Source organism: Prauserella alba, assembly GCF_024171735.1.
GTDB lineage: Bacteria > Actinomycetota > Actinomycetes > Mycobacteriales > Pseudonocardiaceae > Prauserella > Prauserella alba.
The window spans coordinates 1-57671 of the sequence record NZ_JAMTCH010000006.1 but is presented as its reverse complement, the minus strand read 5'-3'; the positions used below and the strand labels follow the sequence as shown (position 1 = coordinate 57671).

Genomic DNA, 57671 nt, shown 5'->3' with positions numbered 1-57671 from the left:
CCCGACTGCGTCGAGCCGGAACGTCCCGGCGGCCCCGTGCGGCTATCATGCGAATCCGCTGAATGGGGGTCTCCGCATGTTCGGAATCATCAGGCCGTGCCGGCATCGGCTGCCGGGCCGGCTTCGGACCGAGTGGACGGCGCAGCTGTGCGGGTTGTGCCTGGCGCTGCGGGACGAGCACGGTCAGCTGGCTCGCACGGCGACCAATTACGACGGCCTGCTGATCTCGGCTCTCGTGGACGCCCAGTCGGACACCGGCCCCGCGCGGCGGACGGCCGGCCCGTGTGCGCTGCGCGGCATGCGCGGTGCGTCGGTGGCGGTCGGGGACGGTGCGCGGCTCGCGGCCTCGGTGTCGCTGGTACTGGCATCGGCGAAGGTGTCGGACCACGTCGCCGACGGCGACGGGGTGTTCGGGCGCCGCGCGGTCGGGCCGGTCGCCCAGCGTGTCGCGGCGCTCTGGGCGGATCGCGCGGCCGAAGCCGGCGGACGGCTCGGTCTCGACACGGCGGACCTCACGGCCGCGATCGGTGCGCAGTCCACGATCGAGCGCGGATTGACCACCGGCGACTCCGTGCTCGCGGCGACGGCGCCGACGGAACACGCGACGGCGGCCGCCTTCGCGCACACGGCCGTGCTGGCGGGCAGGCCAGGAAACGAGGAAGGGCTGGCCGAGGCGGGTCGCCTGTTCGGTCGCATCGCGCACCTGCTCGACGCCGTCGAGGACCTCGCGGACGACGCGGCGACGGGCGCCTGGAACCCGTTGCCTGCCACCGGCACCGGGCTGGTCGAGGCGCGGCGATTGTGCGACGACGCGGTGCTGGGGGTGCGACTCGCCCTCGACCAGGTCTCGCTGACGCACCGCGGGCTGGTGCACGCGCTGCTGGTGCACGAGCTGGAACGGGCGGTCACGCGGACCTTCGGCCACGCGGGAAGCGGTCGTGACGCCGCTGGTCACATCGACAGCGGTGGGCATGCCGGCGGAACCGGCCACGCGGTCCGCGCGCCCGGTCCGGGTGCCGAGGCCAAGGACGGGCCCGGACCGGTGCAGGACGGGCAGGGCGGCGGGCTCTGGTATCCGAGGTTCCGCGTGCCGCCGCAGCCGCGCAATCCGGTACTGGGCTGCTGCGTCGGCCTGTACATGTGCTGCAGCTGCCAGTTCTGCTGCCGCGATCCGTATCCCGGCCCGTGCGACGGCAAGCCGAAGGGCTCCTGTGACTGCGACTGTTGCGACGCGGCCTGCTGCGACTGCTGATGCGGTCGCCGTCGGCGCCGCGACCGTCGCCCGCGGGGCGGAACTTGTCGGTGGGTCCGCTTACCCTGGACGACGTGGCATTCGCGACCGAGTATCCCGTGCTGGCGCACTCCGAGTTCCGCCCTGTCTCCGACATCCCGCGCAAGGGTGGACGGTTCGAGGTCGTCAGCGAGTACGAACCCGCCGGTGACCAGCCCGCCGCGATCGAGGAGCTCGACCGCAGGCTGACGGCGGGGGAGAAGGACGTCGTCCTGCTCGGCGCGACCGGCACGGGGAAGTCGGCGACCACGGCGTGGCTCGTGGAGCGAGTGCAGCGGCCGACCCTGGTTCTCCAGCCGAACAAGACGCTCGCCGCGCAGATGGCCAACGAGCTGCGGGAACTGTTCCCGAACAACGCCGTCGAGTACTTCGTCAGCTACTACGACTACTACCAGCCCGAGGCGTACGTTCCGCAGACCGACACCTACATCGAGAAGGACTCGTCGATCAACGACGACGTCGAACGGCTGCGTCACTCGGCGACGATGAACCTGCTCTCGCGCAGGGACACGATCGTGGTGGCCAGCGTGTCCTGCATCTACGGCCTCGGCACGCCGCAGTCCTACCTCGACCGGTCGACGCGGCTCGCGGTCGGGGAGGAGGTCGACCGCGACGTGTTCCTGCGGGCGCTGGTCGACGTCCAGTACACACGCAATGACCTGGCGTTCGCTCGCGGCACGTTCCGGGTGCGCGGTGACACCGTCGAGATCATCCCCGCCTACGAGGAGCTCGCCATCCGGGTCGAGTTCTTCGGCGACGAGATCGACAGCCTCTACTACCTGCACCCGTTGACCGGCGACATCGTCAGCGAGGTCGACGAGGTGCGGATCTTCCCGGCCACGCACTACGTCGCGGGGCCCGAGCGGATGGAAAGGGCCGTGCACGCGATCGAGGCCGAGCTCGAGGAGCGGCTGGCCGAGCTCGAGAAGCAGAACAAACTTCTCGAAGCCCAGCGGCTGCGCATGCGCACGAGCTACGACATCGAGATGATGCGGCAGGTCGGATTCTGTTCCGGCATCGAGAACTACTCGCGGCACATCGACGCCCGGGCGACCGGCTCCGCCCCTGCGACGCTGATCGACTACTTCCCCGAGGACTTCCTGCTGGTGATCGACGAGTCGCACCAAACGGTGCCGCAGATCGGCGCCATGTTCGAAGGCGACATGTCCCGCAAGCGCACACTCGTCGACCACGGCTTCCGCCTGCCGAGTGCGCTGGACAACCGGCCGCTGACCTGGGAGGAGTTCGCGGACCGCATCGGCCAGACCGTGTACCTGTCCGCCACCCCGGGCCCCTACGAGATGGGCCAGGCCGGCGGCGAGTTCGTCGAGCAGGTCATCCGCCCGACGGGGCTGGTGGACCCGGAGGTCGTCGTCAAGCCGACCGAGGGGCAGATCGACGACCTGGTCCACGAGATCCGCACCCGCGCGGAGAAGGACGAGCGGACGCTGGTCACCACGCTCACGAAGAAGATGGCCGAGGACCTCACGGACTACCTGCTCGAACTCGGTATCCGGGTGCGCTATCTGCACTCCGAGGTCGACACGTTGCGCCGGGTCGAACTGCTGCGGCAGCTGCGCTCCGGGGACTTCGACGTGCTCGTCGGCATCAACCTGCTGCGGGAGGGCCTCGACCTGCCCGAGGTCTCACTCGTGGCGATCCTCGACGCCGACAAGGAAGGCTTCCTGCGCAGCGGCACGTCGCTGGTCCAGACGATCGGCCGTGCGGCGCGGAACGTGTCCGGTCAGGTGCACATGTACGCCGACACGGTCACCGATTCGATGCAGTACGCCATCGACGAGACGAACCGGCGGCGCGAGAAGCAGGTCGCCTACAACACCGAGCGCGGCATCGACCCGCAGCCGCTGCGTAAGAAGATCGCCGACATTCTCGACCGCGTCTACACCGAGGCCGAGGACTCCGAGGAGGAGGTCGACGTCGGCGGTTCCGGTCGCAACGCCTCGCGCGGCAAGAAGCCGGAGCAGGGCGACAAGGTGCGCAGCTCCGGAGTGCTCGTGGACCGCGAACCCAGTTCCATGCCGCGGGCCGAACTCGCCGACCTCATCCAGCAGATGACCGACCAGATGATGCAGGCCGCACGTGACTTGCAGTTCGAGCTGGCCGCCCGGCTACGCGACGAGATCTCCGAACTGAAGAAGGAGCTCCGCGGGATGGACGCCGCCGGCCAGCAGTGACCGGCGGCCGCCCGTGACCCGCCCGTGCACGAGGGCTCAGGCCGCGGTGGGGTCGGGTTCCAGCATGCCGAAGAGCGTGCCTTCGGGGTCACGGCAGTAGACGAGCCTGCCGATCTCGGGAACGGACTTCTCTGGACCGGCGAGCGAGCCGCCCGCCTGCTGCACCTCGCGCACCATCAGGTCCAGATCGTCGACCTCCATCGTGAGCGCGCACGTCGGTGCGGCGGCGCCGTTCTCCGGCGGCGGCCCGTCCCGCTGGACGAGACTGCCGTCGATGCCGGCGCCGCTTCCCGTGGTGATGTCCCACGATCCGCCCGGCGCCCATCTTTCGAAATGCCATTCGAACACGGTCGCGTAGAACGTGATCGCCCGTTCGGGATCGCTCGCGTAGACCTCGAAGTACACGGGACGAGGCATGGTGGCCTCCTTGCCGGCTGTGGGGCCGCGTACGGCGCTGACGATCCTGTTTCGGAATTGTCGGTCATTCCGGGCCGGATGTCATGCCCTCGTCGTGCCCGCCACCGCGGCCGGCCGGCAAGCGCGACGGTCTTCCGTCTCGCAGGCACGCGCGTTCAGCTCGTGACGTCCTTCGTCGCGAACCTGCGTGCCGCGAGGAGCCCGAACACCGTGGCGAACAGCGTCGCCGACAGGGCGCCGGACGCCATGCGGGTCCACTCGACGTCGGTGGCGATCAGGTCCATCCACGCGAACGAGAAGTGTGTCGGCAGGAAGTCCCGCAGGTCGCCGAGCGCGGTGATCTGGTTGAGGATCTGCGACAGGATCGACACGAGCACCGCGCCGCCGACCGCCCCCAGCGGGGCGTCGGTCGACACGCTCAGCAACAGGGCCAGTCCCGCCACCCATGCCAGGTGGACGAGCAGGTAGGCCGTTGCCAGCGTGAGCGCGAGGAGGCTGTCGGAGAACGGGATCGAGTCGCCGGTCGGGCTGATCGCCTCGCCCGTGCCGTACCAGATCGTTCCTGCGACGAGTGCCGACACCGGCAGGACCACGATCGTCAACGCCGACAGCAACGCCGATGCGACCGCCTTCTGCCGCAGCAGCCGATGCCGGGGCACGGGGATGGCCAGCAGGTACTTCAGGCTGGACCACGAGGACTCGCTCGCGATCGTGTCGCCGAAGTACAGCGCCACGATCATCGGCAGCAGGAACGAGCCCGACACGAACAGTGCCACGACGACGAAGTTCGGGGCGCTGGCCGTGGCCAGGTCGATGAACCCGCCCGAGCGCGGGTTGGCTTCCGCCTCGCCGATCTCGAACGCGCCGACCAGGATGAACGGCAGCGCTGCGACGAACGCCAGCAGCAGCTGGGTGCGCCGCCTGCGCAGTTGCCGCCGCAGTTCCACGCCGAGCCGGAGCGTGCGTGCGGCGCGGTAGCCGGTGACGGCCCCGTCCGGTCCGCGGTCCGTGGCCGGTTCGGCCCCGGCCGCGTCGGTGAGCTCGTCCAACGCGGCCGGGTCGGTGTGCACCCCGTGCTGGTCCACGGTGTGGGAGTGCTCGGTGCGCAGGGGCTCGGTCTGCACGGGCGCTGCGCCGGACGAGTCCGGTGCGCGTTCGGAGTCGCTCATCAGCTCTCACCTTCCCCGACGAGTTGCAGGAACGCGTCTTCGAGCCTGCGGCGCGGTCCGGCCTGTTCGACGGACACGTCGCCGCGCACGAGCGACGCGACGGCCTCGCTGCGCGGCAGTTCACCGAGGTCGGCGTGCACGAGGCCGTCGGTGATCTCCACGTCCGAGACGCCGTCGAGGCCGCGCAGGATCTCCGCGGCGCGTTCGGCGTCGTCCACGCGGAACGTCGCCTCACCGCCCGCCGCGATGATGTCGTGGACCCCGCCGGATGCGACCAGCCTGCCGCGGTGCATGACGACCACGTCCGTGCACGTCTGCTCCACCTCGGCCAGCAGGTGGCTGGACACCACGACGGTGCGGCCGGTCGCCGCGTATCGGCGCAGCACCTCGCGCATCTGATGGATCTGGGGCGGGTCGAGGCCGTTGGTGGGCTCGTCGAGCACGAGCAGCTCCGGCAGCCCGAGCATCGCCTGCGCGATGGCGAGTCGCTGGCGCATGCCCTGGCTGTAGGTGCGGACCTTGCGGTGCACCGCATCGCCCAGTCCCGCGATCTCGAGGGCCTCGTCGATGTGCGCCTTGCCGGTGGGGCGGCCGGTCGCCTGCCAGTACAGTTCGAGGTTCGCCGCCCCCGACAGGTGCGGCAGGAACCCGGAGCCTTCGACGAACGATCCGATGCGCGACAGCACCGGGGCGCCGGGTGTGACGCGGTGGCCGAACACGCGGATCTCGCCGTCGGTCGGCGTGATCAGGCCCATCAGCATGCGCAGCGTCGTGGTCTTGCCTGCGCCGTTGGGGCCGAGCAGGCCCAGCACCTGTCCCGGCTCGACCCGGAAGGACAGGTCGCTGACCGCGGTCAGCCCGCCGGGGTAGGACTTCGTCAGGCCGGAGATCACCATCGGCGTGTCGGCGAGATCCGGGTCGACCCGGTGCGAACGCCTGCGGCGGATCCGGCCGATCGCGCCGACGCCCACGGCGAGGGCGAGCGCACCGCCGATGCCCGCGAGCTGGGCGACGGGCCATCCGGACGTCGCGGTCGTTCCCGGGACCACCGGTACCGACACCTCGGGTTGTCCGGCGAGTGCGACACGGAAGCCCGCGGGGCGGTCGGGGGTGGCATACGACCGGTCCGTCGTGCTGATCACCAGTTGCAGTCGGTGGTCGGTCTCGACCGGCCTGACGATTCCGGGAAGGGTGACGGTCACGTCCGTCGGTGAGCCGTCAGCGGCGAGCGGCACCCTGATGGGAGACACGGCGTTGCCGGGCAGCGTGCGCGTGCCGTCGGGGCCGACGTCGTACAGCTTGGCGAACAGCACGGCCTCCGACGGGGTGAAGCCGCCGCCCTGTGCGTTCGCGCCGTTCCGGTCCGTCTCGCCGCTCTCGGAGTTGCCGCCTTCGGAGTCGCCGCCTTCGGAGTCGCCGCGTCCCGAGTCGTTGCCGGGCTGTGCGCGGTCGGGGTTGCCGGCACCGCCTCCGTCGCCGGTGTCGCGGCTGTTGCCGGTACCGCCGGTGCCGTTGCCGCCCTCACCGTCGCCGGACGTTGCGGCCCCGGGCATCGACGCAGGCTGCGGCGTGATCGACAGGCGCACGGTCGAGGCGCCGGTGACGAGCAGCTGCTCGCTCATGGGGCGCGAGGTGAACACGGCGGCCTGGCCGGGCGGATCGATCGTGAACAGGCCGGACAGCCGGGACGAGCCCGACACGATGCGGTTCAGCCCGGGGATCCCGCTCACCGACGCGGGCGTGCCTCCTGGTGGGCGGAGGACGGTCTGCGCTTCGCCGGTGAGGCGCACGGCGCGGCGCTGGACGTCACGGCCGTTGACGCCGGGGTAGGAACCGGCTTCGACGTTGCGGACCGACGGGGCGCCGTCGGGGCGGATCGCGCCGGTGACGTCGTAGGAGAACGGCGCTGCGGGATCCTCGCCCTCGCCGGTCAGGTGATGCCAGAGGAAATCGGCCATGACGCCGCGGAGTTGCGGGCCGGGCCCGCCGCCGTCGTGGCCGCCCGCGTACCAGACGACGGACACCTCGCCGCCTGCCTCGGCGATCTGGCGGGCGTTGGCGTCGGCCTGCTCGAGACCGAACAAGGTGTCGTGTTCGCCCTGCACCAGCAGCGTCGGCACGGTGATGTCGTCGGTGACGGAGGCGGGTGAGACGCGGTGCAGCAGGTCGAGCGTCTCGGGCTCGGCGGCGCCGTCGGTGGCGACGTCGACGTAGGCCGCGCAGACCTCCGCGCTGAACCGGCCGCAGCCGTCGGCGTCGCCGCCCGTGTTGCCACCGGGGCCGCGCTGCGCACCACCGGGATCGGCTGCCCGGCCCGTACCGTCGCCTTGGCCCGGTGGTGTGGCCAGGTCGTCGCTGTCCGCGTCGTCGCCGGGTTCGACGGCGTCGGGCCCGGCGCCCGCGGCCGCCGACGGAGCGCCCGAGCCCGCTGAGAAGAGCGTGCCGATCCATGACCGTTTGAGCACTCCGGTTCCGGTGTCCGCGCCGGGTGCGGGGCTCGCGGCCGCGAGGTCGTCGTCGGTGGCGTTGTTCGGCAGCAGCGACTGCCGCAGATCGTTGTACGTGATCGCCGGTGCGATGGCGTCCACCCGCGGGTCCGTGCCCGCCAGCAGCATGGCCAGTGCACCGCCGTAGGACGCGCCGGTGACGCCGACGCGGGGATCGCCGTCGTCATCGGAGATCACCTCGGGCATGCCCGCCAGGTGGTCGATCAGCCGCGAGGCGTCGGCGACCTCGCGGTCGGGGGCGTTCAGTGAGATCGCGCCCGTGCTGTCGCCGAAACCGCGCGCGGACCAGGTCAGCACGACGAACCCACGTTCGGCGAGTTCCTGCGCGTCACGGGCGACGCTGTCCTTGTCGCCGCCGAAACCGTGCGGGAGGAGCACGGCGGGTGCCGGCGTCTCCTCCGGCACGTAGACCGTGGTGTCGAGCTGTTCGCGCTCGGCCGAGCCGGGCGAGGTCGCGACGTCGATGGTCGCGGCCTGCGTGCGATACGCGGGCGGTCGTTCGCCGTCACGGAACAGCAGGAGGCCGCCGGCGGCGAGGAGCACGACGACGGCGGCCAGTGCCGTCAGGCGTTGGCCGCGGCTGCGGAGAAGACGGGACACGATGCTCACACTATTGGGGCGGGGCGTAGGCGGTTCGTCCGGGCGTGCCCGGTTTCCGGCATGGGGACGGCGGTGTGTGATCGATGTTACGCGTGGGGTGACGAACCGGATGGTGGCCGCCAGTGGCGCCGGGGCGTACCGAGGGGTAAGGATGGAACGGTTGTGTTCCCCACGGAGGGGAGTATTCCGTCACGGCGACGTCGTCAGCACGGCTGCGATCCCGACGCACCCGGCGTCGCCGGCCCACGAGTCTGCCGAAGGCCTGCGGGCGGAAGAGACCTCCGGATAGCACCATCGCGCTAACCGGAGGAAATCGTCCATGTCCGTGCCGTTCTGGCTGTGGGCCGCCACCATCGGCGGTCTGATCGTGCTGCTTGCTATCGACCTGGTGATCGTCGACCGCAAACCCCACGAGGTCACCACCGGTGAGGCCGCCCGCTGGGTGGTGTTCTACGTCGGCTGCGCCGTGGCGTTCGGGATCGGCCTGTGGTTGCTGGCCGGGCACGATCCCGGTGTCCAGTTCTTCACCGGCTACATCACCGAGTACTCGCTGTCGGTCGACAACCTGTTCATCTTCATGGTGATCATGGCGTCGTTCAAGGTGCCGGCGATCCATCAGCATCGGGTGCTGCTGATCGGCATCGTGATCGCGCTCGCGATGCGCAGCGTGTTCATCGCGATCGGAGCCTGGGCGATCGCGCAGGTCGTGTGGATCTTCTTCGTGTTCGGCGCGTTCCTGATCTTCACGGCGATCAACATGGTGCGGCAGAAGGACGAGGACGAGGAGTACCACGAGAACCTGATCACGCGCCTGACCAGGAAGGCCTTCCGGGTCACCGACGACTACGAGGGACACCATTCGATCGTCAAGCGTGACGGCAAGCGGTACCTGACGCCGATGGCGCTCGTGATCGTCGCGATCGGCAGTGCGGACCTGCTCTTCGCCGTCGACTCCATCCCGGCGATCTTCGGTATCACCCAGGAGGCGTTCCTCGTCTTCACGGCCAACGCGTTCGCGCTGATGGGGTTGCGGCAGCTGTACTTCCTGCTCGGCGGTCTCGTCAGCAAGCTCGTGTACCTGTCGCAGGGGTTGGCGATCATCCTGGCCTTCATCGGTGTGAAGCTCGTGCTCCACGCGCTGCACGAGTACCACGTCACGCCGGCGTGGCTGGAGATCAACAACTGGATGTCCCTCGGGGTCATCGTCGTGGTGCTGACGGCGACGACCGTGGCGAGCCTCGTGAAGGCCAAGCGTGATCCGAGCGTGGTCGGCGGGTCCGGACTGAACCTCCACGCCGCGGCGCCGGAGGAGCGGGCCGCGGAGCGTCCGGTGCCGGAGGACGAGCGGTGAGGGCCGCGGCGCCCCGGTTCACGACCAGAGGCCGTTAGCGCCGCTAAAGATCAGGTAGGCTACGTATCGTGCGCCCTACCGATATCGAACTGCAGCAGGTCCCCGGCAGGCCGGCCCTGTCGGGGGAACTCCTCCTCGTCTCCGTCACCCGTCCCGATGTCGCCGCGAACGCCTACGTCGGCGGACTGCACCGGGTCGGCAGGGACGGGGTGACGGCCTGGACCCGCGCCGCCCACCCGAGCGGCGCGCCCCGCGCCGGCGACGCCGGTCCGGACCGGCGGCAGGACTCGGCACCGGCGATCTCGCCGGACGGCCACTGGGTGGCGTTCCTCCGCAGCGACGACGGCGACCCCGCACAGCTGCACGTCATGCCGGTCGACGGCGGCGAGTCGCGGGTGTTGACCGCGCTGCCGCTGGGTGCCGGTGCTCCCGTCTGGGCTCCGGACTCGTGCCGGATCGCCTTCACCGCGCGGGTGCCGGAGCCGGGCCGCTACGGCACCGCCGACGGTGAGGTGACCCCGGGACCCGCCGAGGAGGCCCCGCGGCGGATCACGCGATACGACTACCGGATCGACAACGTCGGGTTCCTCCGGGATCGCCCGCAGCGGCTGTTCGTGATCGACGCGCTGGCCGAGGAGCCAGACCCGGAGCCCGAACCGCTGACCGACGACGCGGCATCGGTTGCGGACCCGGTGTGGAGCCCGGACGGCGAGACGGTGCTGGTGGCCGCGCCGCGCGACTGGGACCGGGTCGAGACGATGCACGCCGATCTCTACGCCGTGCCCGCGGGCGGCGGGATGCCGCGCCTGGTCGTACGCACCGACGGCAGGGCGGAGAATCCGGCCGTCACCGCCGACGGCACCGTCCTGTTCTACGCGGCCGCGTTCGACGGGTTCGCCCGTGCGGCCACCAACACCGGACTGTGGGCGGCCCCGCTGGACGGATCACGGCCGCCGCGCAGGCTCACCGACGCCGAGTCGGTCGACTGCGTCGCGGCCGCCGGGCCGCCCGCGCCGTACGGCGACGACGTCCTCGTGGTCGTGGCCAACCGCGGTGCCGCCGAGCTGCGGCGGGTGCCGCGGGCGGGTTCGGAAGCCGCGCTGGCGGAGCTGCCGGTACTCACCGGGGAGCGGGCGGCCGTCCGATCGTTCTCCGTGGCGGACGGGCGGATCGCCGTGGTGCAGGCCGGGCCGTCGGACGCGGGGGAGGTGCTGCTCGGCGACGGCGACGGTGACTTCTCGGCGCTCACGAGTTTCTCCGAGCCGCTGCGCGGCAGCGGGATCCGCCCCGCCGAGGAGATCACGGCGACGTCGGCCGACGGCCACCCGGTGCACGGCTGGGTCGTCACCCCGGAGGGCGACGGGCCGCATCCGGTGCTCCTCGTCGTCCACGGCGGACCGTTCGCGGCCTACGAGTGGAGCCTGTTCGACGAGGCACAGGTGTATGCCGCAGCCGGCTACACCGTCGTGCTCGGCAACCCGCGCGGCTCGGCGGGCTACGGCGAATCCCACGGCCGCGCCGTGCTGCACGCGCTCGGCACCGTTGACGCCGACGATCTGCTGGCGCTGCTCGACGCCGTACTCGAACGCCCTGACACCGACGCCGACCGGGTCGGCGTGATGGGCGGTTCGTACGGTGGGTTCATGACCGGCTGGCTCGCCGCGCATCACGGGGAGCGGTTCCGCGCGGCGTGGAGCGAGCGTGCCGTCAACGCGTGGGACTCGTTCGCGGGAAGTTCCGACATCGGCTGGACGTTCACCGGCGTCTACGTCGGCGAGGACCCGGACGAACAGCGCAAACGCAGCCCGTTGACCTACGCCTCCGACATCGACGTCCCGTTCGCGGTGGTGCATTCCGAACAGGACTGGCGGTGTCCGCTGGAGCAGGCGCAACGCCTGTTCGTCGCGCTGAAGGAAGCCGGCGCGGACACCGAGTTCCTGTTGTTCCCGGGTGAGGGGCACGAGCTGACCCGCAGCGGCAAGCCGAGGCATCGCGTGCAGCGCTTCGAGGCCGTGCTCGACTGGTGGGCGCGCCACCTGCCGGTGCACTGAGACTCCCCGGTCTCCGAGGCCGTCTCGTCCGCGGGGACAGTGGACGAGACGGCCTCGGTGGGACTCGGCGGGTTCAGATGGTGAAGGCCAGGTTGCGCACGATCCGCTCGCCGAGTTCCGTGTCGCCGGAGTACTCCACGTCGGACAGTCGGTCCTCCGCGGCGACGCGGCCACCGGCGAGCCGTGCGAACAAGCCCGCATCGAGTCGCAGCGTGGCGGTGGCCGGTCCCGGAAGCTCGGGCACCACGGCGGCCCTGCCGTCCACGGCCACGTGCACGCTGCGGCGCAGCGCTCCGGTGAACTCCAGCGTCACGCCGGCCCCGTCGGGCGCGGCCGCCCGTTTGCCGATGACGAAGCCCAGTGATTCGGCGAGTTCGTCGAACGCGTGCTCGACGCACGGGCCCGCCTCGTGGCCCGGCACGCCGACCGCGTCCCGGATGTCCTGCTCGTGCAGCCAGGTGTCGAAGATCCGGATGCGCATGAACCGGCCGTAGGTGCCCTTGCCCACCGGTGTCCAGGACGGTGCGTCGAAGTCGTCCTGCGTCATCGCCCGCAGCGCATCGCTACGGCGGGCGACGACGTCGCGGAAACGGTCGAGCATCCGCTGCGGGGTCGACTCCCGCATGGACCGCACCCAGCGTTCGTTGAACGCGGCGATCTCATTGTTGACGTGGGGCAGCTCGGTCACGTCGACGTCCGCCTCCGGCGCCTGCTCGCCGAGCAGGGACGCCTCGGTGCCGATGACGTGCGCGACGACGTCGCGCACGGTCCAGCCGGGCAGCGCGCTCGGTGCGTCCCATGCCGTCGCGGGCAGGGATGCGAGCAGCCCGTCCAGCGATTCCCACTGGGACGTGAGTGCCCCGGTGATCCTGTCCTTGTCGAAGCCGGTGGTCGTGGTCACGAGGTGGTCTCCCGTTCGTCTCCGAGTTCGATGATCTGTCCTCTGTCGACGCTGACCCAGTCCCTGCCCCGCAGGTACGGGGCCAGTGCGTCGGCGATGGCTCGTTCGTCGTGACCGGTCTTGGGGCGCTGCAACTCGTAGACGTGCGGGAACTCGAGCATGGCGGTGACGGCGTCCCAGAGCCGCACGGCGGCTGCGCCGGACGGCGGGTCGACCAGCACCGGGCCGAACAAGCATTGACCGTCGGGAAACAGCAGCGTGGGTACGCCGAAGCCGCCGGCGTCGAGTACGCGCTGATGGTCGGCCTTGATGTCGTCGTGGGTGGACGGATCCGCCAGCGCCTCGTCGAGCAGCGCGCCGTCCGCACCGATCTCGGTGAGCAGCCGCCGAGCCGTCGCCGGATCGTGGGGCTTGCCCGCGTCGAGGTGGAGCTCCCGGCCGACCCGCTCGTACCAGGCGTCGAGCAGTGCGGGGTCACGGCGGCGGAGCAGCGCGGCGACGCGCAGCTGCGACCAGCCGTACGACCACGACCGCTCCCACGGGTGTTTCTTGCCCTCGAACCGGTTGACCTCCTCCAGGCTGAAGAACCGCCAGTTGACGGTCAGTCCGGTGTGTGCGCGGACCTCCCGGATCCAGCGCGAGGTGTGGTAGGCGAACGGGCACATCGGATCGAAGTGGAAGTCCACCTCGGTGCAGGTCGTCATACGGCTCCTTCTCGCAGGTGCACGTCGATCAGCTCGTGCAGGCCGGTGGCGACATCGGCCGCGGAGTGGCCGCCCACCTTCGCCAGCAGGATCCGGCCCTGGGTGTGGGCGAGCAGCGAGTGCGCCAGCCGGTCGGGGTCGACCCCGTCGCGCAGTGCGCCGTCCTGATGCGCCCGGTGGCAGATCACCGCGAACTCACGTTCCCACCGTGCGAACGCCGAGGCCACGTGGTCGCGCAACGTGTCATCCACTGTGGACAGCTCGGCGGCGAGGTTGCCGAAGGGGCAGCCCACCACCCGGCCGAATCTCGACTCGAAGCGAGTCTGGATGGCCCCCACGGCATCGGCCACACCGTGAAGCCGTGCTGCCGCGGACGTTCCCGCGGCGGCTGCGAGCCGGTCGAGCAGCGCGTCGGTGTGCAGATCGACGACGGCTTTGGCGAGGTCGGCCTTCGAGGGGAAGAAGTGGTAGAAGCTGCCCTTGCGCACGTCGGCCGCGGCGCACACGTCGTCGACACTCACCGAGCCGTAGCTGCGGGACAACAGCAGGCGGGCCGATGCGCGAACGATCCGCTCGCGGGAGTCACCGGTGCGTCCCATGTCCGGGACCGTAGCGGTAGTTGACCGGTCGGTCAACGGATGATGGGGCGCCGGACGCGGTGTCGTCGTGCGCGGCGCGCAGCGGCGGATGCGGTGGTGCGGGTGGCCGGCCAGGCGGGTGGTTCAGTCGAGCAGGACGTAGCCGAGTTCGCGGCACACCCGGGCCAGTGGCACGTCCAGGCCCGGGTGGTCGAGACCGAGGAGGACGTCCGGTGACGCGGGCAGCGCCGAGCCCGCAGGGGGATCCCACAGGCACACCGCGGGCTCACCGCCGTCCATCGAGGAGCGATACCAGAGCCCGTCGAGGTCGGGCATCTCGGCGCGGATGGCGCGCGCCCACGCCTGGGTGACCTTCTTCGGTCCGCTGGAGATCTCCTGGGACGCGCCGACCCGCGTGGGCCACAGGCCGGACAGGTCGAGCAGGTGCAACGTGCGGGACGGCCGGACGACGACGAGGTGTGGCCCACGGGTCGTGCGGTCCACTGTGGACGTCGTTTGGAAGACCTCGGCGACGCTGGTCCGTACCGACAGTCCGAAGTAGAGGACGCCGTGGCCGGGTTGGTGTGCGGGTGTTTCCGCGGCGGGGTGTGGATCGAACCGCGCATGGGCGATCGGTCCGGTGTGGCGGAAGGTGTCCCAGCGCTGTGGGTGGTTGCCGCGCGCCGCGAACACGCGCACGAGGCGCGTGGCCGGATGGACCGCGACGATGTCCTCGTCCCGGCGGAGGTGTCCGCGGAGGGCCTCGCCCGGTGGAGGCAGGGGTAACCGTGCCATGACTGTGCCGACGTGCTCCTCGGTGCGCGGTCGGGGACTGCTGGTGCCGGACGCCGGGCGTCAGGCAGGCGTTCCGAGGGTAGCGGCCAGTTCGGCCACGCGTGCAGGGTCACCGCCCGCGAGCAGCCAGTCGCGGGGTGTCGCGGGCGTGTCGCTGATGAGCAGATCGGGCTGCGGGGTGGTCATGAACCCGGCGACCACCAGGGCGGGCTGGTCGTCGGGTACCGCACCCAGCACGACGTCGAGTCCGGGAACGGCGCCGTCGGCCGTGAACTGCCACGCCGGCAGTCGCCATCCGCCGTGTCCCTTCCAGCCGGTCAGGCGGTGCTGCTTGAGGCGGTGGCGGACACGGCTGTCGTCGACACCGAGTCGCGCCGCCGCATCGGTGACGGTCAGTGCCGAGTCGGCGAACACGGCCTGGGTGGCGACCGCGTTGGCGCGCGGGTCCGGTTCGGCCGCGCTCGCGGCCGACAGGTCGAGGCCGACGTCGGTGAGGGCGTCACGCTGTGCGGCCGTGAAGAAGTGCGCCGGGTCCGGGTCGCCAGGGGACAGGCGCCGTGCGGCCTGTTCGACGAGTGCCAGGAACTCGGTGGCGTCCACCTTGAGCCCGGTGCGGGCGAGTACGTCCTCCAGGGCTGTCGTCGCGCTGGTCATGCGCCCAGGATAGCACGCCCGTGCGCTTTCGTGCGCTCCGTGGCGGCGGCTGGACACAAATATTCCGACCCAGTTATATTACCCAGGTGGCAACTACGTTCGAAGTGCTGGCGGAGCCGCGCCGCCGCGAGATCCTTGACCTGCTGCGCGACCGCGAGCGCCTGGTCGGCGAGCTGGCAGGACGACTCGACCTGACACAGCCGGCCGTGTCGAAACACCTGAGGGTGCTGCGCGAGGCAGGCCTGGTCGGCGTGCGGCAGGACGCCCAGCGCCGGTGGTACCGACTGCGGCCGCAGCCTCTGGCCGAGGTCGACGCGTGGCTCGAGCCGTACCGCAGGCTGTGGTCCGACAGTCTCGACGCGCTGGAACGCCACCTCGACGCGATGCCGGATCACCCCGAGACCGAGGAGTAGACGTGACCGACACCCAACGGCGCACCGGCAGCGGCTGGCAGCTGCGGTTCGAGCGCCGGTACGCGCACCCGCCCGCCAAGGTGTGGCGAGCGCTCACCGACCCCGAGCACCTCAGTGCCTGGTACCCGTTCCCGGTGGCCGAACTCGACCTGCGGCTCGGCGGCCTCATCCGGTTCCGCGAACCGGACGGCACCCCGACCGACCTCCACGCCGAGATCACCGAGCTGGAGCCGCACCGCTGCCTGGCCTTCACCGAGTTCGACGAGGAGACCGGCGAGCACCGGCTGCGGCTGACACTGGAGCCGGACGGCACCGGCTGTGTGCTGACGTTCGAGCACACCTTCGCCGACAATCCGTGGGCCGAGCAGACCTTCACGGGCTGGCAAGGCTGCCTCGACGTGCTGGCCGCCACGGTGCGCCGGATCGATCTCGGCGTGCTCGACGACGTCGACGGTCACCCCGTGCTGCGATACGAACGCAGGTTGGCCCACTCCCCGGAACGCGTGTGGCGCGCGCTCACCGACCCGGCCGAGATGGCGAGGTGGTTCCCGGCCGGGGTCGAGGCCGTCCCCGAGGTCGGCGCACCGATGCGGTTCACCCCGGACATGCGCGGGGAGTTCGCGGAGGGCCGGGTCCTCGAATGCGACCCGCCCGCGGTCTACGCCTTCCGCTGGGCACGGTCGGTGCTGCGATTCGAGCTCGTGGCGGTGACGGGTGGCTGCCTGTTGCGGTTCAGCCACACGCTCAGCGGCACCGACACCACCGGCGACCGACCGTCGGTCGCACGGCAGGGCCCCGGCTGGGAACAGTGCCTCGACGGACTCGCCGCTGTGCTCGACGGCGCCGCGCCCCCGGAGCGCGACGGACGGTGGTTCCTGGGCCGCGCAGAGGCCTACCTGGAGGAGTACGGCCTCGCCGACGGCGCGTGCGCACGTGACGGGGACACGGTCGAGGTGCGTTTCGAGCGCGATCTGGTTCAAGGACCGGAGGTGGTCTGGTCCACGCTGACCGAGGGCGATCCGCCCGTCGTCGGCGCGGCGGCACCGATGCGCTTCACCCACGGCCACCTGGAATCGGGCGCGGTGACGGGTGTCGAACCGGGCAGGGCCGTCGACTACGCCGTGGCGGGCGGCGCGGTCCGGTTCGAACTACGTGACCAGGAGCCGATCGGCACCCGGCTCGTCGTCGCGCAGACGCTCCCTGCCGCCGCGGACACGGCCCTCGCGCTCGCGGCCTGGCACACGCACCTGGAGCTGTTGTTCGCCGCGCTGCACGGCGACGTGCGCTGCCCGTGGCCTGAGGAACGGACGGCGGAGCTGCGCCGCCGGTACGCCGAACGGGAAGGGCAGTCGGTCACGGCGGGGGAGTAGCCCCGCCCGCGCACCCGTTCGTGCGCCCGAGTGCGGGACCCGCGGTGGGCCGGTGGAGTTCGGTCGACCGGCCCACCGCGGGTTCTCGCGTCGTCAGGCGCCCACCTCGCGGAGGAGGATGTCGACGGCCTCGTCGTTGCGCTGGGTTTCCGGCGCGATGTCCTCGTCGTCGGGATAGAACCCGTCGAGGCCGAAGCCGTCGGCGGGGTACATCTCGAACGTGAAGCTCAGGATCCGGTGCTCGCCCCACATCCAGCCGTTGACGTCCCCGTCGGTGACGTAGAGATCACTCGACTGCTGCGGGGTGTAGCCGTTGCTGTTGGCCATCTCCCGGCCCACGTCCTGGAACCGCTGTGCCTGCTGCTCGGTCATGTCCTCGGTGACCTCGTCGGTGGTGTGCCCGAACGGCCACAGCACCAGTTCACCGTAGGTGTGGAAGTCGATGTGCCCGGCGAGTTGCTGCTCGCCGCCGACGACGCGGGAGTTCACGAAGTCCCGCACCGCCGCCGTCTCGGGTGCGGAGAAGCCCGCCTCACCGCGATAGGTCTCGGAACCGGGGTCACCGCTGGATCCGCCGCAGCAACCCCACTTGTAGCCCCAGTTGCGGTTCAGGTCGGTGCCCTTGCCCTGCCGGTTCTTCCGCCAGCCCTGGTATTGGCCGCCCTCGATGTCGTGTTCGGAACCGTCCGGGTTGACCGTCGGGATCACGTAGATCTCGCGGCTGTCGACGAAGTCGGTCACCGTCTGGTCGGTGCCGTAGCCGTCGGTGAAGCGCTCGACGATACGCAGGCACATCTCGGTGGTCAGGTGTTCGCGCGCGTGCTGGTTGCAGGTGAACAGCACCTCGGGCTCGTCGGAGTCCTGCGCCGCATCCGCACTGATCTTCATGAGCGGGATGGTGCGGCCCTCGTGGCTGCTCCCGACGTCCGAGAGCTGCGTGATGTCCGGGTGGTCGGTCGCCGCGTTCTCGAGCAGTGTGGTCAGTTCGGAGTAGGTGTGGAAGCCCTCGTCGCCCTCGGGGAACTCGTCCGCGGCGGCTCTCGCTGTGGAGGGTTCGGGATTGCGTTCGGCGAGCATCGCGTCGAAATCGCCGATCGTGGTGAGGTCGACCCCCGCGTCGCGCAACTGCGAGACCTGTGCCGGGCCGGCGACGACGGTGAGGGTGTCGCCGCGGGAGCCGAGGACGTCGACTCCGGACCGGGAGATCGCACCCCGGTCGGCCGCGTCGGGGGTGATCTCGTAGACGCCACGGTCGAGGGCGGCCGCCGCGCCCTCACCCGTCGCCGGGCCCTGGGCGCCGGCGGGTGCCGCCGCGGTGAGCAGTAACAACAGTCCGGTGGCCACGCTGAGTGTCCGACGTGTGATCCGCATGTGATCAGGCTGGTCGTGGACTCGCGGGCCGACAACCCACGGAAGTCGGACTTCGTTCCCAGGCGTCACCCGCACCCGCCGGTTGACTTCGAGCGAGCTGGAGGTTGCACGCTGGTCGCACCCGCACAGCACATCGCACCCGCACAGCACATCGGACACCCAGCACATCGGACAGGAGCGTCGATGACGGACACGGTCGGACGGGACACATTCGACAACGCCTACGCGGAGGGAACCGCAGGCTGGGTGATCGGCGAGCCCCAGCCCGAGCTTCTGACGCTGGAGCGGATGGGCAGGATCACGGGCCGGGTGCTCGACGCCGGTTGCGGCGCCGGGGAGCACACCATCCACCTCGCCGCGCGCGGTTACGACGTGCTCGGCATCGACTTCTCGGACGCGGCCGTGGAGCTCGCCCGCCGCAACGCAGCCGAACGCGGCGTGCAGGCCGCGTTCGACGTCGCCGACGCCGTGGCGCTCGGCGACGGCACGAGGGGTGGGGACCTCGGTGCCGCGTTCGACACCGTCGTCGACAGCGCTCTCTTCCACGTTTTCGGGGCCGCGGACCGGCGTCGCTACGCGGAGGCGCTGCACCGGGTCACGCGTCCCGGCTCGACGGTGCACGTTCTCGCGCTCGCCGAAACCGAGGACCCCGGTTCCGGTCCGAGGATCACTGACGCCGCGATCCGGGAGGCGTTCGCCGACGGCTGGACGATCGAGGAACTGGCGAGCTCCCGCTATCGCGCGATCGCGCACACGCAGGAGCACGCCGACGCACTCGGCGTCCGGCAGGGCGCTCCGGTGGACCTGCCCGCATGGCTGGCGCGCATCCACCGGGAGTGACACCCCGTCGCGGCCGACAGGGGCACCGCGGCACCGATCAGCCGCACCGACCTACCAGCCGCACGGACCGACGAGCCGCACGAACCGACCACCCGCCGGATGATCCGGCTTTGCAGGAGAGGTACAGCGATGACCGACACCGTGGCACAGCGCAACTTCGACGAGTCCTACACCGGGGGCGGCGCGCCCTGGGTGATCGACGAGCCGCAACCCGCGGTCGTGGAACTGGAACGGGCCGGCAGGATCGGTGGCAGGGTGCTCGACGCCGGGTGTGGAACCGGTGAGCACGCCGTGTTGCTCGCCGGCCGCGGATACGACGTGCTCGGCGTCGATTTCGCGCCGCACGCTGTGGAACGGGCAGCGGGGCTGGCCCGGTCCCGCGGGGTCGACGCCGCTTTCCGTGTCGCGGACGCGTTTGACCTGGACCGTGTGGTCGCCGACGTCGGCGACCTGTTCGACACGGTCGTCGACAGCGCCCTGTTCCACGTGTTCGAAGCCGGGGATCAGCGACGGTACGCCGATGTGCTGCACCGGATCACGCGCCCCGGCGGAGTGGTGCACGTGCTGGCACTCGCGGAGAGCGAGGAACCCGGTTTCGGGCCGAGGATCGGCGAGTCGGCGATCCGGGAGGCGTTCGCCGACGGCTGGACGGTCGAGGAGTTGACCCCGGACCGCTACCGTGCGGTCGCCCGGGGAGCCGACGCCGAGGCGCTCGGTGTCGCGCCCGGCACCGTCGTCGACCTCCCCGCGTGGCTGGCACGGCTGCGACACGACTGAGGTTGCCTGCCGAGGGCTCGCGGTTACGAAGGGGGTGCGCACCGGCGACGGTGCGCACCCCCTCGTCGTGACCGGCGGGACGTCGGTGTCGCCGGAACAGTCCATTGACTCACGAGTGGGTGACGCATAAGTTCTGGTCTGTATTTCGAACGACGTCCGAAATCTCGAACACACATCGGGGTGTGCTTGTGAAGGTCACCGGAATCAGTACGCACGTCGTCGGGACTCCGTGGCGGAACCTGACCTATGTGCTCGTCCACACCGATGACGGCCTGACGGGCGTCGGCGAGACGCGCATGTTGGGCCACACCGAGGCCTTGCTCGGTTATCTGCGTGAGGCCGAGCGCAACCACATCGCCGGGTCCGACCCGTTCGCGATCGAGGATCTGGTGCGCCGGATGAAGTACGGCGACTTCGGCAGGGCGGGCGAGATCGTCATGTCGGGCATCGCCTGCGTCGAGATGGCGTGCTGGGACATCAAGGGCAAGGCGCTCGGCGTTCCGGTGTGGCAGCTGCTGGGCGGCAAGGTCACCGACCGCGTGAAGGCCTACGCCAACGGCTGGTACACCACCGAACGGACGCCCGAGGCGTACCACGCCGCGGCGCGCACCGTCGTCGAACGCGGATACCGCGCCCTGAAGATCGACCCGTTCGGCACCGGCTATCTCGAACTCGACCACGACGCGACCAGCTACGCCGTCTCGCTCATCGAAGCCGTGCGCGACGCCATCGGCGACGAGTGCGAACTCATGCTCGAGATGCACGGCCGGTTCAGTCCCGCGACGGCGATCCGGCTGGCGAGGGAGCTCGCACCGTACAAACCCGCGTGGATCGAGGAACCCGTTCCGCCGGAGAACCTGAAGGCGCTGGAGAAGGTGGCGGGCAAGGTCGACGCGCCGATCGCCACCGGTGAGCGCATCCACGACCGCATCGAGTTCCGCGAACTGTTCGACTCGCAGGCCGTCGACATCCTGCAGCCGGACGTCGGGCACCTCGGCGGCATCGCGGAGACCCGCAAGCTCGCGGCCACCGCGGAAACCCACTACATGCTCGTCGCGCCGCACAACGTCGGCGGTTCGGTGCTGACCGCCGCCTCGCTGCAGCTGGCGGGATGCACCCCCAACTTCAAGATCCTCGAACACTTCAACGACTTCGCCGACGCGGAGATCACACATGTCGTCACGGGAGCGCCCCAGGTCGTCGACGGGTACTTCCGGCTGCCGGAGGAGCCGGGGCTCGGCGTCGAACTCGACACCGACGCCGCCGCCGAGTTCCCGAAACAGCGGGCGCATTTCGACCTGTGGGCCGAAGGCTGGGAGAAGCGCGATCCGACGGACTCGGCGTGACCGCCGTCGTCGTCGACGGGCCCGGCCGTTTCCGGTTGGCCGAGACCGCGCCGCGGGCGCCCGGCCAGGGCGAGGCGCTGGTGCGGGTGCACGCGTGCGGGCTGTGCGGCAGCGACCGGGAGCTGTTCCGCGGCACCCGGCCCGCCGAGTACGTGCGATACCCGGTCACCCCGGGCCACGAGTGGTCGGGCGTGGTCGAGACGGCCGGGGAGAGCGTCGAGCCGGCGTTGGTGGGCCGCAAGGTCGTCGGTGAGGGCTTCCGCAACTGCCAGACTTGTGCGCGGTGCCGCGACGGGGATCCGACGCTCTGCACGGCCGGCTACGACGAGACCGGCTTCACGCGTCAGGGAGCCATGGCCGACACGCTCACACTGCCGGCGCGGTTGCTGCACCCGTTGCCCGACGAGGCCGACCTGACCGCTGCCGCGCTGCTGGAACCGGCGGCGTGCAGCGCGGCGGCGGTGCTCGCCGCGGCGGCGACGGCAGGGGACAGGGTCGCCGTCGTCGGGGACGGAGCGTTGGGCCTGACCGCGCTGCAACTGCTCGCGGCGGGCTCGCCCGCCGAGCTGTTGCTGATCGGAGGTGGGCCCGAGCGTGCGGGGCTGGCGAAGGAACTCGGCGCGGACTCCTTCCTCGGCAAGGATGCGCTGGGCAGCGGTGGCCATCCGGACGCATCGCTGGCCGGCCGCTTCGACGTGGTGGTCGAGACAGCGGGAGCCCCGACGTCGGCGCACACGGCGGCCACACTCGTGCGCCGCGGCGGCAGGCTGGTCCTCACCGGCATTCCTGAAGCGGGTGCGACCGGTCTCGATCCGACCGATCTCGTCGTGCGGCGGCTTGACGTGCGCACCGTGTTCGGCGCACCGCCGCGCGCGTGGTCGTACGCCGTCCGCGCGTTCGCCACCGGACTGCTCCGCACCGCGCCCCTGATCACTCACCGCAGGTCGCTGGAGCAGTTCGCCGAGGCGGTCGAACTCGTCGGCTCCGGCGACCCGGCCGTCTGCAAGGTCCTGCTGACCCCCTGAATCCCTCGACGGGAAGGAGTCCCATGACAGCACCGGACCGATCCCAGCCGCCGCGAAGGCCGGGTGCGGCAGCGCTCGACCTCGTCGGTATGGGCGCGGCCCCACCGGATCCGGCGCACACATCGCCGCACACGTTCCCCGGCGGTGGGACGTGGCGCACCGAGATCCCCTCGGTGGAAGGGCCCGAGGCGCTCGCCACCGTGCTGAAGGAGGCGACGCGGCTGGACGTACCCGTGCACCGGATCAGCCAGGGCAGCGGTGTGTGGATGCTGACCGACGCCGAGATCACCGAGATGGTCGAGGCCTGTGCGGAGCGGGACGTCGAACTCTGCCTGTTCACCGGACCCCGCGGCACGTGGGACATCGGCGCCGCCACCCGGACCCCGTCGGGCGGCGGCGGGTTGCGGGCCCGCGGCCACGCGTCGGTGGCGGGCTGCGTCGAGGACGCACTGCGGGCCACCGAGCTCGGTGTGCGCTGCCTGCTCGTCGCCGACGAAGGGGTGCTGTGGACACTGCACCGGCTGCGCGAGACCGGTGCACTGCCCGCGGACACCGCGTTCAAGGTCTCGGCGCTCGTCGGACCGGTCAACCCCGCCGCGTACGCCGTGTGGGAGGGCCTCGGCGCCGACTCGGTGAACATCCCCTCCGACCTCGCGCTGGATCAGCTCACCGAGATCCGCCGCGTCTCGCGCGCGCCGATGGACCTGTACCTCGAGGCGCCGGACGATCTCGGCGGCTATGTGCGCATGTACGACACGGCCGAGTTCATCCGCCGCGGCGCACCGCTCTATCTGAAGTTCGGCCTCAGCAAAGCTCCCGGCATCTATCCGTACGGCGCACACTTGCGTGACGTGACCCTCGACACCGCTCGGGAGCGGGTGCGGCGCGGCCGGCTCGCGCTCGACCTGCTCGCCCGCCACGGCGCCGACGGGGACATGGCACCCCTCGGGTCCCGCGCACCGGGCGCGCTCCGGCGGTTCCCGACACCGGAAAGGAGTTGACCATGCGCAACCGCGTGGGGCGCGGCGCTCGCAGCGTGGCGAGGGCCGCGACCGCCGCCGTGGCCGCCGTCGCACTCGTCGCAGCCCTGGCGGCCTGCGGGCAGGAGGCCCGCGGCGGCAGCCGCTACCAACCGGAGGGCGGCAAGGGCTCGACCGTCGGCCTGGCCATGCCGACCAAATCGTCGGAACGCTGGATCGCCGACGGCCGGAACATGGCCGAGGAGTTCCGCAAGGCCGGGTACAAGACCGATCTCCAGTACGGCGACGACAAGGTGGAGAACCAGGTCGCCCAGATCGAGAACATGATCACCAAGGGGCACGAACTGCTGGTCGTGGCAGCCATCGACGGTTCTGCGCTGACGAACGTGCTGCAGCGCGCCGAGGACGCCGGCACCAAGGTGATCGCCTACGACCGGCTCCTCATGGGCACCGAGCACGTGGACGGCTACGCCTCGTTCGACAACGAGCGGGTCGGCCGGCTGCAGGGGCAGTACATCGTGGACGCACTGGGGCTCGACGACCGTCCGAACGAGACGTTCACCATCGAGCTGTTCGCCGGTTCGCCGGACGACAACAACACCCGCTACTTCTGGAACGGCGCCATGAGCGTGCTGCGGCCGTACCTGGAGAGCGGGCAGCTCGAGGTCCGCAGCGAGCAGACCCGGATGAACCAGGCCACGACGTTGCGCTGGGACGGTGGTACGGCCCAGAAGCGCATGGACGACCTGCTCAGCCGCCACTACGGCACCACCGACCTCGACGCGGTGCTCTCGCCGTACGACGGCATCTCCATCGGCGTGATCTCGGCGCTCAAGAGCGCCGGATACGGCGGCGAGGACCAGCCGTATCCCGTGGTCACCGGGCAGGACGCCGAACTCGCGTCGATCAAGTCGATCGTCGCGGGCCAGCAGACCCAGACCGTGTTCAAGGACACCCGCGAACTCGCCGACCAGGCGGTGCGGATGGGCGACGCGCTGCTGACCGGCGAGAAACCGGAGTTCAACAACACGACCGACTACGACAACGGCGTGAAGGTCGTGCCGTCCTACCTGCTCGACCCCGTCAGCATCGACGAGTCCAACGTGCAGCTGCTCGTCGACGAGGGCTACTACAAGGCGGGGCAGATCGAATGACGGCGACCGGCAGCGACACCACCACCACCACCACCGGCGGCGCGCGCGGCCGCGACGAGGCCGCGCCGGTGCTGGAGATGCGGGGCATCACGAAGACGTTCCCCGGCGTCACGGCTCTGGCCGGGGTCGACCTGGCCGTGCGGCCACGGGAGATCCACGCCGTGTGCGGTGAGAACGGGGCGGGCAAGTCGACCCTGATGAAGGTGCTGAGCGGCGTCCATCCGCACGGCAGCTACGACGGCGAGATCGAGTTCCGGGGCGAGCCGGTCGCGTTCCGCGACATCGCCGAGAGCGAGCGCCGCGGCATCGTCATCATCCATCAGGAACTGGCGCTCGTGCCGGAACTGTCGATCGCCGAGAACATCTTTCTCGGCAACGAACAGGCATCCAGGGGCATCATCAGCTGGGGTGCCACGCTGCGCGCGGCGGCGCGACTGCTGCGGCGGGTCGGGCTTCCGGACAACCCGCAGACCCGGGTGGGCGAACTGGGGGTGGGTAAACAACAGCTCGTCGAGATCGCCAAGGCACTGTCCAAAGAGGTGGCGCTGCTCATCCTGGACGAGCCGACGGCCGCGCTGAACGACGAGGACAGCCGGAACCTCCTGCAACTGATCCTGGATCTGCGGGACGAGGGCATCGCGTGCATCGCCATCTCGCACAAGCTGGAGGAGATCCGCAGGATCGCCGACTCCGTCACGATCCTGCGTGACGGGCGCAGCGTGGAGACACTGCGGGTGCGCGAGACGCCCGACGCCGCACCGGAACTGTCCGAGGACCGCATCATCCGCGGCATGGTCGGCCGCGATCTCGGCAGCCGGTTCCCCGAACGCCGCACCTACCGGGGCGCCGGTGCGGGACAGGTCGCGTTCGAGGTGTCGGGATGGACGGTTCGGCATCCGACCGAGCAGCGCACGGTCGTCGACGACGTCTCACTGACCGTGCACCGCGGTGAGATCGTCGGCATCGCCGGGCTGATGGGGGCGGGCCGGACCGAACTGGCCATGAACGTGTTCGGCCGCAGTTACGGCATCTACGACGGCGGAACCGTTGCTGTCAACGGGAATCCGGTCCGTACCCGGACGGTTCCCGAGGCGATCGCGCACGGCATCGCCTACGTCACCGAGGACCGCAAGACGTTCGGCCTGAACCTCATCGACACGGTGCACCGCAACATCTCGCTCACCTCGCTACCGGGGATGACCCGGCGCGGAGCCGTCGACGAGCACGAGGAACAACAGGTGGCCGAGCGTTACCGGCAGTCGATGAACATCAAGACCCCGACGGTGTTCGAACCGGTCGACCGGCTCAGCGGTGGCAACCAGCAGAAGGTCGTGCTCAGCAAGTGGATCCACGCCGACCCGGACGTGCTGATTCTCGACGAACCGACACGCGGCATCGACGTCGGCTCGAAGTTCGAGATCTACACCGTGGTCGAACGGCTCGCCGCGGAAGGCAAGGCCGTGCTGTTCATCTCGTCGGAACTTCCCGAACTGCTCGGCATGTGCGACCGCATCTACGCGATGTCGGCCGGCCGCCTGACCGGTGAGGTCGGCCGGGAGAACGCCACGCAGGAACTGCTCATGCGGTACATGACCGCGGACGCCGAACTGAAGGTCCCCACATGACCACGACACAAGACCGCACCCCCGACGCGCCTGCGCCGGATCACCTGCCCGAGGAACGGTCCACGGGCGCGATCCTGCTCGACGTCCTGCGCAACAATGTGCGCCAGTACGGCATGCTCATCGCGCTGGCGCTGATCGTCCTGCTGTTCCAGATCTGGACCGACGGCACGCTGTTGCTGCCCAACAACGTGTCGAACCTGGTGCAGCAGAACAGCTACATCCTGATCCTGGCGATCGGCATGATGGTCGTGATCATCGCCGGGCACATCGACCTGTCCGTCGGTTCGCTCGTCGCCTTCGTCGGCGCGATAGCGGCCGTCATGATGGTCGACTACAACCTGCCGTGGGTCGTGGCCCTCGTGCTGTCACTGGCCATCGGGGCGGTCGCAGGCGCATGGCAGGGATTCTGGATCGCCTACGTCGGCATCCCGTCGTTCATCGTGACACTGGCGGGGATGCTGCTCTTCCGCGGCGCGACGCAGATCGTCCTCGAAGGACAGTCGGTGGCCCCGTTCCCCGGAGGGTTCCAGCAGATCGCGCAAGGCTTCATCCCGGAGATGGGGCCCTACACGCAGTATCACAACCCCACGCTCGTGCTCGGCCTGCTTGCGGTCGTGGCGCTGGTGGTGCAGCAGGTGCGGGACCGCAGGCGCCAGCGGGCCCACGAACTCCCGGTGCTGCCTCCGGCGCTGTTCGGAGCGAAGTGTGCCGCGATGGCGGCCGCGGTCGTGGTCGTCACGCTCACGCTGGCCAGCTATCACGGGGTTCCGGTCGTACTGCTCATCCTGTGCGGGTTGGTGCTCGTGCTGGGCTATGTCATGCGCAACGCCGTCATCGGCAGGCACATCTACGCACTCGGCGGCAACAAGGCGGCGGCCAAGCTCTCCGGCGTGCGTGACAAGCGCGTGACGTTCCTCGTGTTCGTCAACATGGGTGTGCTGGCCGCCCTGGCAGGATGTGTGTACGCCGCGCGCCTCAACGCCGCCACTCCGCAGGCGGGGCTCATGTTCGAGCTGGAGGCGATCGCCGCGGCGTTCATCGGCGGCGCGTCGATGCGCGGGGGTGTCGGCACCGTCGTGGGCGCGGTGATCGGCGGACTGGTGCTGGGCGTGCTGAACAACGGCATGTCACTCGTCGGGATCGGCACCGACGTCCAGCAGGTGATCAAGGGACTCGTACTGCTGGCGGCCGTCGGCTTCGACGTGTGGAACAAGCGCCGAGCGACGACGACGTGACGGTCGGGCCTGGCCTCAGCCCGCGAACGCGGGTGGGGCCAGGCCCGCTCCGGCGTTGGGCAGCACGAACACCGAGCCCGCCCCGGGCGGTGGCCGTTCCTGATCCACCCGCGCCGTGGTGATGTACAGATCGGACAGCGCCGGCCCCGCGAACGCACACGCCGTCGGATGGCTGACGGGAAGCGGCACGGTCCGGTCGAGCCGCCCTTCGGGCGTGTAACGGCGCACGGCACCGCCCGACCACAACGCGACCCACACGCATCCGTCGGCGTCCACGCACAGTCCGTCGGGAAAACCCGCCCCCGCTTCGATGACGGCCAGCGGCTCGCGCCGGACCACCGAGTGGGCGCCGCTCACCTCGAACACGTCGATCCGCCGGGTGGGAGTGTCCACGTAGTACATCGCACGCCCGTCGGGGCTCCATCCGGTGCCGTTGCTCACCGTCACGTCCGTGAGCACGGCGACCGAGGAGCCGTCCGCGGCGAACCGGCTCAGGGTGCCGCCGCCGGGAGCCTCGTCGTAGCGCATCGTGCCCGCCCACAGTGCGCCGTCGGGAGCCACGGCGGCGTCGTTGCCGCGCCGGTCGGCGACGGGTTCGTGGTGCAGCCAGCGGAATCCGCCGTCAGGGTCGTAGAGGCCGATGCCCTCACGGAGGTTCACCACCAGTCCGCGTCCGCCCGCACGCGGTTTGGCCGCGCCCACGTGCTGGCCCGTCTCCAGCGTGCTCGTCGCACCCGTGACCGGATCGTAGGTGTGCACCCGCGAGGAGAGGATGTCGACCCAGACGAGCCGCTGCGCGTAGGCGTCCCACGTGGGCCCCTCACCGAGCAGCGCCGCCGCGGGGACGGCCACTTCGGGACGGTTCACGGGCGCCCCCGGTGGCCGAGCCGCGCCGAGAGGTCGGCGGCACCGTTGACCGCGAGTCGTTCCAGTTCGGGGGTGCGCTGCCGGTCCCAGCGGACCGTGGGCACGGAGATGCTCAGCGCGGCGACGACCGCGCCGGACGAGTCCCGGACCGGTGCGGCCACACAATGGACGTCCGGATTGGACTCACGGTCCTCGACGGCGATCCCGCGCGTGCGCATCTCGGCGAGGTGTTCGCGCAAGACGGTGGGGGAGGTGATGCTGTTGTCGGTCATCGCGGCCAGCGGCACGTCCGGCGGGATGCGTTCGTCGAGGGTCTCCCGGGGAAGCATGGCCAGCAGCATCTTGCCGACGGCCGTGCAGTGGGCGGGCAGCCTGCGGCCCGCCGCGGAGACCATACGCACGGCGTGAGTGCTGTCGACCTTCGCGATGTAGATGACGTCCGCGTCCTCGAGAATGGCCACGTGCACCGTCTCGTCGCAGGTCCGGGCGACCTCGGCGGCGACCTGCCTGCCTTCTGCCGCGAGGTCCAGCTGCTCGGCGTAGCGGCTGCCCAGCTGGTAGGTGCGCACGCCGAGGCGGTAGCCACCGGAGCGGTCGGGCGCCGGAACGAGGTAGCCGCGTGCGGTGAGCGTGCTGACCAGCTCGTGCACGGTGGTGCGCGGCAGCCCGAGCCTGCTGGTCATCTCGGGAGGGGACAGCACGGCGTCCCCGTCGAGGAACAGCTCGAGCACGTCGAGCGCCCTCGCGACGGCCGGAACCTGGCGTCCCATGACCTCCCCTGTGTTCGGTATGGCGGACGTCTGTCGAAATACCGAACACAGTTTACGGGGTGGACGGGCCGGGGGCCAGGGTCACGGCCCGTGGCAGCGGCCGCGCCGCGACGAAGGCGGCCGTCCGGCTCGGGCGGCCGCTGGCTCGGGCGGTCCGTCACGAGGACGATGAGGCCGCGCCGGCCGGGTCGCGGCTCACCAGCCCCGGTTGCGCCAATCCGCCAGCTTCGGGCGCTCGGCCCCGAGGGTGGAGTCGTCGCCGTGGCCCGGGTAGAACCACGTCTCGTCCGGCAGCTCGCCGAACACCCGCGACTCGACGTCGGCCAGCAGCGAGCGGAACTCCTCCTCGGAGTTCGTCTTGCCCACCCCGCCGGGGAACAGCGAGTCACCGGTGAACAGGTGCGGATGGCCCGACGGGTCGCGGTAGAGCAGCGCGATCGAGCCCGGGGTGTGCCCGCGCAGGTGGATGACCTCCAGGGTCGCGTCGCCGACCGAGAGCGTGTCCCCGTGCTCGACCAGGTGATCGGGCGGCACCGGAAGCGGGTCGGCGTCGGCGGGATGCGCCGCGGTGTAGGCCCCGTTGGCACCCGCCACCGCGCCGAGCGCCTGCCAGTGGTCGCCGTGCTGGTGCGTGGTGACGATCGTGCGCAGCGTCGGCCGGTCGTCGGCGTGGCCGATCAGGTCCGAGATGCGTTCGGGGTCGTTGGCGGCGTCGACCAGCAGCGCCTCGTTGGTCGCCCGGCACACCAGCAGGTAGACGTTGTTGTCCATGGGGCCGACCGACAGCTTCGTGATGGTCAGGGCCTCGAGCGTGCGGCGGGCGGCGTCCCCGCCCGGCTCGACGTGACCAGTGTAGGACTCGACGACGTTCACGTTGCACACCGTATTACGTGCCCGCGGTCCGAGGCGACCGGCACCGTCGCTACAGTCCCTGGTCCGGACCACGCTGCGCGGACCGGCGGGTCGCGAAGTCGGAGGGGGGAGCGACGTGACGGCAGCAGCGGACCGGCCTGCCACCACGAACAGGCGGATGAGCTGGGACGTCATCCGCGTCGTCGCGATCACGTTCGTCGTCGCCGGCCACGTCACGGGCGGAGCCGCGCTCATTCCGGACATCGAGCCGTACCCGGTGTCCCTGCGGCTCCCGTTCGGCACGTTCACGCTGCTGGTGCTGTCGGGCTATTTCATGGGCCCGACCCTGCGCAAGCTGCGTCCGGGGCGTTGGCTGCACTCGCGGCTGGCGCGCGTGCTGCCCGCCTACGTGGTGGCGATGCTGGTCACGTTCCTCGTACTGCGGATCGTCGCGCCGATCTTCAACGGTGAGCAGGACGGCCCGTGGTATCTGCCGGGGGCGGGCGATCTGGTGCGGAACCTGCTGCTCGTGCACGAGTGGACGGGAAACATGCATCGGCGGATCGACGCCTCGTACTGGACGCTGCCGGTGCAGGTCGCGGCGTTCACCGCGGCGGCGCTGCTGTGCTGGTACTGGCGGCGCCGATGGGCGCGGCGGTTCCGGCCCGCGGTCGCCGTGTGGGGTGTGATCGCCGTCTCGGCCGCCTCGCCGGTGCTGAGCGGAATCGCCCTGGTCGTGCCGACCGCCACGGGACTGTACTTCGCGCACCTGTTCGCGGCCGGTGCCGCGATCTGGTTGTGGTCGCAGCGCCGCATCGCCGGGCCGAACCTCGCGGCCGTGCTCGCTGCCGTCCTCGGGCTTCAGCTGTTCCGGTCGAGCGAGCCGCAGTGGCTGATCGTCACCTGTCTCGGGGCGATGCTCGGGCTGATGTGCCTGGCGGCGCGCGGCCCCGACTGGGGCCGGGTGCTGGGGTGGTTGCGGAGGCCCTTCTCGTGGCTGGCGGGGATCAGCTTCGGGATCTACCTCGTGCACCAGAAGCTCGGCTACGTCGTCGCGCGGGTGCTCAGCGGCATGGAGATCGAGCCGTGGTGGCTCCGCATGGGCCTGGTACTGGCGGTGATCGTGCTGGCCGCGTGGGCGCTGACGGTTCTCGTGGAACGTCCGCTGTACCGGCTGCTGGGCCCGTCGGCACGGCCCGCGCCCGCCGTCGGCGCTCGCGACACCGCTGGGGTGCGTGACACCTTCGGGGTGCGGCCCTCCGAGGTCACCGGCGATGCCACCGGAACGGGCGGCCGAAACCCGGCGCCGACCGGCGACGGAGGGCACGGCGCACCCGACGACACACCTGGTGACGAGGCGCTGCGCACCCGCGGCTGAGTGCGCCTGGTGACGGCGCCGCCGATTCTGTCGGGGGTGCGACCTAGCATGGAGAGCGCCGGGGCCCGCCGTCTGCTCGCCCCGTGCCCGACCTCGCGTCACGCGGACCCGGTCGTCGCCGGGGTCCGCACCGCCATGCACCAGTGAAGGGACCATCGCCGGTGGCTGACAGTCTTGTAATCCGCGGCGCCCGCGAGCACAACCTGCGCGGGATCGACATCGACCTGCCGCGCGACAGCCTCATCGTGTTCACGGGACTGTCCGGATCGGGCAAGTCGAGCCTGGCTTTCGACACGATCTTCGCGGAAGGACAGCGGCGCTACGTCGAATCGCTGTCGGCCTACGCACGGCAGTTCCTCGGGCAGATGGACAAGCCCGACGTCGACTTCATCGAGGGTCTCTCGCCCGCGGTGTCGATCGACCAGAAGTCCACCTCGCGGAACCCGCGGTCGACGGTCGGCACGATCACCGAGGTCTACGACTACCTGCGGCTGCTGTACGCGCGGGCGGGCAAGGCGCACTGCCCACAGTGCGGCGAGGCGATCAGCAAGCAGACCCCGCAGCAGATCGTCGATCAGGTGCTGGACATGGAGGCCGACGTGCGGTTCCAGGTCCTCGCGCCGGTGGTCCGCGGTCGCAAGGGCGAGTACGTCGACCTGTTCTCCAACCTCCAGCAGCAGGGCTACGCGCGGGCCCGCGTGGACGGCACCGTGTACTCGCTGACCGAGCCGCCGAAGCTGAAGAAGCAGGAGAAGCACGACATCGGCGTCGTCGTGGACCGGCTCAAGGTCAAGCCGAGTGCCAAGCAGCGGCTCACCGACTCGATCGAGACCGCGCTGCGCCTGGCCGACGGGCTCGTCGAGCTGGAGTTCGTCGATCTGCCGGAGGACGATCCGCACCGCATCCGCGGCTTCTCCGAGAACCTGGCCTGCCCGAACGGGCACGCCCTGACCGTCGAGGACCTCGAACCCCGGTCGTTCTCGTTCAACTCGCCCTACGGCGCCTGCCCCGACTGCACGGGCATCGGCGTTCGCAAGGAGGTCGACCCGGAGCTGATCGTCCCGGACGAGGATCTCCCGCTCGGCGACGGCGCCGTCCAGCCGTGGAGCGGCGGGCAGAGCGCCGACTACTTCGAACGGCTGCTGACGTCGCTGTCGGAGGCGATGGGCTTCCGCATGGACACACCGTGGCGCAAACTGCCCGCCAAGGTGCAGAAGGCGGTGCTCTACGGCGTCGACGAACAGGTCCACGTGCAGTACCGCAACCGGTACGGCAGGCGGCGCAGCTACTACGCGAACTTCGAGGGCGTCATCCCGTTCCTCGAACGGCGGCACGAACAGACCGAGTCCGAGCACACGCGGGAGCGGTACGAGGGCTACATGCGTGAGGTGCCCTGCCCGTCCTGCCAGGGCACCCGCCTCAAACCGGAGATCCTCGCCGTCACCCTCGAGCACGGAGACCACGGCGAGCGGTCGATCGCCGACGTCTGCGCCCTGTCGGTGTCCGAGGCCTCCGAGTTCCTCGACGGGCTCGTGCTCGGCGAGCGGCAGGCGATGATCGCCGGAGCCGTCCTGAAGGAGATCCAGGCCCGGCTGCACTTCCTGCTCGACGTCGGCCTCGACTACCTCTCACTCGACCGCGGCGCGGGCACCCTGTCCGGCGGCGAGGCCCAGCGCATCCGGCTGGCCACGCAGATCGGCTCCGGTCTCGTCGGCGTGCTGTACGTGCTGGACGAGCCGTCCATCGGCCTGCACCAGCGCGACAACCAGCGGTTGATCGACACGCTCAGCCGGCTGCGCGACCTCGGCAACACGCTCATCGTCGTCGAGCACGACGAGGACACCATCAAGGCCAGTGACTGGGTCGTCGACATCGGCCCCGGCGCGGGCGAGCACGGCGGGCAGGTCGTGCACAGCGGGCCGTACTCGAAGCTCGTGAAGAGCAAGAAGTCCGTCACCGGGGACTACCTGGCGGGCCGCAAGGAGATCCCGGTGCCGGACATCCGGCGGCCGGTCAACAAGAAGCGCCAGGTGACGGTCGTGGGCGCCCGCGAACACAACCTGCGGGGCATCGACGTGTCGTTCCCACTCGGCACGATGATCTCGGTGACGGGGGTGTCCGGTTCCGGCAAGTCGACGCTCGTGAACGAGATCCTCGCGACCGTGCTGGCGAACAAGCTCAACAACGCCCGCCAGGTTCCGGGCAGGCACACCCGGGTCAACGGGCTGGCGAACGTGGACAAGCTCGTGCGCGTGGACCAGTCGCCCATCGGCCGTACCCCGCGGTCCAACCCGGCGACGTACACGGGCGTGTGGGACCGGCTGCGCAAGCTGTTCGCCGAGACGACCGAGGCCAAGGTGCGTGGCTACCAGGCGGGCCGGTTCTCGTTCAACGTCAAGGGCGGCCGCTGCGAGGCGTGTGCGGGCGACGGCACGCTGAAGATCGAGATGAACTTCCTGCCGGACGTCTACGTCCCGTGTGAGGTGTGCAAGGGCGCCAGGTACAACCGCGAGACCCTCGAAGTGCACTACAAGGGCAAGACGGTGGCGGAGGTCCTCGACATGCCGATCGAGGAGGCCGCGGAGTTCTTCGAACCGATCAAGCCCATCCACCGGTACCTGTCGACACTGGTCGACGTCGGGTTGGGATACGTGCGCCTCGGCCAGCCTGCGCCGACGCTGTCGGGCGGTGAGGCCCAGCGCGTCAAGCTCGCCAGCGAACTGCAGAAGCGTTCCACCGGCCAGACGGTCTACATCCTCGACGAGCCGACGACGGGGCTGCACTTCGAGGACATCCGCCGGTTGCTCGACGTGGTGCAGGGCCTGGTCGACAAGGGCAACACGGTGATCGTCATCGAGCACAACCTCGACGTCATCAAGACCTCGGACTGGGTCATCGACATGGGTCCCGAAGGCGGCAACGGCGGCGGCACCGTCGTCGCGGAGGGCACGCCCGAGGACGTGGCGGGCGACCCGGACAGCTACACGGGCCGGTTCCTCAAGCAGTCCCTCGACGGCTGACGGCCTGCGGTACATCCCGGCCCCGGCCGCTCGTCGGCGGACACGACGTCCGGGTTGCTGGGACGCCACCCGGTTTGCTGGGACACTGCGGGACGTGCCGCTCGACCGCTATCAGTTCCGCACCTCGTGGCTGGTGCCGTCGTCGTCCCGCGCCGTGTTCGCGGCGCTCGTCGACCTCGCCGGGTATCCGGCGTGGTGGCCGGACGTGCGATCGGTGACCAAAGTGGATGACGACACCGCCGAGCTGGTCTGCAGGGCGAGCCTGCCGCTGGCGTTGCGGTTGCGCATGACACGGGTCGAGGAGGACGAGGCCGCCGGCAGGGTGGCGGTGGCACTGTCGGGCGACCTCGAGGGAACGCTGACCGGACGGCTCGAACCGGGCGGCCGAGGGACACACCTCGACATCCGGCAGCAGGTCGTGGCGCGGAAGCCGGTACTGCGGACCCTGTCACCGGTGGCGCATCCGGTGTTCCGGCTCAACCACGTGTTGATGATGCGCCGCGGTCTGCGCGGATTGCGCGCCCACCTGGAGGACACGACGACCTGAGGCCGCGGCGGCCCCGGCCCGACCGCGTCCTCCGGTGGGCGAGGCCCAGGCCTGGAGGACGCGGCCTGGAGGAACGCGGGCCTGGGCGCGTTGCGGACCCGCGAGCCGAGCGGGCACGCGGGTCCGCAACGCGCGGCGGAATCACACCGTCGCCGGCTGCCTGTCCTGCCGTTCGGTCCCGGAATCGCCGCTCCCGGCACCGGCCGAGTCGTCGCCACCCGACGAACCGTGGTCGTCGATGAGGGTCGACTCGTTGAACGGATCCTGCTTGGACAGCACCCGGTGCAGCTGATCGCGGTCGAGGCCCTTGGTGATCGATCCGATGAGGACGGTGGCCACGGCGTTGCCCGCGAAGTTCGTCAGCGCACGCGCCTCCGACATGAACCGGTCGATGCCGAGGATGAACCCGACGCCGTCGACCAGTTCGGGCCGGTGCGACTGCAGGCCGCCCGCGAGGGTCGCGATGCCCGCGCCGGACACGCCCGCCGCACCCTTCGACGCGATGATCATGAACACCAGCAGCGAGATCTGTTCCCCGATCGACAACGGGCTTCCCTGGGCCGTCGCGATGAACAGGGTCGCCATCGTCAGGTAGATCGCCGTGCCGTCGAGGTTGAACGAGTAGCCCGTCGGCACCGTGATGCCGACGACGGGTTTGGACACGCCGAGGTGTTCCATCTTCGCGATCAGCCGCGGCAGCGCCGACTCGGACGACGACGTCGACACGATCAACAGGAACTCGCGGCCCAGGTACCCGAGCAGCTTGAAGATGTTCACCCGCGCGCCGAGCCACAGCACCGAGCCGAGCACCGCGAAGATGAACACCAGGCAGGTCACGTAGAACCCGATCATGATCACGGCCAGGCTGCGCAGCGCCTCCCAGCCGGTTTCACCGACCACCGCCGCGATCGCGCCGAACGCGCCGACCGGGGCCACCCACATGATCATCGCGAGGACGCGGAACACGAGCCGCTGGATGTGCTCGATACCGCGCAGCACCGGCTGGCCCGCGGCACCCATCTTCTGCAGTGCGAATCCGACCAGCAGCGCGACGAGCAGAGTCTGCAGCACCGATCCGTCGGTGAACGCCGACACCATCGACTCGGGAATGATCCCGAGCAGGAAGTCGACGGTGCCCTCGCCGCCCTCGGACGCCTGGCTCTGCACCTCGGACACCGCGTTGGGATCGAGGCGCATTCCCTCGCCCGGGTGCAGGATGTTGCCGACGACCAGGCCGATGGCGAGCGCGAAGGTCGACATCAGCAGGAAGTAGCCGATGGCCAGCACGCCGACCTTGCCGACACTCGCGGCCTTCGCGACCGAGCCGATGCCGAGCACGATGGTGCAGAAGATGATCGGGCTGATCATCATTTTGATCAGATCGACGAAGCCGCTGCCGAGCGGTTTCAGATTCGTCGCGGCATCGGGAAACGCGAAACCGACGATCACACCGAGTGCGACGGCGGCGATCACGAAGAGGTACAGGTAGTGCATCTTGTCGCGGCGTTTCGGCGCCTGCTGGGCGGCCGCGGGCTCCGTCGTGGACGGTTCGGGCAACGTTGCCTCCTCACGAGATGTCGCCTGCGATGAGGTCGTGACGGTGCCGCGGTCCGAGGACTGTGGACGCGCGTGACCGCCACCGAGATCACCGCTGGATTCCCGGCGACTATCGGCGGCGCGGTGAGCGAAGTCCACCTTGTGTTCATTTCGTTCGCGGGTGCCTGCTCTCATGGGAGCCGTGCGTGTTCGATCGGCCGCGCCACCGACACGGTGGAGCCTGGCGCGGCAACTTCTGGTGTTGCAGCTGGTCGTGGTGGCCGTGTTGGTCGTGGTCGGCGCGGTGTTGGCCTACATCGACGCCTCGGACGCGACCGAGGAGGCAGCCAGGGAGGAGGTGACGTCGGTCGCGGTGACGTTGGCCGATTCGCCGGACGTGCCCGAGGCTGTTGCCCGGCCGGACCCCAGTGACGTACTTCAGCCGTTCGCCGAGCAGGTGCGCCGCGACACCGGGGTCGACTTCATCACGATCATGGCCCCCGACCGGACCCGGTTCACGCATCCGGATCCGCGGCGCATCGGGAAGCCGTTCATCGGCACCGTCGGGCCCGCACTGCGGGGCAGGCTGCTGACCGAGACCTACACCGGCACCCTCGGACCTTCGGTGCGGGCCGTCGTACCGGTGCGGCGCGACGACGGCCGGATCGTGGCTCTCGTCGCGGTCGGAATCACCATGGAGGCCCTGTCGGACCAGCTCACCGGCCGGCTCGTGCTCGTGGCGCTCGTGGCCGGGGGTGTACTGCTGATCGGCGGCGCCGGCAGCTACCTCGTCAGCCGACGGCTCGCGCGGCAGACCCGCGGTGTCGCTCCCGCGCAGCTGTCGTCGATGTTCGAGTACTACGAGGCGATCCTGCGGTCCGTGCGGGAAGGCCTCGTGCTCGTCGACCGGGACGGGATCGTGGTGCTGTGCAACGACGCGGCCCGCGACCTGCTCGGCTTGGCGACCGACCCCGCGGGCGTGGCCGTGACGGACCTGGGCCTCGCCACCGACCTCTCGCGCACGTTCGCCTCCCGCGAACCGGCGACCGACGAGCTGCACGTCACCGACACGCGGGTGCTGCTCGTGAACACGGCCCCGGTGCACGCGCGCGACAGGGCGATGGGCAACGTCGTGACCCTCCGCGACCACACCGAGCTGCAGTCGCTCACCGGCGAACTCGACACGGTGCGCGGCTTCGCCGAGTCGCTCCGTTCCCAAGCGCACGAATCGGCCAACCGGCTGCACGCGGTGGTGTCGCTCGTCGAGCTCGGCAGGACCGAGCAGGCCGTGGCGCTGGCGACGGCCGAACTGGAGACGGCGCAGGAGCTGACGGACCGGGTGGTGGGCGCGGTCTCCGAACCGGTGCTGGCTGCGCTGCTGCTGGGCAAGTCCAGCGAGGCCGCCGAACGCGGTGCCGATCTCACGTTGACGCCCGACAGTTCCATGGACGACACCGTGCCGGTCGTGCCGGCCGGGGACCTCATCACGATCCTCGGCAACCTGCTCGACAATGCCGTCGACGCCGCCGTCGAACACGCGGCCGAGCGCGCGCCGCGGGTCGCCGTCACCGTCAGGGCCGACGAGACCGAACTGCTGCTGCGGGTCGCCGACAGCGGTGCGGGAATCGCACCGGACGTGGTGCCGGGCATCTTCCGGCGGGGGTGGTCGACCAAACCGGACGGGACCGCAGGCGATCGGGGACTGGGGCTGGCGCTCGTCGGGCAGGCCGTGCGCCGGCACGGCGGCACCGTCGACGTCCGCGGTGATGCAGGCGCCGATGAGGGCGGAGCGGTGTTCACGGTGCGGATTCCGCTGGGCCCGAATGCGGCGGGCACCGCCAGGGACGACACGGCCGCCAGGGACGAGACGGCCGGCGAGGACGACCGGGCTGCCCGGGACACCGGTGCCGGGTAGGTGGTGCTCGGTAGGCTGCGCGAAGGATGATTGCGGTTCTGGTGGTGGAGGACGATCCGGTCGCGGCCGAGGCGCACCGCGCGTACGTCGAGCGGCTCGCCGGATTCACGGTCGCCGGGGTCGCCCACTCCGGGGCGGAGACGGTGCGGTTCTGCCGCACTCGCCACGTCGATCTCGTCCTGCTGGACTTCTACCTTCCCGACACCCACGGTCTTGCCGTGTGCCGCACCCTGCGGGCCGAGGGCAACCCGGTCGACGTCATCGCCGTCACGTCCGCCCGAGACCTGGGCGTGGTGCGTGCCGCTGTCTCGGCGGGCGTGGTCCAGTACCTGCTGAAGCCGTTCACGTTCGCGGCGCTGCGGGACAAACTCGACAGCTACGCGCGGTTCCGCGACAGCGCGGCGCAGCCCGGCGAGGTCGACGGGCAGGCAGAGGTCGACCGGATGCTCGCGACGTTGCGCACCACCGAGCACGCCACGCTGCCGAAGGGCATGAGCGGCGAGACGCTGGACGCGATCTCGGCCGTCCTCGCCGACTCCGCGCGCGACAGTGCTGCCGACGGCAGCGAACCCGGTGAGGGTGCGCCCGACGACGGTGCGGGCATGTCGGCGGCCGCGGTGGCCGACGCCGTCGGCGTCGCCAGGGTCACCGCGCGGCGGTACCTGGAGTATCTGGCCGACAACGGACTCGCCCGGCGCAAGCCGCACTACGGCGGGGTCGGCAGACCCGAGGTGCGCTACGCGGCGATGTCGCGGAAGGCCTGACGGCGGGCGGGATCGCCCTCGGTGGCGGCCAGCCGGGCCGCGAACGCGCGGCACCATGCCCACAACCGTTCCGCGTCGACGTCGATCAGCTCCGCGAGTTCGCCTGCCGTGGCTCGCCAGCGCGAGGGGTCGCCGAGCACGACCCAGTCGATCGCGTCGGAGGCAGGATCGGCCAGGCACGGCCGCGGGTCGATCGCGACGAGCTCGCGGCCCGCGTGCCCGCGTGGCAGCACATTGCCGGGGTGGAGATCGCCGTGGGCGAGCACGAGCCTCGGCGGCGCCGCGCCGAGTTCCCGTGCCAGTGCGTGCCCGCGCTTGAGTGCCGCGTGCAGCTCGGGCCGGTCCGCGCGGCGCTTCCACAGGGAGAACAACAGGTCCGTCCGGTCCGCCGAGGGACCGAATCCCCGCTCGGCGGCGCGGTCCGGGGAGCCGCACCCGTGGAGCGCGCGGATCAGGTCCGCGATGTCGCCGAGCGGGGCGGATGTCGCCCGGTCGGCCAGTGTCGTCTCCGAAGGGAGCGCCTCGAGGAGCAACGCTCCACCGGCCTCGGCGTACACGGCAGGCACCCTGCCGGTCTGCGCCCACACCCGGAGTGCCGCTGCCTCCGCCGTCGCGATCGCGGCGTCAGGGGTGATCTTGAGGATCGCGGCGCGGCCCGCGGTACGGCACCGCACGACCAGCGACGTGTTGCCGCTGCCCACCGGTTCACCGAGTTCCAGCTCCCAGCGCGCGGACAGGTCGCGCACCAAGGCGGGAAGTGCGGTCCACCACGTGTCGACCGCGGAGCCGAACCGTGCACGCAGGCGGTCCCGCGTGGCGGCGACGCGGGAGGCGGACAGGTCCATCGCCGGTCTCCGATCCGTACGGTGAACGGTCGTGACGAGCAGCGGCTCAGTGAACGGGGCCGGTGTATTTCTCGCCGGGCCCCTGGCCAGGGGCGTCGGGCACGGCGGACGCCTCACGGAACGCCTTCTGCAGCGACTGCAGACCGTCCCGCAGGGGAGCGGCGTGCACACCGAGGTACTCGGCCGAGGACGTGATCAGGCCGGCCAGTGCGGTGATGAGCCTGCGGGCCTCGTCCAGGTCGCGCCGGGGACTGGTCTCCGGGGCCTCGTCGGCGAGGCCGAGCCGCTCGGCCGCCGCCGACAGCAGCATCAGCGCGGCGCGGCTGATGACCTCGACACTGGGGATCTCCTCGAGCTCGCGCACGGCCTCTGCCGGGTCCGCGGCGTTCGGGGCGCCGGCTGCTCCGGCCATGGGATTATCGCCGGTTTCCGGTGTGTTGAAAGAGTCGTCGACCACGTCTGGTACCCTTCCATGTGCGACCAGCTCCCGAGCGATCGGGGGCCGCAAGTGGAGCCCCGCTCCCACCCGTGTCGCCGCCATGCGAAGGCGGCCGGGTCCGGTCCCGCGGTACTCGCCCGCACGGGGAATACCGCGGAACGCCTCGCAGCGACGCAGTACTGCTACAGCAACTGCTACAACGCAGTGCCGCTGCAACACTGTGAGGCCGTGATCGGATTGATGGGCCCCGCGCCGAGGTACTCAGCGTACCGGTGACCGGGGCCCGTGGTATGTGGGCACTGTGGGCACCAGGGTCGAACGAGAACCAGCGACACTTGGACCAAGGAGGCCCCATCAGCTCCGAGACGCGCATCAATGAGCGCATCCGAGTCCCCGAGGTTCGCCTCGTGGGACCGAACGGCGAGCAGGTCGGCATCGTCCGCATCGAGGACGCCCTGCGGCTCGCCGAAGAGGCCGATCTCGACCTCGTCGAGGTGGCCCCGCAGGCGCGGCCGCCGGTAGCCCGGCTCATGGACTACGGAAAGTTCAAGTACGAGTCCGCGCAGAAGGCCCGCGAGTCGCGCCGCAACCAGCAGATGACCGTCATCAAGGAACAGAAGCTGCGGCCGAAGATCGACCCGCACGACTATGAGACGAAGAAGGGGCACGTGTCCCGCTTCCTCGCTCAGGGCAACAAGGTCAAGGTCACGATCATGTTCCGCGGTCGCGAGCAATCCCGCCCGGAGCTGGGGTTCCGTCTGCTGGAGAGGCTGGCCGAGGACGTGTCGGATCTCGCCTTTATCGAGTCGAAGCCGAAGCAGGACGGCCGCAACATGATCATGGTGCTGGCCCCGCACAAGAAGACCAAGACCAAGTCGAAGGCGACGAAGGAAACCGAGGGCGCCGAGTCCTGACCGACCGGCCCCGATCACGGCAGCTCGCCCGGCAGCGATACGGACGCGGCCGGGCGGCCACGTGTGCAGCACGCCGCGAGCCGGCGTGCTGCCGTTCGAAAGAGGGAAGAATGCCGAAGAACAAGACGCACAAGGGGACTGCCAAGCGCGTCCGCGTGACGGGCAAGGGCAAGCTCCGTCGTCAGCGTGTCGGCCGCCGGCACCTGATGGAGCACAAGTCCACCAAGCTCACCCGTCGCCTCGAGGGCACGACCGACGTCGCCGCTTCTGACGTGCCCCGCGTCAAGCGGCTCCTCGGCCGCTGACCTTTCCGCACCCGCCGTAACCACCGGGGCGCCACGCGCCCCCCGAACGACAGGATGGATCCGTGGCACGCGTCAAGCGGGCGGTGAACGCCCAGAAGAAGCGTCGCGCAACACTCGACATGGCCAGCGGCTACCGCGGCCAGCGTTCGCGGCTGTACCGCAAGGCCAAGGAGCAGACGCTCCACTCGTTCCAGTACTCGTACCGGGACCGCCGTGCCCGCAAGGGTGACTTCCGCCAGCTGTGGATCACTCGCATCAACGCGGCCGCCCGTCAGAACGGCATCACGTACAACCGGCTCATCCAGGGCCTGAAGGCCGCCGGTGTCGAGGTCGACCGCAAGATCCTGGCGGAGCTCGCCGTCAACGACGCCGAGTCGTTCGCCTCGCTGGCCGAGGTGGCCAAGCAGCACGTCAACACCGACGAGAAGAAGTCGGCCTGACCGCGGCCGAGACACGACCCGGGGCTGTCACCGTGTTCACACACAAGACGCCCCGGGTCGTTGCTGCCCGGCGCCTGACCACGAAGTCGGGCCGCGACGACGCCGGGCGCTTCCTCGCCGAGGGCGCCCAGGCCGTGCGCGAAGCCCTGCGCTTCGGGCGGGTGCACGAGCTGTTCGTGACCGAGGCCGCGGCCGAACGGCACGCCGACCTCCTCGCACAGGCGCCGCGGGTGTCGTTGATCGACCGCCGCGCCGCCGAACTGCTGTCCGAGACGGTGTCCCCGCAGGGACTGGTCGCGGTCTGCGACGCCGTGACCGTGCCGCTCGACGAGGCGCTCGCGGGGCAGCCGCGGCTGGTCGCGGTGTTGTGCGGCATCGCCGACCCCGGGAACGCGGGCACCGTGCTGCGCGTGGCCGACGCCGCCGGCGCCGACGCCGTCGTGTTCGCGGGCGAAGCCGTCGACGTGCACAACGGCAAGTGTGTCCGCGCCTCCACCGGCAGCCTGTTCCACCTGCCCGTCGCCAGGGAGCGCGACGTCGGCGCGGTGCTGGAGGCCTGCGGCCGGGCCGGGCTGCGCACGATCGCGACGGACGGCCACGCCGAACAGGAGCTGACCGGCGTCGCGCTCGACGGCCCGATCGCATGGCTGTTCGGCAACGAGGCGCACGGCCTGCCCACCGAGGTGACCGACGCCGCCGACGAGGCGGTGCGCGTCCCGATCCCCGGGCACGCCGAGAGCCTGAACCTCGCGACCGCCGCCGCGGTGTGCCTGTACGCCCGCGTGGTCCGCGGCGGGTGACCGCTCCCGACGTGCCCGCCGCGGACACCGAGGGTGATCGGCGGCAGCGCAGGGCAGGTCATTAGAATCCGGAGGGGCGTCGGCAGACGCCGCGGGGCATGTCCCGTGTCCTGACGATCTCACCAGCTCATGCGCCGAGGAGACATGTCCGAAGCCAGCGATAACCAGTCCGCCAGCGGGGAAGAAGCACTCGCACCCGAGACGTTGCAGGCGGCCGTGACCGCGGCCGAGCAGGCCTTCGCCGCGGCGGCAGACCTCGACGAGCTGGCATCGGTGAAACCCGCCCATCTCGGTGACCAGGCACCCGTGCCGCAGGCGCGCCGAGCGATCGGGTCGCTGCCCAAGGAGGCCAAGGCCGAGGCGGGCAAGCGCGTCAACGAGGCGCGCCAGGCCGTGCAGACCGCCTACGACGAGCGGCTGGCCGTCCTGAAGGTCGAGCGGGACGAGAAGGTCCTCGCCGAGGAGGCCGTCGACGTCACGCTGCCGTGGGATCGGGTGCCCCGTGGCGCCCGGCATCCGGTGACGACGATCGCCGAGCGCATCGCCGATGTCTTCGTCGGCATGGGATACGAGGTCGCCGAGGGCCCGGAGCTCGAAGCCGAGTGGTTCAACTTCGACGCGCTGAACTTCGGCAAGGACCACCCCGCCCGGCAGCTGGCCGACACGTTCCACGCGGGCGACGAGGACTCCAACCTGGTGCTGCGTACCCACACCTCGCCGGTGCAGGCGCGCACCCTGCTGCACCGCGACCTGCCCGTGTACATCGTGTGCCCGGGCCGCACGTTCCGCACCGACGAGCTCGACGCCACGCACACGCCCGTGTTCCACCAGGTCGAAGGCCTCGCCGTGGACAAGGGCCTGACGATGGCGAACCTGCGCGGCACGCTCGACGCGTTCGCCAAGGCGATCTTCGGTGAGGAGTCGGGAACCCGATTCCGCCCGCACTTCTTCCCCTTCACCGAGCCGTCCGCCGAGGTGGACGTGTGGTTTCCGGAGAAGAAGGGCGGCGCAGGCTGGGTCGAATGGGGTGGCTGCGGCATGGTCAACCCCAATGTGCTGCGCGCGTGCGGCGTCGACCCCGAGATCTACTCCGGCTTCGCGTTCGGCATGGGGCTCGAGCGGACACTGATGTTCCGCAACGGCATCCCCGACATGCGGGACATGGTGGAGGGCGACGTCCGGTTCACCGCGCCGTTCGGGACCGAGGCCTGATGGCCCGCCCCGAACCCGGGAACCGCGCCGCGGCCGGTGCCCGTGCCCACCATCGTTCCGGTAATCCTGCGGTCCGGCCCCGGACGGGTCCGCACCGCGGCAGCAAGGAGGCGTAGTGCGAGTCCCCGTCAGCTGGCTGACCGAACACCTCGAGCTCGACGACGAGGTCACCCCCGACACGCTGGTCGAGGCGTTCGTGAACCTCGGCGTGGAGGTCGAGTCGGTCGAGCGGGTCGGCGATGTCACCGGGCCGCTCGTGGTGGGCAGGGTCGCCGAGATCGAGGAACTGACCGAGTTCAAGAAGCCGATCCGCTACTGCCGGGTCGAGATCGGCGAGACCGATTCCGACGAGGCGGAGGCCGCCAGTTCCGACGAGACCGGCGCCGCGGAGGCCGAGGACGGCGAGGCGAGCGGGGCCGAGGTCGGTGGCGGGTTGCCGAAGCCGCGGACCAACGGCATCGTCTGTGGCGCCACCAACTTCGCCGAGGGCGACCTGGTCGTCGTCGCGCTGCCGGGTGCGACCCTGCCCGGCGATTTCACGATCGGCGAGCGCAAGACCTACGGCCGCGTCAGTCAGGGCATGATCTGCTCGGCCAAGGAACTGGGCATCGGCGAGGACCACTCCGGCATCCTGGTGCTGCCCCCGGGCACCGCCTCGCCCGGCGACGACGCGCGCGAGATCCTCGACCTCGACGACACGGTCCTCGAGCTGACGCCGACCCCGGACCGCGGCTACACACTGTCGGTGCGCGGGCTGGCGCGGGAGCTCTCGTGCGCGTTGAACGTGCCGTTCGGCGACCCGGCGAAGCTCGACGTGCCCGAGCCCGAGGGGGAGGCGTGGCCGGTGCGGGTCGAGGACCCGCAGGGCTGCCCGCGTTTCGTACTGCGCCGCGTGACGGGTCTCGACGCGGGCGCGCCGACGCCGTGGTGGATCCGCCGCAGGCTGCTGCTGGCGGGAATGCGGCCGATCTCGCTGGCCGTCGACGTGACGAACTACGTGATGCTCGAACTGGGCCATCCGCTGCACGCGTTCGACACCGGCGCGATCAAGGGCGACATCGTCGTGCGCAGGGCCGAGGAGGGGGAGAAGCTCACGACGCTCGACGACGCGGAGCGCGCCCTCGACCCGGACGACGTGGTCATCGCCGACGACACGGGTGTCATCTCGCTCGCAGGCACGATGGGCGGCGCCACCACGGAGATCGGTACCGACAGCACGGACGTGCTGCTGGAAGCGGCCCACTGGGATCCCGCGTCGATCAGCCGTACCGCACGCAGGCACCGGCTGTTCTCCGAAGCGGCGAAACGGTTCGAGCGGTTCACCGATCCGCAGCTCTGCGAAGCAGCGGTCGAGCGGGCGGCGAAGCTGCTGCGCCAGCACGGCGACGGCAGCATCCAGCCCGGCCGCACCGTGGTCGGCGAGGTCGGGTCCGCGCCCGCGGTGACGATGCCGATCAACCTGCCGGATCGGGTTGCGGGCGTGCGCTACGAACGCGGCGTCACCGTCGGCAGGCTGACGCAGATCGGCTGCAAGGTCGCCGTGGACACGGCCGACGACGGCACCACCCTCGTCCACGCGGTGCCACCGAGCTGGCGCAGTGACCTGACCCAGCCCGCCGACCTGGTGGAAGAGGTGCTGCGGCTCGAGGGATACGACAGCATTCCGTCGGAGCTGCCGCCCGCACCCGCGGGCCGTGGGCTCACCGAGGCCCAGCGGCGTGAGCGCGCCGTCTCGCGGGCGTTGGCTGAGGCCGGTTACGTCGAGGTGCTGCCGTTCCCGTTCGTGTCGGCGTCGGTGTGGGACGAGCTCGCCCTGCCCGCCGACGACGCGCGGCGCCGCACCGTCGAGGTGCGCAACCCGCTCGAGTCCGACAAGAACCGGCTGACGACGACGTTGCTGCCGGGCCTGCTCGACACGGTCCAGCGCAACATCTCCCGCGGTACGCGGGACGTCTCGCTGTTCCACATCGGACAGGTCGTGCTGGGCGGTGACGACCGCGCCGCCGCGCCGGACCCCGGAGTCGACGGTCGTCCTGAGCCCGACCAACTGGCAGCGCTCGAAGCCGCCGTGCCCGAGCAGCCCCGGCACGTCGCCGTGGTCCTGGCGGGACAGCGGCTGCGTGACGGCTGGTGGGGTACGGGCGAACCGGCCGGGTGGGCCGACGCGATCCAGGCCGCGCGGCTCGTCGCGGCGGCGGCGAAGACCGAACTGCAGGTCGAGGCCGCCGACACGCTGCCGTGGCACCCGGGTCGCTGCGCCCGCCTGATCGCCGACGGCGAGACGGTGGGTCACGCCGGCGAGCTTCACCCGAAGGTCCTCGAGGCTCTGGAGCTTCCGAAGCGCACGGTGGCGATGGAGCTCAACCTCGACGGCTTGCCGCTGCGCGAGGTCCGGCCCGCCCCGTCGATCTCGGCGTTCCCTCCGGTGCTGCTCGACGTGGCGCTCGTCGTCGACGCCGACGTGCCGTCGGCGAGCGTGGCCACGGCGCTGCGCGACGGCGGCGGCGAGCTGCTCGAAGACGTCGCGCTGTTCGACCTCTACACCGGCGAGCAGGTCGGCGAGGGCAAGCGGTCGCTGGCGTACAAGCTGCGGTTCCGGGCGACCGACCGCACGCTCACGGCCGAGGAGGCCACCGAGGCACGGGACGCCGCGGTCGCCGTGGTCACCGAACGGTTCGGCGCGACTCTCCGAGGTTGAGCCGCGCCGGGGTGTACGGCCGGTGAGGGCCGCCGCTCATCCGATGGCGTGGTATCCGCCGCCCCGGCCTTATTGGACTTGCATCGTCATGCATAATCATTCGTATGACGCTGAAGGTTGCGGTGGCCGGAGCCACCGGATACGCCGGTGGTGAGCTGCTGCGGTTGTTGCTCGCTCATCCGGACGTGAAGATCGGCGCGCTGACGGCCGCCAGCAGTGCGGGTACCCCGCTGGGGAGTCTGCAACCGCACCTGGCGCCGCTGGCCGACCGGGTGGTGGCCGAGACGTCGGCCGACACGCTCGGCGGGCACGACGTGGTGTTCCTCGCGCTGCCGCACGGTCATTCCGGTGCGATCGCGGAGCAGCTCGGCCCGGACGTGCTCGTCGTGGATCTGGGTGCCGACCATCGGTTGCGCGACGCCGCCGACTGGCAGCACTGGTACGGCGGTGACTACGCAGGCACCTGGCCGTACGGTCTGCCCGAGCTGCCCGGCGCTCGCGAACGACTACGGGGCACGCGCCGCGTCGCCGTACCCGGGTGTTTCCCGACGGGTGGTTCGCTCGCGCTCGCGCCCGCCGTGGCCGCGGGACTGGTGACGACGGACGTGACGATCGTGTCGGTCACCGGTGCGTCGGGGGCCGGTAAGAGCCTGAAACCACACCTGCTCGGCTCGGAGGTCATGGGCAACGCGAGCGCCTACGGCGTGGCCGGTGCGCACCGGCACACCCCGGAGTTCGTGCAGAACCTGAGTGCGGTCGCCGGCCGGAAGATCACCGTGTCGTTCACGCCGGTGCTGGCTCCGATGCCGCGGGGGATTCTCACGACGGCGAGCGCACCGCTGGCCGGCGCTCCGGGCGAGGTGCGGAAGGTCTACGAGGCGGCCTACGCGGACGAACCGTTCGTGACGGTGCTGCCGGAGGGACAGTGGCCGACCACCGCGGCGACCGTGGGGTCGAACACGGTGCAGTTGCAGGTGTCGGTGGACGAGCAGGCGGGCCGGCTGGTGGTCGTCGCCGCGATCGACAACCTGACGAAGGGCACCGCGGGCGGCGCGGTGCAGTCGATGAACATCGCGCTCGGACTCGACGAGACGGCCGGGTTGCCGGCCACGGGGGTGGCACCGTGACCATCACGACTTCCCGGGGATTCCGGGCCGCCGGCGTCACCGCGGGCCTGAAGGCCAGTGGCACGCCCGACGTGGCGCTCGTCGTCAACGACGGTCCGTCCGATGTGGCTGCGTGTGTCTACACGGCGAACCGGTGCAAGGCGAATCCGGTGCTGTGGAGTGAGCAGGTCACCGCTGACGGCCGCGCGAAAGCCGTGGTGCTCAACTCCGGCGGTGCGAACTGCTACACGGGACCGGAGGGGTTCCAGACGACGCATGCCAGCGCGGAGCTGGTGGCAGAACGGCTGGGCGTGGGTGCGATCGACGTCGTGGTGTGTTCCACGGGCCTGATCGGTGACCAGCTGGACCGGGCCACACTCACCGCGGGTATCGAGCGTGCGGCGGAGGCACTGTCGCCCGACGGGGGGACGGCGGCGGCCGAGGCGATCATGACCACGGACACGCGCAGCAAGGAGTCGCTGCGCTCCGGCGACGGCTGGACCGTCGGCGGGATGGCGAAGGGCGCGGGAATGCTCGCCCCTGCGTTGGCCACGATGCTGGTGGTGATCACGACCGACGCGCAGCTGGACTCCGCGGCGGCGGACCGCGCGTTGCGGGCGGCGACGAGGGTGACATTCGACCGCCTCGACTCGGACGGCTGCATGTCCACCAACGACACGGTGCTGCTCATGGCCAGCGGCGCCTCCGGAGTGGCGCCCGACGAGGCGACGTTCACGGCGCGGCTGACCGAGGTGTGCCACGACCTGGCCCAGCAGTTGCTGTCCGACGCCGAAGGTGCCGATCACGACATCGCGATCGAGGTCGTGAACGCGGCCTCCTCCGACGACGCCGTCGAGGTGGGCCGGTCGATCGCGCGCAGCAACCTGTTCAAGACGGCGGTGTACGGGAAGGACCCCAACTGGGGACGGATCCTCGCGTCGGTCGGAACGACGGACGCGGTGTTCGAACCGGGTGAACTGGACGTGGCGATGAACGGCGTGTGGATCTGCCGCGGCGGCGAGCCGGGCGACTCGCGCGAGCTGGTCGACCTGGGTGAGCGCTCCGTGACCGTGACGGTCGACCTCAAGGCGGGCACGGAGTCGGCGACGATCTGGACCAACGATCTGACGCACGCGTACGTGCACGAGAACTCGGCGTACTCGACATGAGCGATCCGGAATCCCTGATCCCCGCCGATGAACGCCTGGCCACCGCGTCGGAGAAGGCGGGCGTACTGATCGAGGCGCTGCCCTGGCTGCAGCGGTTCCACGGCGCCACGGTCGTCGTCAAGTACGGCGGCAACGCGATGGTCGACGACGAGCTCAAGCGTGCCTTCGCCGAGGACATGGTGTTCCTGCGACTGGCGGGTGTGCATCCGGTGGTCGTGCACGGTGGCGGTCCGCAGATCAACTCGATGCTGGACCGGCTCGGCATCGAGGGTGAGTTCAAAGGCGGGCTGCGCGTCACCACGCCGGAGACCATGGACGTGGTGCGGATGGTGCTGGTCGGCCAGGTCAGCAGGGAACTGGTGGGTCTGATCAACGCCCACGGTCCGTACGCGGTCGGCATCTCGGGCGAGGACGCGCGCCTGTTCACGGCCCGACGGAAGCAGGCCACGGTCGACGGCGAGAGCGTCGACATCGGACTGGTCGGCGAGGTCGCCGGAGTGAATCCGGACGCGGTGCAGGACATCGTCAACGCAGGGCGAATCCCCGTCGTGTCGACGGTCGCCCCTGACGCCGACGGCGTGGTGCACAACGTGAACGCCGACACGGCGGCGGGCGCGCTCGCGGGTGCGCTCGGCGCGGAGAAGCTCGTCGTGCTGACCGACGTCGAAGGCCTGTACGCGAACTGGCCGGACCGTTCGTCGCTGATCGACAAGCTCGGGGTGAGCCGGCTCGAAGCGATGCTGCCGTCGCTGGCCAGCGGAATGATCCCGAAGATGGAGGCGTGCGTGCGGGCCATTCACGGCGGGGTTCGCCGTGCGCACGTGATCGACGGCCGGATCCCGCATTCGGTGCTGCTCGAGGTGTTCACCGAACGCGGCATCGGCACGATGGTGCTGCCCGACGGCTCGCAGGAGGCCTTGTGATGTCCAATCAGGACGACCAGCGGCGGTGGCAGGCCGCGATGATGAACAACTACGGCACTCCGCAACTGTCGCTGGTGCGCGGCGAGGGTGCGGTGGTGTGGGACGCCGACGGCACGCGGTATCTGGACTTCCTCACCGGCATCGCGGTGAACGCGCTGGGTCATGCGCACCCTGCGGTGACCGAAGCGGTGACGCGGCAGGTCGGCACGCTCGGCCACACCTCCAACCTCTACATCAACGAGCCCGCACTGACCCTCGCCGAACGGCTGCTCGAACTCTCCGGAGTGACCGGCGGCAAGGCGCTGTTCTGCAACTCGGGTGCCGAGGCCAACGAGACGGCGTTCAAACTGACCCGGCGCACGGGCCGGACCAAGGTCGTGGCGACCGACGGCGGATTCCACGGCCGCACCATGGGCGCACTCGCCCTCACCGGCCAGCCGTCCAAACGGGAACCGTTCGAACCGCTCGTCCCCGGTGTCGAGCACATCACCTACGGTGACGTCGCCGCGCTCGAGGCCGCGATCGACGGGGACACCGCGGCGTTCGTCGTCGAGCCGGTGCAGGGTGAGAACGGTGTCGTCGTGCCGCCCGAGGGCTACCTGCAGGCCGCGCGGGAGATCACGAAGGCGCGCGGCGCGCTGCTCGTGGTCGACGAGGTGCAGACCGGCATCGGCAGGCTCGGGAGCTGGTTCGGGTTCCAGCAGGCGGGCGTCACGCCCGACATCGTTACGCTCGCCAAGGGCCTGGGCGGCGGACTGCCCCTCGGCGCGTGCCTGGCCTTCGGCGACGCGGCGGCCCTGTTCGAGCCGGGCCAGCACGGGACGACGTTCGGCGGCAACCCGGTGTGCTGCGCCGCGGGCCTGGCCGTACTGGACACGATCGCCGCCGACGGGCTGCTCGACCACGTGCAGACGATCGGCAAGGATCTCGCCGCCGGTGTCGAGGCGCTCGGCCATCCGCTCGTCGCGGGCGTGCGCGGCCGCGGAGTGCTGCTCGGTGTGCAGCTGACCGAGCGGGTCTCGGGCAAGGCCGCCGCGGCCGCGCAGCGGGCCGGTTTCCTCATCAACCCCATCCAGCCGGACGTGATCCGGCTCGCGCCGCCGCTGGTCCTGTCGCAGGATCAGGCCGGTGAGCTCGTGTCGGCGCTGCCGGCCGTGCTGACCGCGGCGCTCGAGGCAAAGGACTGACATGCCACGCCACTTCCTCCGTGACGACGATCTGACACCGGACGAACAGTCCGCGATCCTCGACCTGGCCGACGAACTGAAGAAGCGCCCGCACGGCGATCAGCTCGCGGGCCCGCAGGCCGTCGCGGTGATCTTCGAGAAGAACTCCACCCGCACGCGGTTCTCGTTCGAGGTGGGCATCGCCCAGCTCGGCGGGCATCCGGTCGTCGTCGACGGACGCAGCATGCAACTGGGCCGTGAGGAGACGATCGAGGACACCGCGCGGGTGCTGGCCAGGTACGTCGACGCCGTCGTGTGGCGCACGTTCGCGCAGGCACGCATCGACAAGCTGGCCTCGGTCGCGACGGTGCCGGTGATCAACGCGCTGACCGACGAGTTCCACCCGTGCCAGATCCTGGCCGACCTGCAGACCGTGCGGGAGCGGAAGGGGTCGCTGGCGGGACTGACCCTGACGTATCTCGGGGACGGGGCCAACAACATGGCCCATTCGCTGCTGCTGGGCGGCGTCACCGCGGGCATGCACGTGCGGGTGGCGGCCCCCGAGGGGTTCCACCCGCTGCCGTGGGTGCTGGACGCGGTGCACAAGCGTGCTGCCGAGACGGGCGGCAGTGCCGCGCTGCTGACCGACCCGCACGCGGCCGTGGACGGTGCCGACGTCGTGACGACCGATTCCTGGACATCGATGGGCCAGGAGAACGACGGCAAGGACCGCGTCGCCCCGTTCCGGCCGTACCAGGTCAACGACGGGCTCCTCGGCCGCACCGGCAAGGACACGATCGTGCTCCACGACCTGCCGGCGCACCGCGGCTGGGAGATCACCGACGAGGTGATCGACGGCCCGGCGAGCGCGGTGTGGGACGAGGCCGAGAACCGGCTGCACGCCCAGAAGGCGCTGCTCACGTGGTTGATGGGCCGACGATGAGCTTGTCCCGAGTGGCGCGGCAGGCCAGGATCACCGAACTGGTGTCCACGATGGCGATCCGCAGCCAGACCGAACTGGCGAAACTGTTGGCGGCCGAGGGCGTCGAGGTTACGCAGGCTACGTTGTCGCGGGATCTCGACGAGCTGGGCGCAGTGAAACTCCGCGGTGCGGACTCCGGTGCTCCGGTGTACGTGATCCCTGAGGACGGCAGCCCGGTCAAAGGCGTGCAGGGTGGCACGTCGCGGCTGTCCCGGCTGCTCGGCGAACTGCTGGTGTCGGCGGAGGGTTCGTCCAACCTCACGGTGGTGCGTACCCCGCCCGGCGCGGCGCAGTTCCTGGCCAGCGCGATCGACAGGGCGGCACTGGGCGAGGTGCTCGGCACCATCGCCGGCGACGACACCGTCATGGTGATCGCCCGTGAACCGGGTGGCGGCCCCGCGCTGGCCCGCCTGCTGACCGAGCTGGCCGACCGTCACCCCACCGACTCGAACTGACCACTCCAGCGAAGGAAGCGAAATTGAGCAAGGTTCTGATGTCCCTGCCGAAGGGGGAGCGCGTCGGCATCGCGTTCTCCGGTGGCCTGGACACGTCCGTGGCCGCGGCGTGGATGCGTGACAAGGGCGCCGTGCCGTGCACGTACACGGCCGACATCGGGCAGTACGACGAGGACGACATCGACGGCCTGCCCGGACGCGCGAAGGACTACGGCGCGGAGATCGCCCGCATCGTGGACTGCAAGCGGCAGCTGGTCGACGAGGGTCTCGCCGCGCTGGCCTGCGGTGCGTTCCACCTGCGGTCCGGCGGCCGGGCGTACTTCAACACCACCCCGCTCGGCCGGGCCGTCACCGGCACGATGCTGGTCCGCGCGATGCAGGCCGACGGGGTCGACATCTGGGGCGACGGGTCGACGTTCAAGGGCAACGACATCGAGCGGTTCTACCGCTACGGCTTGCTGGCCAATCCGGAGCTGCGGATCTACAAGCCGTGGCTGGACCCGGACTTCGTGCGCGAGTTGGGCGGGCGCCAGGAGATGAGCGAGTGGCTGACCGAGCACGGCCTGCCGTACCGCGACCCGGCGGAGAAGGCCTACTCGACCGACGCCAACATCTGGGGCGCCACGCACGAGGCGAAGACCCTGGAACATCTCGACGTGTCGCTGGAGACCGTCGACCCGATCATGGGCGTGAAGTTCTGGGATCCCTCGGTGGAGATCCCTGCCGAGGACGTCACGGTGCGCTTCGAGGCGGGGCGTCCGGTGGCGATCAACGGCCGGACGTTCGACGACCCGGTGGCGCTCGTGGTCGAGGCCAACGCCATCGGCGGCCGCCACGGGCTCGGCATGTCCGACCAGATCGAGAACCGCATCATCGAGGCGAAGTCCCGCGGGATCTACGAGGCACCCGGCATGGCGCTGCTGTGGATCACCTACGAGCGGCTGCTCAACGCGATCCACAACGAGGACACGGTCGAGAACTACCACACCGAGGGCCGCAAGCTCGGCAGGTTGCTCTACGAGGGCCGCTGGCTCGACCCGCAGGCGCTGATGCAGCGTGAGGCCATCCAGCGGTGGATCGCCTCGCTGGTCACCGGGGAGGTGACGCTGCGGCTGCGCCGCGGCGAGGACTACACGATCCTGGCCACGGAGGGCACCAACTTCTCGTACCACCCGGAGCGGCTGTCGATGGAGCGCGTCGAGGGCGCCGCGTTCGGCCCCACCGACCGCATCGGCCAGCTGACCATGCGCAACCTCGACATCGCCGACTCGCGCCACAAGCTCGAGTTCTACGCGCAGCAGCCGCTCGACCAGGGCCAGGTGCTGGTCGAGAACGGCACACTGTTCGGAGAACTGCCCTCGGGCGGCGCCGACCGGATCACCGACAACCCCGAGGTGGCGAGCGAGACGCCCACGCCGCTCGACGAGGCAGCCATGGAGTACGGGACCGACTGATGAACGACAACGTCAAGCTCTGGGGCGGGCGGTTCGCCAGCGGGCCCGCCGACGCCATGGCTGCGCTGTCGGCGTCGACGCACTTCGACTGGGTGCTGGCGCCGTACGACATCGCGGGTTCGCGGGCGCACGCCCGCGTGCTGCACCGTGCCGGACTGCTCAGCTCCGGCGAACTGGACAGCATGCTCGCGGCTCTGGACACCCTCGCCGAGGACGTCGCCTCCGGAGCCTTCACCCCGACGATCGCCGACGAGGACGTGCACACCGCGTTGGAACGAGGCCTGCTCGAACGGGCGGGCAGCGAGCTGGGCGGGAAGCTCCGCGCGGGCCGGTCCCGTAACGACCAGGTGGCGACCCAGTTCCGCATGTGGTTGCGGGACGCAGCCCGGCGGCTCGTGACCGGCACGCTCGACGTCGTCGACGCGCTCGTCGCGCAGGCGCACCGTCACCCCGACGCCGTACTGCCCGGCCGGACGCATCTGCAGCACGCCCAGCCGGTGCTGCTCGCACACCACCTGTTGGCACACGCCCAGGCGCTGCTGCGGGACGTGACCCGGCTGCGGGACTGGGACGCGCGCACGGCCGAGTCGCCCTACGGCTCGGGCGCGCTCGCCGGGTCGTCGCTCGGCCTCGATCCGGAGGCGGTCGCCGCCGAACTCGGCTTCGACGGCAGCGTCGACAACTCCATCGACGGCACCGCCGCACGCGATTTCGCCGCGGAGTTTGCGTTCGCCGTGGCGATGCTCGGGGTCAACCTGTCGCGGATCGCGGAAGAGGTCATTCTCTGGAACACCGCGGAGTTCGGCTACGTGACCCTCGACGACGCGTGGGCCACCGGCAGTTCGATCATGCCGCAGAAGAAGAACCCGGACGTCGCCGAGCTCACCCGCGGCAAGTCGGGCAAGCTCATCGGCAACCTGTCGGGCCTGCTGGCGACGCTCAAGGCGCAGCCGCTCGCGTACAACCGCGACCTGCAGGAGGACAAGGAGCCGGTCTTCGACTCTGTGGCGCACCTCGAGCTGCTGCTGCCCGCGCTCGCGGGCATGCTCGGCACGCTGACGTTCCACACGGACCGGATGGCCGCGTTGGCGCCGGCCGGGTTCACGCTCGCGACCGACGTCGCCGAGTGGCTGGTGCGCAAGGGGGTGCCGTTCCGCAGTGCGCACGAGGCGGCGGGCGAGTGCGTCCGAGTCGCCGAGGGGCGCGGGGTCGGCCTCGACGACCTGACCGACGACGAGTTGTCGGCGATCCATCGGGAGCTGACGGCGGATGTGCGCGAGGTGCTGACCGTCGCGGGTTCGGTGGCCTCCCGCGACGCCAAGGGCGGGACGGCACCTGCACGGGTGGGCGAACAGCGGGACCGGCTCGTCGAACGCGCCTCCGGACACCGCGCCTGGGCGGCCACGGCCGTGCGGGAGGACCGGCGACCGTGACCGCGACGCTATCCTGCCCGGCATGATCGACGACGCAGTGCGGGTGGTGAGCCGCGACGACCTCGCCGTCGATCCGGTCGCACTGGCGCCGTGGCTGCTGGGCTGCGTGCTCGAATCGCGCAGCGACGAGGGCACGGTGCGGGTGCGGCTGGCGGAGGTCGAGGCCTATCGCGGCCTCGACGACCCGGCGTCGCACTGCTACCGCGGCCGGACGCCCCGCAACGACGTGATGTGGGGTCCTGCCGGGTATCTGTACGTCTACTTCGTCTACGGCATGCACTTCTGTGCCAACGTCGTGGGACTCACCGACGGCAAGCCGGGCGCCGTGCTCGTGCGGGCCGGTGAGGTCATCGAGGGCCGGGAGCTGGCACGGTCACGGCGCCCGACCGCACGCGGCAACGGCGCCGTCGCCAAGGGGCCCGCGGTCCTGACCTCGCTGCTGGGGCTCGACGCGGCGCACAACGGCGTCGATCTCACCGACGCGGCGTCGCCGGTGCGGCTGCTGCAGGGTGAGGACGTCGCGGCCGAACGCATTCGCACCGGGCCGCGGGTCGGCGTCGCCGCGGCCCAGGACGTGCCGTGGCGGTTCTGGATCGACGGGTCGCCCGCCGTGAGCACGTACCGCCGCGGCGGACGCGCCCGCCGCTGACCGCACCGCCGCGATCCCCGCGGCGGTGCGGTCAGCGGGCCGGGGACAATGGGCGCGTGAGTGAGCACATTCTTGACGAGTTGACCTGGCGGGGACTGATCACGCAGTCCACTGATCTCGACGCGCTGCGCCGCGACCTCGACGCGGGGCCCGTGGTGGCCTACATCGGGTTCGATCCCACCGCGCCGAGCCTGCACGCCGGCCATCTCGTCCAGATGCTGGTGCTGCGTCGGCTGCAGAACGCGGGCCACCGCCCCGTCCTGCTCGCCGGCGGGGGAACCGGACTCATCGGCGATCCCCGTGACGTCGGGGAGCGGACGCTGAACTCCGAGGACACCGTGCGCGAATGGGCGGAGCGACTGCGCGGCCAGCTGGCCCGGTTCGTCGACTTCGACCACGCCGAGGTGCCGCCGATCGAGGTCAACAACCTCGACTGGCTCGGGGTGATGACCGTACCGACGTTCCTGCGCGACGTCGGCAAGCACTTCTCGATCAACACGATGCTGGCGCGCGAGACCGTCAAACGCAGGCTCGACGGCGAGGGCATCTCCTACACCGAGTTCAGCTACATGCTCCTGCAGGCGACCGACTACCGGGAGCTGTTCGAGCGGTACGGCGTCACGCTCCAAGTCGGCGGGTCGGACCAATGGGGCAACATCGTCGCCGGCGTCGATCTGGTGCGGAGGGTGCACGGGGCGCAGGTGCACGCGCTGACCACACCGCTCGTCACCGATGCCGACGGGCGCAAGCTCGGCAAGTCCACCGGTGGCGGCAACGTGTGGCTCGATCCGGAGCTGACCTCGCCGTACGCCTGGTACCAGTACTTCCTGAACCTGCCGGATGCGAGCGTGTCCGAGTACCTCAAGTTGCTGACCTTCCTCGACCGCGACGAGATCGCCGAACTCGAGACCGCCACCGTGGAACGGCCCGCGGCCAGGGCGGGGCAGCGGAGGCTGGCGCAGGAACTGACCGATCTCGTGCACGGACCGGAGCAGACGGCCCAGGTCGTCGCCGCGAGTCAGGCGCTGTTCGGCAAGGGCGAGCTGGCGGGACTCGACGAGTCGACGTTGCGTTCGGCCCTCGCGGAGGTGCCCGTCGGCGAGGTGCGGTTGTCCGACGAACCCACCATTGTGGACGTGCTGGTGGCCACCGGTCTGGTGGAGAGCAAGGGCGCCGCCCGTCGCACGGTGAAGGAGGGCGGTGCCTACGTGAACAACACGAAGATCACCGACGACGGGTGGGGGCCGGCCGAGTCCGACGCGCTGCACGGGCAGTGGCTCGTCGTGCGCCGTGGCAAGCGGAACCTGGCCGGACTGCGCCTGCTGGCGTGATCGGGCCGCTGACCAGCGGGTTCGCCAATAGGGGACCCCCCTGTTTCAGCGGGTTTCGCCGACGTGTAATCTTCTTCTTGTCGCCAGGGAGACCGGGCAGACGGAAAGCCGAAAGGCCGAAGTCGGAAGCCCCGGGTTACCAGGCGAGGGGACATGAACCAAGCTCCCACGTACGTGGTAGAGTGGGTGTTCCCAAGTCGGAGCGATCAGCCCATCACAAGCCGATAGGTTTGGTGCGGTGCTGACTGCGCCCTGACATAAAATCAACTGCGTGTTGTTTGAGAACTCAACAGTGTGTTTGTGAGCTTTGTTTTGTTGTTTTTGTGACCTCGTTTTGGGGTTTCTTTGAGCT

The 57671-nt window shown here is 70.5% G+C and carries 50 protein-coding genes; 35 read left to right on the top strand and 15 right to left on the bottom strand.

What is annotated here, in order from left to right; all coding sequences use genetic code 11:
- Positions 1 to 76 precede the first annotated feature (76 nt).
- On the top strand, positions 77 to 1252 hold the full coding sequence (locus tag LY12_RS20250) for a DUF5685 family protein (RefSeq protein ID WP_253858979.1): 1176 nt from the start codon (positions 77 to 79) through the stop codon (positions 1250 to 1252).
- Positions 1253 to 1326: 74 nt separating this feature from the next.
- Positions 1327 to 3486 carry an excinuclease ABC subunit UvrB gene (gene uvrB / locus LY12_RS20245; RefSeq protein ID WP_253858978.1) on the top strand — a complete coding sequence of 720 codons (2160 nt, stop codon included), beginning with the start codon at positions 1327 to 1329 and terminating at the stop codon, positions 3484 to 3486.
- Positions 3487 to 3522: 36 nt separating this feature from the next.
- On the opposite strand, the gene LY12_RS20240 is transcribed toward uvrB, so the two are convergent.
- From LY12_RS20240 to LY12_RS20230, 3 genes are all read right to left on the bottom strand, one after another.
- The gene (locus LY12_RS20240) at positions 3523 to 3903 is read right to left on the bottom strand and encodes a VOC family protein (RefSeq protein ID WP_253858977.1); all 381 of its coding nucleotides are present in this window, start codon (positions 3901 to 3903) and stop codon (positions 3523 to 3525) included.
- Between the two features lie 155 nt (positions 3904 to 4058).
- A complete protein-coding gene (locus LY12_RS20235; protein ID WP_372493582.1) occupies positions 4059 to 5072 on the bottom strand; it encodes an ABC transporter permease in 1014 nt (337 codons plus the stop codon).
- A complete protein-coding gene (locus LY12_RS20230) occupies positions 5072 to 8179 on the bottom strand; it encodes an alpha/beta fold hydrolase (protein ID WP_253858976.1) in 3108 nt (1035 codons plus the stop codon). Before LY12_RS20230 ends, LY12_RS20235 begins: the two co-directional genes overlap by 1 nt.
- A gap of 319 nt (positions 8180 to 8498) precedes the next feature.
- Between LY12_RS20230 and LY12_RS20225 the strand changes: the two genes are divergently transcribed.
- On the top strand, positions 8499 to 9530 hold the full coding sequence (locus tag LY12_RS20225; protein ID WP_253858975.1) for a TerC family protein: 1032 nt from the start codon (positions 8499 to 8501) through the stop codon (positions 9528 to 9530).
- Positions 9531 to 9598: 68 nt separating this feature from the next.
- The gene (locus LY12_RS20220; RefSeq protein ID WP_253858974.1) at positions 9599 to 11581 is read left to right on the top strand and encodes a S9 family peptidase; all 1983 of its coding nucleotides are present in this window, start codon (positions 9599 to 9601) and stop codon (positions 11579 to 11581) included.
- Positions 11582 to 11654: 73 nt separating this feature from the next.
- Here the strand turns inward: LY12_RS20220 and LY12_RS20215 are convergent, their stop codons facing one another.
- From LY12_RS20215 to LY12_RS20195, 5 genes are all read right to left on the bottom strand, one after another.
- Positions 11655 to 12482, bottom strand: a complete 828-nt coding sequence (locus tag LY12_RS20215; RefSeq protein WP_253858973.1) for a maleylpyruvate isomerase family mycothiol-dependent enzyme — start codon at positions 12480 to 12482, stop codon at positions 11655 to 11657.
- Complete coding sequence (locus LY12_RS20210; protein ID WP_253858972.1) at positions 12479 to 13186, bottom strand: mycothiol-dependent nitroreductase Rv2466c family protein; 708 nt, start codon at positions 13184 to 13186, stop codon at positions 12479 to 12481. Before LY12_RS20210 ends, LY12_RS20215 begins: the two co-directional genes overlap by 4 nt.
- Positions 13183 to 13785, bottom strand: a complete 603-nt coding sequence (locus LY12_RS20205) for a TetR/AcrR family transcriptional regulator (protein ID WP_253858971.1) — start codon at positions 13783 to 13785, stop codon at positions 13183 to 13185. Before LY12_RS20205 ends, LY12_RS20210 begins: the two co-directional genes overlap by 4 nt.
- Positions 13786 to 13908: 123 nt before the next feature.
- Positions 13909 to 14559 carry an RES family NAD+ phosphorylase gene (locus tag LY12_RS20200; RefSeq protein ID WP_253858970.1) on the bottom strand — a complete coding sequence of 217 codons (651 nt, stop codon included), beginning with the start codon at positions 14557 to 14559 and terminating at the stop codon, positions 13909 to 13911.
- A 60-nt stretch (positions 14560 to 14619) separates the two neighbouring features.
- A complete protein-coding gene (locus LY12_RS20195; protein ID WP_253858969.1) occupies positions 14620 to 15213 on the bottom strand; it encodes a helix-turn-helix domain-containing protein in 594 nt (197 codons plus the stop codon).
- Positions 15214 to 15299: 86 nt separating this feature from the next.
- Between LY12_RS20195 and LY12_RS20190 the strand changes: the two genes are divergently transcribed.
- The gene (locus LY12_RS20190) at positions 15300 to 15626 is read left to right on the top strand and encodes an ArsR/SmtB family transcription factor (RefSeq protein WP_253858968.1); all 327 of its coding nucleotides are present in this window, start codon (positions 15300 to 15302) and stop codon (positions 15624 to 15626) included.
- 2 nt (positions 15627 to 15628) lie between these two features.
- Positions 15629 to 16996, top strand: a complete 1368-nt coding sequence (locus LY12_RS20185) for an SRPBCC family protein (protein ID WP_253858967.1) — start codon at positions 15629 to 15631, stop codon at positions 16994 to 16996.
- A 93-nt stretch (positions 16997 to 17089) separates the two neighbouring features.
- On the opposite strand, the gene LY12_RS20180 is transcribed toward LY12_RS20185, so the two are convergent.
- Positions 17090 to 18367: a M14 family metallopeptidase gene (locus LY12_RS20180; protein WP_253858966.1), complete on the bottom strand. Its 1278-nt coding sequence runs from the start codon at positions 18365 to 18367 to the stop codon at positions 17090 to 17092.
- 183 nt (positions 18368 to 18550) lie between these two features.
- Here LY12_RS20180 and LY12_RS20175 point away from each other — a divergent pair, with 183 nt between their 5' ends.
- From LY12_RS20175 to mmsB, 8 genes are all read left to right on the top strand, one after another.
- Positions 18551 to 19207: a class I SAM-dependent methyltransferase gene (locus LY12_RS20175; RefSeq protein ID WP_253858965.1), complete on the top strand. Its 657-nt coding sequence runs from the start codon at positions 18551 to 18553 to the stop codon at positions 19205 to 19207.
- Positions 19208 to 19336: 129 nt separating this feature from the next.
- Positions 19337 to 19984 carry a class I SAM-dependent methyltransferase gene (locus LY12_RS20170; protein ID WP_253858964.1) on the top strand — a complete coding sequence of 216 codons (648 nt, stop codon included), beginning with the start codon at positions 19337 to 19339 and terminating at the stop codon, positions 19982 to 19984.
- Between the two features lie 188 nt (positions 19985 to 20172).
- Positions 20173 to 21330 carry a mandelate racemase/muconate lactonizing enzyme family protein gene (locus LY12_RS20165; protein ID WP_253858963.1) on the top strand — a complete coding sequence of 386 codons (1158 nt, stop codon included), beginning with the start codon at positions 20173 to 20175 and terminating at the stop codon, positions 21328 to 21330.
- A complete protein-coding gene (locus LY12_RS20160) occupies positions 21327 to 22355 on the top strand; it encodes a zinc-dependent alcohol dehydrogenase (RefSeq protein ID WP_253858962.1) in 1029 nt (342 codons plus the stop codon). Before LY12_RS20165 ends, LY12_RS20160 begins: the two co-directional genes overlap by 4 nt.
- A gap of 23 nt (positions 22356 to 22378) precedes the next feature.
- Positions 22379 to 23356 carry a hypothetical protein gene (locus LY12_RS20155; protein WP_253858961.1) on the top strand — a complete coding sequence of 326 codons (978 nt, stop codon included), beginning with the start codon at positions 22379 to 22381 and terminating at the stop codon, positions 23354 to 23356.
- Between the two features lie 2 nt (positions 23357 to 23358).
- Positions 23359 to 24489: a multiple monosaccharide ABC transporter substrate-binding protein gene (gene chvE, locus LY12_RS20150; RefSeq protein ID WP_253858960.1), complete on the top strand. Its 1131-nt coding sequence runs from the start codon at positions 23359 to 23361 to the stop codon at positions 24487 to 24489.
- 77 nt (positions 24490 to 24566) lie between these two features.
- Entirely contained in the window at positions 24567 to 26114 is a 1548-nt protein-coding gene (locus LY12_RS20145; RefSeq protein ID WP_253859328.1) for an ATP-binding cassette domain-containing protein, read from the top strand.
- The gene (mmsB, locus tag LY12_RS20140) at positions 26111 to 27349 is read left to right on the top strand and encodes a multiple monosaccharide ABC transporter permease (protein ID WP_253858959.1); all 1239 of its coding nucleotides are present in this window, start codon (positions 26111 to 26113) and stop codon (positions 27347 to 27349) included. Before LY12_RS20145 ends, mmsB begins: the two co-directional genes overlap by 4 nt.
- A gap of 15 nt (positions 27350 to 27364) precedes the next feature.
- Here the strand turns inward: mmsB and LY12_RS20135 are convergent, their stop codons facing one another.
- The 3 genes from LY12_RS20135 to LY12_RS20125 form a co-directional block, all read right to left on the bottom strand.
- Positions 27365 to 28216, bottom strand: coding sequence for an SMP-30/gluconolactonase/LRE family protein (locus tag LY12_RS20135; RefSeq protein ID WP_253858958.1), 852 nt, complete (start codon positions 28214 to 28216; stop codon positions 27365 to 27367).
- Complete coding sequence (locus LY12_RS20130; RefSeq protein WP_253858957.1) at positions 28213 to 28986, bottom strand: IclR family transcriptional regulator; 774 nt, start codon at positions 28984 to 28986, stop codon at positions 28213 to 28215. Before LY12_RS20130 ends, LY12_RS20135 begins: the two co-directional genes overlap by 4 nt.
- A gap of 195 nt (positions 28987 to 29181) precedes the next feature.
- Complete coding sequence (locus LY12_RS20125; protein ID WP_253858956.1) at positions 29182 to 29859, bottom strand: MBL fold metallo-hydrolase; 678 nt, start codon at positions 29857 to 29859, stop codon at positions 29182 to 29184.
- 115 nt (positions 29860 to 29974) lie between these two features.
- Between LY12_RS20125 and LY12_RS20120 the strand changes: the two genes are divergently transcribed.
- The 3 genes from LY12_RS20120 (at position 29975) to LY12_RS20110 (ending at position 34783) form a co-directional block, all read left to right on the top strand.
- Complete coding sequence (locus LY12_RS20120; protein ID WP_253858955.1) at positions 29975 to 31216, top strand: acyltransferase family protein; 1242 nt, start codon at positions 29975 to 29977, stop codon at positions 31214 to 31216.
- A gap of 161 nt (positions 31217 to 31377) precedes the next feature.
- Complete coding sequence (gene uvrA, locus LY12_RS20115) at positions 31378 to 34236, top strand: excinuclease ABC subunit UvrA (protein ID WP_253858954.1); 2859 nt, start codon at positions 31378 to 31380, stop codon at positions 34234 to 34236.
- A 94-nt stretch (positions 34237 to 34330) separates the two neighbouring features.
- Positions 34331 to 34783, top strand: a complete 453-nt coding sequence (locus LY12_RS20110; RefSeq protein WP_253858953.1) for an SRPBCC family protein — start codon at positions 34331 to 34333, stop codon at positions 34781 to 34783.
- Positions 34784 to 34924: 141 nt separating this feature from the next.
- On the opposite strand, the gene LY12_RS20105 is transcribed toward LY12_RS20110, so the two are convergent.
- Positions 34925 to 36277: a cation:dicarboxylate symporter family transporter gene (locus LY12_RS20105; RefSeq protein WP_253859326.1), complete on the bottom strand. Its 1353-nt coding sequence runs from the start codon at positions 36275 to 36277 to the stop codon at positions 34925 to 34927.
- A 235-nt stretch (positions 36278 to 36512) separates the two neighbouring features.
- On the opposite strand from LY12_RS20105, the gene LY12_RS20100 reads away from it, so the two are divergent.
- Both LY12_RS20100 and LY12_RS20095 read left to right on the top strand, forming a co-directional pair.
- Positions 36513 to 38234, top strand: coding sequence for an ATP-binding protein (locus LY12_RS20100; RefSeq protein ID WP_372493581.1), 1722 nt, complete (start codon positions 36513 to 36515; stop codon positions 38232 to 38234).
- A 26-nt stretch (positions 38235 to 38260) separates the two neighbouring features.
- Positions 38261 to 38998 (top strand): response regulator, encoded by a 738-nt coding sequence (locus tag LY12_RS20095; RefSeq protein WP_253858951.1) that lies wholly within the window; start codon positions 38261 to 38263, stop codon positions 38996 to 38998.
- Here LY12_RS20095 and LY12_RS20090 read toward each other — a convergent pair.
- Complete coding sequence (locus LY12_RS20090; RefSeq protein WP_253858950.1) at positions 38971 to 39843, bottom strand: phosphotransferase; 873 nt, start codon at positions 39841 to 39843, stop codon at positions 38971 to 38973. The two genes, LY12_RS20095 and LY12_RS20090, sit on opposite strands and share 28 nt — an antisense overlap.
- A 46-nt stretch (positions 39844 to 39889) precedes the next feature.
- Positions 39890 to 40255 (bottom strand): DUF1844 domain-containing protein, encoded by a 366-nt coding sequence (locus tag LY12_RS20085; RefSeq protein ID WP_253858949.1) that lies wholly within the window; start codon positions 40253 to 40255, stop codon positions 39890 to 39892.
- Between the two features lie 317 nt (positions 40256 to 40572).
- On the opposite strand from LY12_RS20085, the gene infC reads away from it, so the two are divergent.
- The 16 genes from infC (at position 40573) to tyrS (ending at position 57319) form a co-directional block, all read left to right on the top strand.
- Positions 40573 to 41196 (top strand): translation initiation factor IF-3, encoded by a 624-nt coding sequence (infC, locus tag LY12_RS20080; protein ID WP_253859325.1) that lies wholly within the window; start codon positions 40573 to 40575, stop codon positions 41194 to 41196.
- Positions 41197 to 41306: 110 nt separating this feature from the next.
- The gene (gene rpmI / locus LY12_RS20075) at positions 41307 to 41501 is read left to right on the top strand and encodes a 50S ribosomal protein L35 (RefSeq protein ID WP_253858948.1); all 195 of its coding nucleotides are present in this window, start codon (positions 41307 to 41309) and stop codon (positions 41499 to 41501) included.
- A 62-nt stretch (positions 41502 to 41563) separates the two neighbouring features.
- Positions 41564 to 41941 (top strand): 50S ribosomal protein L20, encoded by a 378-nt coding sequence (gene rplT / locus LY12_RS20070; RefSeq protein ID WP_253858947.1) that lies wholly within the window; start codon positions 41564 to 41566, stop codon positions 41939 to 41941.
- 32 nt (positions 41942 to 41973) lie between these two features.
- Entirely contained in the window at positions 41974 to 42741 is a 768-nt protein-coding gene (locus LY12_RS20065; RefSeq protein WP_253858946.1) for a TrmH family RNA methyltransferase, read from the top strand.
- A 144-nt stretch (positions 42742 to 42885) separates the two neighbouring features.
- Positions 42886 to 43953, top strand: coding sequence for a phenylalanine--tRNA ligase subunit alpha (gene pheS / locus LY12_RS20060; protein ID WP_253858945.1), 1068 nt, complete (start codon positions 42886 to 42888; stop codon positions 43951 to 43953).
- A 115-nt stretch (positions 43954 to 44068) separates the two neighbouring features.
- Positions 44069 to 46651 carry a phenylalanine--tRNA ligase subunit beta gene (gene pheT / locus LY12_RS20055; RefSeq protein WP_253858944.1) on the top strand — a complete coding sequence of 861 codons (2583 nt, stop codon included), beginning with the start codon at positions 44069 to 44071 and terminating at the stop codon, positions 46649 to 46651.
- A 104-nt stretch (positions 46652 to 46755) separates the two neighbouring features.
- Positions 46756 to 47778 (top strand): N-acetyl-gamma-glutamyl-phosphate reductase, encoded by a 1023-nt coding sequence (gene argC, locus LY12_RS20050; protein WP_253858943.1) that lies wholly within the window; start codon positions 46756 to 46758, stop codon positions 47776 to 47778.
- Positions 47775 to 48926: a bifunctional glutamate N-acetyltransferase/amino-acid acetyltransferase ArgJ gene (gene argJ, locus LY12_RS20045; protein ID WP_253858942.1), complete on the top strand. Its 1152-nt coding sequence runs from the start codon at positions 47775 to 47777 to the stop codon at positions 48924 to 48926. Before argC ends, argJ begins: the two co-directional genes overlap by 4 nt.
- On the top strand, positions 48923 to 49849 hold the full coding sequence (gene argB, locus LY12_RS20040; protein ID WP_253858941.1) for an acetylglutamate kinase: 927 nt from the start codon (positions 48923 to 48925) through the stop codon (positions 49847 to 49849). Before argJ ends, argB begins: the two co-directional genes overlap by 4 nt.
- Positions 49849 to 51036 carry an acetylornithine transaminase gene (locus tag LY12_RS20035; RefSeq protein WP_253858940.1) on the top strand — a complete coding sequence of 396 codons (1188 nt, stop codon included), beginning with the start codon at positions 49849 to 49851 and terminating at the stop codon, positions 51034 to 51036. Before argB ends, LY12_RS20035 begins: the two co-directional genes overlap by 1 nt.
- A gap of 1 nt (position 51037) precedes the next feature.
- Complete coding sequence (gene argF / locus LY12_RS20030; protein ID WP_253858939.1) at positions 51038 to 51958, top strand: ornithine carbamoyltransferase; 921 nt, start codon at positions 51038 to 51040, stop codon at positions 51956 to 51958.
- Positions 51955 to 52452, top strand: a complete 498-nt coding sequence (locus tag LY12_RS20025; protein WP_253858938.1) for an arginine repressor — start codon at positions 51955 to 51957, stop codon at positions 52450 to 52452. The genes argF and LY12_RS20025 overlap by 4 nt, the downstream gene beginning before the upstream one ends.
- A gap of 23 nt (positions 52453 to 52475) precedes the next feature.
- A complete protein-coding gene (argG, locus tag LY12_RS20020; RefSeq protein WP_253858937.1) occupies positions 52476 to 53906 on the top strand; it encodes an argininosuccinate synthase in 1431 nt (476 codons plus the stop codon).
- Complete coding sequence (gene argH, locus LY12_RS20015; RefSeq protein WP_253858936.1) at positions 53906 to 55339, top strand: argininosuccinate lyase; 1434 nt, start codon at positions 53906 to 53908, stop codon at positions 55337 to 55339. Before argG ends, argH begins: the two co-directional genes overlap by 1 nt.
- A gap of 22 nt (positions 55340 to 55361) precedes the next feature.
- The gene (locus tag LY12_RS20010; RefSeq protein ID WP_253858935.1) at positions 55362 to 55988 is read left to right on the top strand and encodes a DNA-3-methyladenine glycosylase; all 627 of its coding nucleotides are present in this window, start codon (positions 55362 to 55364) and stop codon (positions 55986 to 55988) included.
- Between the two features lie 56 nt (positions 55989 to 56044).
- Positions 56045 to 57319, top strand: a complete 1275-nt coding sequence (gene tyrS, locus LY12_RS20005) for a tyrosine--tRNA ligase (protein WP_253858934.1) — start codon at positions 56045 to 56047, stop codon at positions 57317 to 57319.
- The last annotated feature ends 352 nt before the right edge of the window (positions 57320 to 57671 follow it).

What these genes read in the sequence shown, in the direction of transcription:
- LY12_RS20250 (WP_253858979.1), top strand. Translation starts at nt 77, where the DNA reads ATGTTCGGAATCATCAGGCCGTGCCGGCATCGGCTGCCGGGCCGGCTT.
- LY12_RS20240 (WP_253858977.1), bottom strand. Translation starts at nt 3,903, where the DNA reads ATGCCTCGTCCCGTGTACTTCGAGGTCTACGCGAGCGATCCCGAACGG.
- LY12_RS20235 (WP_372493582.1), bottom strand. Translation starts at nt 5,072, where the DNA reads ATGAGCGACTCCGAACGCGCACCGGACTCGTCCGGCGCAGCGCCCGTG.
- LY12_RS20225 (WP_253858975.1), top strand. Translation starts at nt 8,499, where the DNA reads ATGTCCGTGCCGTTCTGGCTGTGGGCCGCCACCATCGGCGGTCTGATC.
- LY12_RS20210 (WP_253858972.1), bottom strand. Translation starts at nt 13,186, where the DNA reads ATGACGACCTGCACCGAGGTGGACTTCCACTTCGATCCGATGTGCCCG.
- LY12_RS20205 (WP_253858971.1), bottom strand. Translation starts at nt 13,785, where the DNA reads ATGGGACGCACCGGTGACTCCCGCGAGCGGATCGTTCGCGCATCGGCC.
- LY12_RS20200 (WP_253858970.1), bottom strand. Translation starts at nt 14,559, where the DNA reads ATGGCACGGTTACCCCTGCCTCCACCGGGCGAGGCCCTCCGCGGACAC.
- LY12_RS20195 (WP_253858969.1), bottom strand. Translation starts at nt 15,213, where the DNA reads ATGACCAGCGCGACGACAGCCCTGGAGGACGTACTCGCCCGCACCGGG.
- LY12_RS20180 (WP_253858966.1), bottom strand. Translation starts at nt 18,367, where the DNA reads ATGCGGATCACACGTCGGACACTCAGCGTGGCCACCGGACTGTTGTTA.
- LY12_RS20175 (WP_253858965.1), top strand. Translation starts at nt 18,551, where the DNA reads ATGACGGACACGGTCGGACGGGACACATTCGACAACGCCTACGCGGAG.
- LY12_RS20170 (WP_253858964.1), top strand. Translation starts at nt 19,337, where the DNA reads ATGACCGACACCGTGGCACAGCGCAACTTCGACGAGTCCTACACCGGG.
- LY12_RS20155 (WP_253858961.1), top strand. Translation starts at nt 22,379, where the DNA reads ATGACAGCACCGGACCGATCCCAGCCGCCGCGAAGGCCGGGTGCGGCA.
- chvE (WP_253858960.1), top strand. Translation starts at nt 23,359, where the DNA reads ATGCGCAACCGCGTGGGGCGCGGCGCTCGCAGCGTGGCGAGGGCCGCG.
- LY12_RS20145 (WP_253859328.1), top strand. Translation starts at nt 24,567, where the DNA reads ATGCGGGGCATCACGAAGACGTTCCCCGGCGTCACGGCTCTGGCCGGG.
- mmsB (WP_253858959.1), top strand. Translation starts at nt 26,111, where the DNA reads ATGACCACGACACAAGACCGCACCCCCGACGCGCCTGCGCCGGATCAC.
- LY12_RS20130 (WP_253858957.1), bottom strand. Translation starts at nt 28,986, where the DNA reads ATGGGACGCCAGGTTCCGGCCGTCGCGAGGGCGCTCGACGTGCTCGAG.
- LY12_RS20105 (WP_253859326.1), bottom strand. Translation starts at nt 36,277, where the DNA reads ATGCACTACCTGTACCTCTTCGTGATCGCCGCCGTCGCACTCGGTGTG.
- LY12_RS20100 (WP_372493581.1), top strand. Translation starts at nt 36,513, where the DNA reads ATGGGAGCCGTGCGTGTTCGATCGGCCGCGCCACCGACACGGTGGAGC.
- LY12_RS20095 (WP_253858951.1), top strand. Translation starts at nt 38,261, where the DNA reads ATGATTGCGGTTCTGGTGGTGGAGGACGATCCGGTCGCGGCCGAGGCG.
- LY12_RS20090 (WP_253858950.1), bottom strand. Translation starts at nt 39,843, where the DNA reads ATGGACCTGTCCGCCTCCCGCGTCGCCGCCACGCGGGACCGCCTGCGT.
- LY12_RS20085 (WP_253858949.1), bottom strand. Translation starts at nt 40,255, where the DNA reads ATGGCCGGAGCAGCCGGCGCCCCGAACGCCGCGGACCCGGCAGAGGCC.
- infC (WP_253859325.1), top strand. Translation starts at nt 40,573, where the DNA reads ATGTGGGCACTGTGGGCACCAGGGTCGAACGAGAACCAGCGACACTTG.
- rpmI (WP_253858948.1), top strand. Translation starts at nt 41,307, where the DNA reads ATGCCGAAGAACAAGACGCACAAGGGGACTGCCAAGCGCGTCCGCGTG.
- pheS (WP_253858945.1), top strand. Translation starts at nt 42,886, where the DNA reads ATGTCCGAAGCCAGCGATAACCAGTCCGCCAGCGGGGAAGAAGCACTC.
- argC (WP_253858943.1), top strand. Translation starts at nt 46,756, where the DNA reads ATGACGCTGAAGGTTGCGGTGGCCGGAGCCACCGGATACGCCGGTGGT.
- argB (WP_253858941.1), top strand. Translation starts at nt 48,923, where the DNA reads ATGAGCGATCCGGAATCCCTGATCCCCGCCGATGAACGCCTGGCCACC.
- LY12_RS20035 (WP_253858940.1), top strand. Translation starts at nt 49,849, where the DNA reads ATGTCCAATCAGGACGACCAGCGGCGGTGGCAGGCCGCGATGATGAAC.
- argF (WP_253858939.1), top strand. Translation starts at nt 51,038, where the DNA reads ATGCCACGCCACTTCCTCCGTGACGACGATCTGACACCGGACGAACAG.
- LY12_RS20025 (WP_253858938.1), top strand. Translation starts at nt 51,955, where the DNA reads ATGAGCTTGTCCCGAGTGGCGCGGCAGGCCAGGATCACCGAACTGGTG.
- argH (WP_253858936.1), top strand. Translation starts at nt 53,906, where the DNA reads ATGAACGACAACGTCAAGCTCTGGGGCGGGCGGTTCGCCAGCGGGCCC.
- LY12_RS20010 (WP_253858935.1), top strand. Translation starts at nt 55,362, where the DNA reads ATGATCGACGACGCAGTGCGGGTGGTGAGCCGCGACGACCTCGCCGTC.